Raw genomic sequence first — 57671 nt, 5'->3', positions numbered from 1 at the left:
AGCACCGCGGCGATCCTCCAGGGGGCGCCGGTGCCCGCCGACGGGATCGAGATCGCCGTACGCTGGCGGGATTCCGGCGCCTTCACCAGATGGTTGATCTCTGTCTACGCCCAGCGCTGGAACGCGCGCTGGAGCGAGTGGGGTGGACTGCACGTGGAGCCGGAGGAGCCCGGCGAACACCGGTGGCTGACCAGGTACGGCGAGATCCGGGCGATGATGTGCGACGAGTTGCCGGAGCCGATCGAGATCCGCCACGGCGAGCGGACCTACCGGGTGGTGCCACTCGTGGAGGTGGAACTCTCCGACCCGCGCTCCGCCGAGCTGCTGCGCCGCTACCGGAGCCGCTCAGCCGGCTGAGCGCTCCCAGTCGATCGTGGGCAGGCCGGCGTCGGCGAGGGCCTTGTTGGCCGCGCTGAACGGGCGGCTGCCGAGGAATCCGCGTGGGTTCATCGGGCTGGGGTGGCCCGCCTCCAGCACCACGTGCCGCGGGTTGCTGACCAGCGCCGCCTTCTTGCGCGCGTAGCCGCCCCAGAGCAGGAACACCACTCGCGTCTGAAGGGCGTCGAGCGCCCGGATGGTGGCGTCGGTGAACTCCTCCCAGCCCCGGTTGGCGTGCGAGCCGGGGGTGCCCTGCCGCACGGTCAGCACCGAGTTGAGCAGCAGCACGCCCTGCGCCGCCCAGCCGTCGAGATTGCCGCTGCCCGGCTTCGGCACGCCCAGATCCTCGCCCAACTCCTTGAAGACGTTGCGCAACGACGGCGGCACCGAGACCCCCTCGCGCACGCTGAAGCTCAACCCGTGCGCCTGGCCGGCGCGGTGGTAGGGATCCTGGCCGAGAATCAGCACCCGACAGTCCGACGGCGCGCAGAGCCGATAGGCGGAGAAGAGATCCTCGACCGGCGGGAAGACCGTGGCGGTGGCGTACTCCCGGGCGACGAACTCACCCAGCGCGGCCGCGCGGGCCGGGTCGAGGTGGGGGGTGAGGGCCGTCCGCCAGCTTTCCGGCAGCAGGGCGAGCAGGTCCAGCGGGGCAACGTCGGGCATCGGCAACCTTTCGCAGTCGTCCCGCGCACTCTAGGCACCGGGTACGACAGCCCTCAGCCCAGGGCGGCCAGGCGTCGCGCCCAGTCGCCGCCGACCGGCGCCAGCTCGACCACCCGGGTGTCGTCGTCCCGCCGGTCGATCCGGATCCGCAGATGCGCCTCGGCCAGCTGCTCGACCAGCCCCTCGCCCCACTCGACCACGGTCACCGACTCGTCGACCGAGGCGTCCAGGTCGAGGTCATCGATCTCGGCCCGGGGGTCGCTCGCGTCGCCGAGCCGGTACGCGTCGGCGTGCACCAGCGCCACCCCCCGCCCACCGGTCGGGTCCGGCCGGTGCACCCGGGCGATCACGAAGGTCGGCGAGGTGATGTCGCCGAGAACCCCCAGCCCGGCGCCGACGCCCTGGGTCAACGCGGTCTTGCCGGCGCCCAGCGGGCCGGTGAGCAGCACCAGGTCGCCGGCGCCCAGCAGGCCGGCCAGCCGCCGCCCGAAGGCGTGCGTGTCCGCGACGGTCGGCAGCTCGACCCGGATCATCGCCGTGCCCCTTCGCAGGTGTCGAGAAAGCGGATCAGCGCCGCGTTGACGTCGTCTGCGTGCTCCAGCATCACCACGTGCCCACTGTCCTGGATCTTGACGAACTCGGCGTGCGGCAACCGCCGGACGATCTCCTCCGAGTGCATCATCGGCGTGATCATGTCCTTGTCCCCGACGATCACCAGCACGGGCGTCCCCTCCAGCGCGGCCAGCGCCGGATAGCGCGAATGCGTGGCGAGGGTACGCAGATAGCGGGTCACCGTGTCGGCGGAGGTACGCGAGTTCATCGCCTCCACGTAGGACACCAACGCCGGGCTCGGTCTGCTGGTGCCGAAGCCGTACCGACGGGTGAGCAGCCAGGCCACGTTGCTGGTCGAGCGACGGGCCCGGTCGATCACCGCACCGCCGTACCGGGTGACGTTGCCGGCCACGTTGAGCACGGGACCACCGACCCGGCCGAGCAGAGCCGGCGCGACCAGCTTCGTCTCCGCCAGCAGCCCGCCCGAGGTGGCCATCAGCACGGTGCCCACCACCCGGTCGCCGAACATCTCCGGGTACAGCTCGGCCAGCGCCATGATGGTCATGCCGCCCATCGAGTGACCGACCAGCACCAGCGGCCCGTCCGGAGCGACCTCGTCGATCACCCGGCGCAACGTGTGCCCGAGCGTCATCAGGTCGTACTCACCGCTCTCCAGCCGCCCGGACCGGCCGTGCCCGGGCTGGTCGTACGCGACGATCCGGTGCTCGCCCCGCTCGGTGAGCAGCTTGCGCTGGAAGTGGAAGGTGCCCATGTCCAGGCAGAAGCCGTGCACCAGCACCACCGTCGGGTTGCCCTCGACCGGCCGGGTCGGCTCGACCACCTCGACGTGGATGTCGGTGCCGTCGGGCATCTCCAACCGGTACGCCGCGTCGTGCCACTGCGCACCGAAGACCTCGTCGGCGTACGGGTCGGTGGGGTCGGCCTTCAGCCGACGGACCAGGGCGCGTTCGGTGGCGACCCCGACGGCGGTCACCGCAGCGGCCACGCCGAGCGCGGCGCCGACCAGACCGGCCGCTTTCCCGGCGCCGGTCCGCGGCCGGGGCACGAGTTGCCGATCACTCACCGTCGTAGACCCTCGGGACCCGGCTGCTGCCGAACCGGGTGACGATCTCGTAGTTGATCGTGCCGGCCGCCTCGGCCCAGTCGTCCGCGGTGGGCGCACCGTCGGAGCCGTCGCCGAACAGGGTGGCCACGTCGCCGGCGGCCACCGGATCGTCGCCGCAGTCGAGCATGAACTGGTCCATGCAGACCCGGCCGGCGATGGTCCGTCGGGCCCCACCGAGCTGCACCGGCCCGGTGTTCGAGGCGTGCCGTGGCACCCCGTCGGCGTAGCCGAGCGGCACCACGGCCAGGTTCGCCTCGCCCTGCGTGGTGTAGGTGTGGCCGTACGAGACGCCGGTGCCGGCCGGGATCCGCTTGGTCAGCATGACCCGGGCACGGGCGGTCATCGCCGGGCGCAGCCCGTAGGTCTCCCCGGCCACCGGGGAGAGGCCGTAGACGGCCAGCCCCGGACGCACCAGGTCGAAGTGGGTGTCGGGCCGGGTCAGCGTGGCGGCCGAGTTCGCCAGGTGCCGGTAGCGCGGGCGCAGCCCGGCCCGCTCGACCATGGCCAGGCCCTCGTGGAAGACGGCCAACTGCCGGTCGATGGTCGGGTGACCGGGCAGGTCCGCGTAGACGAAGTGGCTCCACACCCCGACCACCTCGACCAGCCCGTCGGCCTGCGCCTTGGCGGCGGCGTCGAGCAGGGCCGGCCAGTCGGCGACCGTCGCCCCGCCCCGGGACAGCCCGGTGTCGATCTTCAGGTGCAGCCGGGCCGCACGTCCCGCGTGCCGGCTCGCCTCGACCGTCTCGTCCAGCTGCGGCAGGCTCGCCACCCCCAGGTCAACGTCGGCCGCGACGCCGGTGTGCAGTGGCAGTCCCGGCGCGAGCAGCCAGGCCAGCACCGGGGCGTCGATGCCGGCCGCGCGCAGCGCCAGCGCCTCGTCCAGGGTGCAGACCCCGAGCCAGTCCGCCCCGGCGTCCAAGGCTGCGCGGGCGGCCGGGACAATGCCGTGGCCGTAGCCGTCGGCCTTCACCACCGCCATCAGCTCGGCGGTGGTCAAGGCCCGCAGCCGACTCACGTTCTCCCGGATCGCGTCAAGATCCACGCGCACCTCGGCCTGCCACATGCCCCCACCCTACTTTCCCCGCTGATCACCCCAGGCCATCCCGGGCAGGTCAGCGCTCAGGGCAGCCGGGCGAGCACGGGGCGCAAGGCGGTGGCGACATCGGGTGCGGTGACGGGGCCGGAGCGAGCTGCCTCGCGGCCGGCCAGGCCGTGCAGGTACGCCGCCGCCGCGGCGGCGCGCTCCGCCGGGAGGCCGGCGGCGAGCAACGAGCCGAGCAGGCCGGCCAGGACGTCGCCGGTGCCCCCGGTGGCCAGCGCCGGGGTGCCGGTCGGGTTGACGTACGCCCGGCCGTCCGGCGTGCCGATCACCGTGCGGTCCCCCTTGAGCAGCACCACGGCGTTCATCCAGGCGGCCAGTCGCAGCGTGGCGGCGACCCGGTCGGCGCCGGGCTCCTCGCCACAGAGGCGGGTGAACTCCCGGTCGTGCGGGGTCACCACGATGGGTGCGTCGCGCCGGCGCAACTGCTCCGCGAGCGAGCCGTCCACCAGCAGGGTCAGCGCGTCGGCGTCCAGCACCACCGGCACCGGCGCGGCGAGCACGGCCCGCAGCTCCGCGCCGGCCCGCTCGTCGGTGCCCAGCCCCGAGCCGCAGACCCAGGCCTGCACCCGGCCGGCGTCGACCACCCCACCGGACGCGATCACCGAGGGATGCTCGCGCAGCACCTCGTCCCGGGCACCCCCGGCGTAGCGGACCAGGCCGGTCGGCCCGGCCAGCGCGCCGCCGACGGAGAGCACCGCCGCACCAGGGTATGCCGCCGACCCGGTGGCCACCCCGACCACGCCCCGGGAGTACTTCTCCGCGGCCGGGCCGAGCCGCGGCCACCAGTCGACCACGTCCGACCACTCCACGACCCGCAGCGCCGGGCTGCCCCGCAGCCACGGTCGCAGCCCGATGTCCACCAGTTCGACCTGCCCGGCCAGCGCGGCGGCGGGTCCGACCGCCAGCGCCGGCTTCAGCGCGCCGAAGGCCACCGTCACGTCGGCCCGGACAGCATTGGGCCGACCGGACGCGGTCAGCGGCACCGCCCCGGTGTCCACCGCCACGCCGCTGGGCACGTCCACCGCCACCACCGTCGCCCGTTCACCGTCCCGGCCCCGGTGCCGCACCAGGCTCGCCGCCAACTGCTCGGCGGTCTCCCGCAGCCCACCGTGGCCGCCGATGCCCACGATGCCGTCGAGCACCAGGTCGACCACGGCCGGCGGGCGGTCCACGATCCGGCCGCCGGCCGCCCGCAGCGCGGCCAGCCCTTCGGCGTGAGCGCGCTCCGGGCGCAGCAGCAACGCCGACACGGCCGCCCCGCGTCGGGCCAGGCGGGCGCCGGCGTACAGCGCGTCGCCGCCGTTGTCACCGGAGCCGACGAGCAGCAGCACCGGTGCCGCGTACACCCCGCCCCGATCGGCCAGCAGCAGCGCGCAACGGCGGGCCAGCCCGGCGGCGGCGCGTTGCATCAGCGTGCCGGGCGGGAGCGTGGCCATCAGCGCCTGCTCCGCCGTCCGCACGTCCGCCACCCGCCAGACCGGCCTCATGCCCCACCTCGTTTCCCGCGCCCGGCGCGTCCGACGCTCAGCTCTCCGCCACCACCATGGCCGAGGCGATCCCGCCATCGTGCGACAGCGAGACATGCCAACGACCGATGCCGCGTTCGGTGGCCGCCGCGGCGACCGTGCCCGTGACGGTCAACCAGGGTCGCCCGTCGGCGTCCGGCACGATCTCGCAGTCGTGCCAGCGCAGTCCGGCCGGGGCACCGAGGGCCTTGGCCACCGCCTCCTTCGCGGCGAAACGGGCCGCCAGCGACTCCGGGGATCGCGGACCGCCACCGGCGGTGTGCCGCTCGGCCTCGGTGAACAGCCGCTCGACCAGCAGCGGCGTGCGGGCCAGCGCCCGGGCGAACCGGTCGACCAGCACGACGTCGATACCGACAGCGACGATCACGCGGCCCACCCTACCGGCGCGTGGGCCGCAAGATAGCCGCCGGCCGCGCACCGGTCAACGCCTGTGGACAGTCCGGAGGTACGCCCACCGCCGGCTGTCCACAGGGCACGCCCACGGTGCCCGGCCCCGCCTAGCGTCGTCGGCGCAGGTGCCAAGGGTGGGAGGGCGGATGACCGACGAGGAGTTGACCGTGCGGCCGGAGCTGCTACGCCGGGTCGGGGGGTCGCTTGGCGACACCGGCCACCGGCTGGCCCACGGGCTGGTGGCCGGCGTGCCGGGACTGACGGCGCCGGCACCGCAGTGGTCGGCAGCCGCAGCGCTGGCGACCCTGGAGGAGGCGGTGCACGGGTGGGCCGGCCGGCTCGGCGGCCGGATCACGGACACCGGGGCCGCGATGCGCGCCGCCGCCGGGGCGTACGAGTCGGTGGACGCACGGGCCGCCAACCGCCTGTCGGGCCTGGGCCGATGACCGGTTCGGTGCCGCAGCGGCCGTCGACACAGGTCGGCTACGCGCAGCTCAGCACGGTAGATCCGGCTGCCTGGCAGGCCGCCGGCACGGCCTGGGCAAGCCTGGCCGGGCCGGCCGAGCGGCGGGCCGGCGAGCTGGCGGAGGACGCCACGGCCCTGCGCCCGGGCTGGTCGGGCCGGGCCGGCCGGTCGGCCCAGTCCCGGCTCTCCGGCCTGCGCGCCGAACTGATCACGCTCGTGCCGGCCGTGATCGAGGTCGACCAGGTCCTCGCCGAGTTCGCCGCGCGGCTGGCGGCCGCGCGGGCCCGGCTGACCGCGGCGGTGGCCCTCGCCGACACCGCCGGAGTGCTGATCGACAGGTGGGGACGAGTACGCCCCGACCCGAGCCGGGTGCCGGCCGACCGGGCCGGTCCCACGGTGGTCCCGGTGGCCGCGGCCGTCCACGACGCGCTCGCCCTGGCGACGGCCGCCGACCGGGAGGCGGCCGATCGACTCGGTCAGCTGGCGGCGGATGCCGCGTCCGGCTGGGTAGCCCCGCCGCCACCGGACCGGCCCGCCCCGGGCACGGATCCCGCCCTGGTCAACCTCTGGTGGGCCGGGCTCACTCCGGCGCAGCGGCGCTGGCTCGTGCGGCACGAACCCGAGCTGGTCGCCGGTTTGGACGGAGTCCCCGCCGACGCTCGTGACCAGGCCAACCGGTCGCTGCTGGGGGCCCGGCGGGAGGAGTTGCGCGCGGAGTGGGGCCGGTTGCTGGCCCGGGTGCCGCGCGGACCGGCCGAGCTGGCCGGGCTGCGCCGCGTCAACGCGGCCCTGGCCGGCCTGGACGAGCTCGCCGACCGGCTGGACTCGTCCCAGCCACCCCGGGCCTACCTGCTCGGGCTGGCAATCGGCGGCGAAGGGCGGACGGTGGTGGCGCTCGGCAATCCGGACCGGGCCACCGGCGTCCTGACGTACGTGCCGGGCATGACCGCCGGGCTCGACGACGCCACCGACGAGCTGGGACGGGCGGCCCGGGTGCTGTCCCGCTGCGCCGAGCTGGCGCCGGGCGAGGAGACCTCGGCGGTGCTCTGGCTGGACTACGACGCCCCGGATTTCCTCCACGAAGCGGCTCGGGACAAGCAGGCCCGCGCGGCCGGCGAGGCGCTGCACCGGTTCCAGGAGGGGCTGCGGGCCACCCACGACGGTCCGCCGGCCCGGCAGACCGTGCTCGGGCACAGCTACGGGTCACTGGTGGTGGGCACCACCGCCCGCGACCACGGGCTCGCCGCGGACGCGCTGGTCTTCCTCGGCTCGCCCGGGGTCGGCGTGACGCACGCCGCCGAGCTGGGTGTGCCACCCGGGCAGGTGTGGGCCAGCACCGCGCCGGACGACGTGATCCGGCTGACCCGCCCGCCGGACGACCTGGTCCGGCAGGCGGTGCTCGGCACCTCCCCGGTCATCACGATCGCCGGGATGCTGGCCGGGCCGGGCGACGAACGCTGGTTCGGACGCGACCCGGCCGAGCCGACCTTCGGCGGCCGGACCTTCCCCAGCGGTCGGTACGGCCACACCGGCTACTGGCATCCGGACAACCCGGCCCTGGACGGCATGGCGCGGGTGGTGCTGGGCCAGTGACCCGACAACTACTCGACGGTGACGGATTTGGCGAGGTTGCGCGGCTGGTCGACGTCGTGTCCCCGGGCCGCGGCGATCTCGGCGGCGAACACCTGCAACGGCACGGTGGTCACCAGCGGCGCGAGCAACGTCGGGGTACGCGGCACGTAGATCAGGTGGTCGGCGTACCGGACGACGGACTCGTCCCCCTCCTCGGCGATCACGATCGTGCGGGCGCCCCGGGCGCGTACCTCCTGGATGTTGGAGACGACCTTGTCGTGCAGCAGACCGCGACCGACCGGCGAGGGGACCACGCAGATCACCGGGGTGCCCTGGTCGATGAGCGAGATCGGACCATGCTTCAGCTCGCCCGCGGCGAAGCCCTCGGCGTGCATGTACGCCAGTTCCTTGAGCTTGAGCGCCCCCTCCAGCGCCACCGGGTAGCCGACGTGCCGGCCGATGAACAGCACCGTCGGCTCGGAGCGCAGCTCGCGGGCCAACTCGCGGACCGGCTCGATCCGTCCGAGCAGCTCCCGTAGCTTGCCCGGCACCTGGTGCAGCTGCTCCACCACGGCCGCCACCTCGTCGGCGAACTTGACGCCCCGCACCTGCGCGAGGTGCAGGCCGATCAGGTAGCAGGCGACGAGCTGGGTGAGGAAGGCCTTGGTGGAGGCGACGGCGATCTCCGGCCCGCCGTGCGTGTAGAGAACCGCGTCGGACTCGCGGGGGATGGTGGAGCCGTTGGTGTTGCAGATGGCCAACACCCGGGCCTTCTGGTCCTTGGCGTGCCGCAGCGCCATCAGGGTGTCCATCGTCTCGCCGGACTGCGAGATCACCACGACCAGGGTGGAGCGGTCCAGCACCGGGTCGCGGTAGCGGAACTCGCTGGCCAGCTCCACCTCGCAGGGAAGGCGGGTCCAGTGCTCGATGGCGTACTTGGCCACCATCCCGGCGTGGTAGGAGGTGCCGCAGGCGACGATGAAGACCTTGTCGACGTCGCGCAGATCCTGGTCGCTGAGGCGGACCTCGTCGAGCATGATCTCGCCGGACTCGGTCAGCCGACCGAGCAGCGTGTCGGCGACGACCTCCGGCTGCTCCGCGATCTCCTTGAGCATGAACCAGTCGTAGCCGCCCTTCTCCGCGGCCGAGGAGTCCCAGTCGATGTGGAAGTCCTTGCCGCTGGCGGGCTGGCCGGCGAAGTCGGTGATCTCGATGCTGTCGGCGGTGATCAGGACGATCTGGTCCTGACCCAGCTCGACCGCGTCGCGGGTGTGCTCGATGAACGCGGCGACGTCGCTGGCGAGGTAGTTCTCCCCGTCCCCACGACCGACCACCAGCGGCGAGTTGCGTCGCGCGCCGACCACCGCACCGGGCACCGCGGCGTCCACCGCGAGCAGCGTGAAAGCACCCTCCAGCCGCTGGCAGACCACCCGCATCGCGGCGACGAGCAGTTGCGGCCCATCCGGCTGACCGGCCGCCCGCAGCTCCGCCAACGCCTTGGCGATCAGGTGCGCGGCGCACTCGGTGTCGGTGTCGCTGACGAACTGGACACCGTCGTCCTCCAGTTCGGTACGAAGCTTGGCGAAGTTCTCGATGATGCCGTTGTGGATCACCGCGACCCGGCCGTCGGGCGACAGGTGCGGATGTGCGTTACGGTCGGTCGGGCCGCCGTGGGTGGCCCACCGGGTGTGGCCGATGCCGGTGGTGCCGTCGCCGATGCCGATCGGGCTGGCGCCACAGCCGCTCGGATCCTCGGCGGCCCGCTCGGAGAGCACCTTCTCCAGGTTGGCCAGCTTGCCGGCCTTCTTCTCGGTCAGCAGCTCACCGTCGCAGGCGACAGCGACGCCAGCCGAGTCGTAGCCGCGATATTCCAGCCGGCGCAGTCCGTCCAGCACGATGCCGAGCGCCGGTCGACCACCGGCGTAGCCCACGATTCCACACATGGGTGGCAGCCTAACCAGTTTCGCTCAAGTTATCTGCGCGAAAGGTGGGTAAATAATCACTCAATCTGAGCGATCGGGCACCGTCGGTGATCCAGGCCACAAAGCACCCAGGTCGGCCCGGGCACGACAGGGCCGCACACCCGTACCCTGACGGGCGTGACGAGCACCGATGTCGACCCGCTGGTGAGCCGGATGCGCCCGTTCGGCACGACGATCTTCGCCGAGATGTCCGCCCTCGCCGTCCGCACCGGCGCGGTCAACCTGGGACAGGGCTTCCCGGACACCGACGGCCCGCCGGAGATGCTCGCCGCCGCGGCCGAGGCGCTGCGCTCCGGCCGCAACCAGTACCCACCCGGCCCCGGGATCCCCGAGCTCCGCGCGGCCGTGGCAGCTCACCAGCACCGCTTCTGGGGCCTGGAGTACGACCCGGACGGCGAGGTGGTGATCACGGCCGGCGCCACCGAGGCGGTCGCCGCGGCGATCCTCGCCCTCTGCGAGCCGGGTGACGAGGTGGTCTGCTTCGAGCCGTACTACGACTCGTACGCCGCCTCGATCGCGCTGGCCGGTGCCGTGCGGCGACCGGTCACGCTGCGCCCCGGCGCCGACGGGCGGTACGCCTTCGATCCGGCGGCGCTGCGCGCCGCGTTCGGCCCGCGCACCCGGCTGGTGCTGGTGAATTCGCCGCACAACCCGACCGGCAAGGTGTTCACCCCGGCCGAACTGTCGCTGATCGCCGAACTGTGCCAGGAGCACGGCGCGTACGCCGTCACCGACGAGGTGTACGAGCACCTGGTCTTCGCCGACGCCGCGTCCGGGCACGTGCCGCTGGCGATGCTGCCCGGCATGCGCCAGCGCACCCTGCGAATCTCCTCGGCCGGCAAGACCTTCTCCTGCACCGGCTGGAAGGTGGGCTGGGCCAGCGGCCCGGCGACCCTGGTCTCGGCGCTGCTCCGGGTGAAACAGTTCCTCACCTTCGTCAACGCCGCACCCCTGCAACCGGCGGTCGCGGTGGCACTGGCACTGCCGGACGCCTACTTCACCGATCTCCGAGCCGGCATGCGGGCCCGCCGGGACCAACTCGTCGGCGGGCTGACCGACGCCGGCTTCGACGTGCTCACGCCGGAGGGGACGTACTTCGTCACAGCCGACATCACCCCCCTCGACGGCACCGACGGCGTCGAGTTCTGCCGCTCACTGCCCGAACGCTGCGGGGTGGTGGCCGTACCCACCCAGGTCTTCTACGACGACCCCGAGGCCGGCCGGCGGCTGGTCCGGTTCGCCTTCTGCAAACGCCCGGAGGTGCTCGCCGAGGCAGGGTCCCGGTTGCGCGGCGCCACCCTGCGAACGTAACTGCGCAGTGTGCCAACCCGAGTCGGATGTTAAAAGGGGGCCCTTCCTATACACGAGGCGTTAAGAAAGGGCCCCTCCTTACCGGCCGTCAGGCGGGGCTGGCGGTGCGGACGTGGGCGGCGATGCGCTCGGCGACCTCGCGGGCGGTCGCCTCGGTGGCGGCCTCGACCATCACCCGGACCAAAGGTTCGGTGCCCGAGGGACGCAGCAGCACCCGACCGGTCTCGCCCAGCTCGGCCTCGGCCCGCTCGACCTCGGCACGGACGGCGGGGGCGGCGGCGCCGATGGTGCGGTCGCCGACCGGCACGTTGATCAGCACCTGCGGCAGCTTGGTCACCACGGCGGCGAGATCCGCCAGGGTGCGGCCGGTGGCCGCCATCCGGGCCATCAGGTGCAGCCCGGTCAGCACTCCGTCGCCGGTGGTGGCGTACGCCGGCATGACGATGTGCCCGCTCTGCTCGCCGCCCAGCGCCAGCCCGGAGGCGCGCAGTTCCTCCAGCACGTACCGGTCGCCGACCTTGGTCTCGACCAGCCGGATTCCCTCGGCGGACATGGCCAGGCGCAGGCCCAGGTTGCTCATCACCGTGGCCACCAGCGTGTCCCCGGCAAGCGTCCCGGCCTCCCGCATGGCCAGCGCCAGGATCGCCATCACCTGGTCGCCGTCGACCTCGTCACCGTCGGCGGTCACCGCGAGGCAGCGGTCGGCGTCGCCGTCGTGTGCGATGCCCAGGTGCGCGCCGTGCTCGACCACCGCCTGGCGCAGGGCGGCGATGTGGTTGGACCCGCACCCGTCGTTGATGTTGAGCCCGTCCGGCTCGGCGTGGATCGCGATCACCTCGGCGCCGGCCTCCCGGTACGCCGCCGGCGCCACCTCGGCGGCGGCGCCGTTGGCGCAGTCGACCACGACCTTGATCCCGTCGAGGCGGTGCGGCACCGTCCCGACGAGGTGCTGCACGTAGTGGTCGGCGCCGTCGAGCAGGTCGTGCACCCGACCTACCCCCGCGCCGATCGGACGGTCCCAGGCGGTGGTGGCGTTGGCCTCGACGGCCGCCTCGATCCGCAGCTCGATCTCGTCGGGCAGTTTGTGGCCGCCGGCGGCGAAAAGCTTGATCCCGTTGTCGGGCATCGGGTTGTGCGAGGCCGACAGCATCACCCCGAGGTCGGCCTTGGCCTCGGCGGTGAGGAACGCCACCGCCGGGGTGGGCAGCACGCCGACCCGGACCACCGTCGCGCCGGCGCTGGTCAGCCCGGCCACCACGGCCGCCTCCAGCATCTCGCCGCTGGCCCGGGTGTCCCGGCCGACCACGGCCAGCGGGGCACGACTGCGATCCGACTCGGCGAGAGTGTGGGCGGCCGCGACGGCCACCGCGAGCGCCAACTCCGGGGTGAGATCAGCGTTCGCCCGCCCGCGTACGCCGTCCGTGCCGAACAACCGGCCCATACCCGCCAACCTCCGATGAACTGCCAATGGGAGAGAACGAAACGGCCGGCCCGCCTCTGCCCCGGTTGAGGGGAGGCGGACCGGCCGTTCGTCAGACGTACAAGATGCGGCTGGAAATCAGCGCTTGGAGTACTGGGGAGCCTTACGGGCCTTCTTGAGGCCGTACTTCTTGCTTTCCTTGACCCGCGCGTCACGGGTGAGGAAGCCGGCCTTCTTCAGCGCCGGACGGTCGTCCGGCTCGCTGACGATCAGCGCCCGGGCGATGGCCAGCCGCAGTGCGCCGGCCTGGCCGCTGGTGCCGCCGCCGCGCAGGTTGGCGATGACGTCGAACGTCTCGGCCTTCTCGGCGGTGACCAGCGGGTCCTTGATCAGCTGCTGGTGCACCTTGCTCGGGAAGTAGGCATCCAGATCCCGGCCGTTGCAGGTGATCTTGCCGGAGCCGGGCACGATCCGGACCCGGACGATGGCTTCCTTACGCCGGCCCACGGTCTGGATCGGGCGGTCGTTACGAGGCGCGCGGGCGACGGGCGCCGGCGCCTCGGTGGCCTCGGGGGCAACCTCGGTGGCGGTGATGTCGGTCATGCTGTTTCCTTCGCCCGCGCTCACTGCGCGATCTGCTTGATCTCGAACGGCACCGGCTGCTGCGCGGCGTGCGGGTGCTCCGCACCGGCGTAGACCTTCAGCTTCTTGATCAGCTTACGGCCGAGCTTGTTGTGCGGGAGCATCCCCTTGATGGCCATCTCCACGGCCCGATCGGGGCGCTTGGACAACAACTCCTCGTAGCCGACCCGCTTCAGACCGCCCGGGTAACCGGAGTGGCGGTAGGCAATCTTCTGCTGGCGCTTGTTGCCGGTCAGCGCGACCTTGCCCGCGTTCACGATGACGACGAAGTCGCCCGTGTCGACGTGCGGCGCGAAAGTCGGCTTGTGCTTGCCCCGCAGCAGCGTGGCGGCGTGGGTGGCCAGGCGGCCCAGCACGACATCAGAGGCGTCGATGACGTGCCACTGACGCTCGATCTCACCCGGCTTCGGGCTGTACGTACGCACAGGTCTACCTTGTCTCGTCGTCGGTCTGGGGTCACGCGCCGAGATGACCAGGACTTCCCGGCCGGACCAGCGCGCACGAACGACCAAGCGTACCTCAGGCGGCACGCCCACAGATGTCGTACAACAGCAGGCAACGATACCGGCAGGCCCACCGGCCGGTCAAAACGGGGTCCGACCGGTGGCGACCAGGGGTCGAGGACAACCGCTCACACCCCGGCCCGGGCCATCCGGGCACCCCGGCGGAGGTACGTCGCCCACGCGTAACAGATCGGGAGGAAACAGCCACTCAGAGCTGCTGGATGATCCGCAACGCCCGGGTCCACCCGCCGCATGGTCTCGGCATCGGCCACGTCCACGCACTCGGTGAACCACTTCTTCCTCGGTGCCGAGATGCGGTCCGGTAGAACGACAGGGTCACCTTGGCCGTCATGCCGACGAGACTACCCGCTGGTATGACTGACAGTCATCTCCCGGGTACCACCGAAGACGGCGAACCGCCACGCCTTGAAGAAGCAGTCGACCTGCACCAGACCGGCCTCGGTCAGCCAGCGGCACTGCTCCCCCACCGGCGCGGGCCGGTCGTACGTCATCCGCTGCTCGGCGGCGGCGATCTCGGCCGCGTCCGAGCCGAGCGCGGCGACCTGCGCCAGCCAGAGCTCGTGGTAGCGCCGGTCCAGTTCCGGCGTCGGGCCGGCGACCTGCTCGGCGTTGACGAAGACTCCGCCCGGCACGAGCGTTGCGACCACCCGCCGATAGAGGTCCCGCTTGCCGGCGTCGTCGAGGTGGTGGATGGCGAGCGCGCTGACCACGGCGTCGTACCGCCCGGCGGGCAGCGGGTCGGCCAGGTCGGCCACGACCACCCGGTGTGACACGTCGCGGGCGGCGAGCCGCTCAGCGGCGACCGCCAACATCTTCGGCGCGGCGTCGACCAGGGTCAGCCGGACCTCGGGCACGGCGGCGGCGATCAGGGCGGAGAGCAGGCCGGTCCCGGCACCGAGGTCCAGCACCTGAGGGGTACGGCCAGCGGCGAGGGCGGCCCGCAGGGGCGGCTGCGCCACCTCGATCGCCGTGCCGTAGAACCCGTCGAAGCAGGGCACCAGCCGCCGCCGGGCTTCGTCGTAGCTCGTGGCCACCGTGTCGAAAGCCTGAGCCACACCCATGTCGGCCCTCCGGCATTCCACATAGCAGGAAACTTGTTCCACATTGTAAACCAGGCGAACCCCGCGCGCCTCGGTTGACGCAGACCGTGGTCAAGCGCGGCTATCGGCTCCGGGTCGACCAGGCGCCGGCTGCCGGTCGGCGGCGGCTTCGCCGGCCGACTCCGCTGCCCCGCCGAGCACCAGGTCGACCAGTGCCTCCAGGAACGCCGAGGCGTGACCGGCCTCGTCCCGCGCGATCTCGGCGAAGAGCGCGGCGGCATCGCTTTCCCCGACCGACGCGGCCTGTCGGCTGAACGCCGGGTACATGGTGGTCGCCTCGTGCTGCTCACCGGCGATCGCGGTACGCAGGTTCGTCTCGTTGTCGCCGACCAGGCCGTACAGGTTGGCCGCCTCGGCGAAGTGCTCGCCGAGTTCCTGGCTGGCGGTGTTCTCCCAGAGCCGGGCCAGTCGCAGCCGCCCGGTGGCCCGCGCCTGGTCGGCGTAGGCGATGTACCTGGCGTAGGCGAACGCCTCGCCGCGCAGCGTCGCCAGCAGGTTCTCCTGGGTCTGACCGGAGCAGGCGGGCTCGGTCGCCTCGATCGGCACCGGCGGCACCGCCACGCCGACCGGCACCCGGACCCCGGACCCGGGGTTGGTGATCGCGAAGAGCGCGATCCGGAACCGCTCGGCGTGCCGCCCCTCGTCGCCGGCGAGTTCGTCCCAGAGGGCGGCTGCGGGTAGGCAACCGTCGCGGCGGGCCTGCTCCGCGTAGCCCGGGTAGGTGACGGTGTGCTCCTCCGTCTCGCCGGCGATCGCCTCGCGCAGGTTGGCGGTGTTGCTCCGGACGAAGTCGATCAGCTCGGCCTCCTCCGCGAAGTGCTCCCCCAGCTCGGTTGCCGCCGTGCTGCGGAACAGCTCCGCGATCTCCGCCCGCCCGGTCCGTTCCGCCTCCTGCGCGTACGCGAGGTAGGCGGCGTGCGCGTACGCCTCCCCCTGCATCGCGGTCAGCGTGTCGGCGCGGGTGGTCGGATCGGAGACCGCGGCTCGCGCGGGTGCCCCGACCAGCCCGACGCCGAGCGCCGCCCCCACGAGCACTGAGATGACTCTGACCTTCTGCATGAACTCTCCTCCCACCAGCGCGCAAAGTAAACACTTCTTCACTTTGCGTGACATTCGGGGGAATTCTATGTCGTCGCAGGTCAGAGCGGTTTCCGCAACTCCGCCGGGAAGGAGTCGGATGGGGGCGGCACCGCCAAAAACGACAAAACGTCGGTCAGCCGACCGGGGTCGGTTGGCCCCGGTCGTGCTCGGCCTGCAGACGCCGCATGGCGTGCTCGACGACGGTCATCAGCACCTGTTTGGCCGACTCCCGCCGTCGGGCGTCGCACAACACCAGCGGCACGTCCGGCGAGATCGCCAGCGCCTCGCGGACCTCGTCCGGCTCGTACTCTGGCGCGCCGTCGAACCGGTTGAGCGCGACCACGTACGGCAGGTGGCGGTTCTCGAAATAGTCCAGCGGTGCGAACGCGTCGGCGATCCGGCGGGTGTCCACCAGGACCGCAGCCCCCACCGCGCCTCTGATGATCTCGTCCCACATGAACCAGAACCGGGTCTGCCCGGGCGTGCCGAAGAGGTACAGGATCAGATCCTGCGCCATGGTGATCCGGCCGAAGTCCATGGCGACCGTGGTGGTCTCCTTGCCCGGCACCTTCGACGGATCATCGATGCCGACGCCCGCCGCGGTCATCACCGCCTCGGTGGTCAGCGGCGTGATCTCGGAGATCGCACCGACCAGCGTCGTCTTGCCGACACCGAAGCCACCCGCGACGACGATCTTCGCGGAGATGATTCCCCGGCTCTGGCGGGCCCCGGCGGGGTCATAGCTCGCGAAGTCCACTCAACACCCTTCCCAGCATTTCCATCCGCTCCACGTATCCAGTGGCGGGAGCAGCCGTCTGTAGCGTCAACAGGCCCTCGGCCACCATGTCCGCGACCAGCACCCGGGCAACACCCAGCGGCAACCGGGTGTACGCGGCGATCTCCGCCAGCGACTCGGCCCGGCCCTCGCAGACCATCGCGATGCGATGCTTGTCATGCCCGGCGAACCGCGACTCGGTGATCTGGGTGGGGCTGGCCATCAGCACCGCCTCCAGGGCGATGTCCTGGCGCGGCTCGGTGCGGCCCCGGGTGACCGCGTAGGGCCGCACCAGCTCACCGCGTGGGTCACGCCGCTGCTCCATCCGCGATCACCTCCTTCCTCCTGCGCCGTCGCACCGCACCCGTCAGGACCGCACCGCGTCCCGGGGCAGCGGTACCAGCGCCGCGCCGACCCGCTCCACGAGCAGGGCCATCTCGTAGCCCACCTGGCCGACGTCGCAGCTGCGCGCCGCGAGCACCGCCATCGACGAGCCGTCGCTGATGGACATCAGGAACAGATAGCCGCTGTCCATCTCGATGACCGTCTGCAACACCCCGCCGGCGCTGAACATCCGCGCGGCCCCCTCGGTCAGGCTGACCACGCCGGAGGTGATCGCGGCGAGTTGGTCTGCCCGGTCCGCCGGCAGGTCGCGCGAGGAGGCGAGCAGCAGCCCGTCCGCGGACACCGCAACCACGTGGGCGATGCCCGCCACGCTGTCGGCGAAGTTGGTGAGCAGCCAACCCATGTCCTGCATGGCCGCTGGCCTGTTCATCGGCTCGTCTCCTTGGTCGAGGTGCTGTTCTGACTCGCGCCGGCCGTCCGGCCGCGCTGGACCCCACGGTGGTACGCCGCCAGCAGGCCGCGTACCTCGTCAGGCGTGCGGCGGCCCCGCTCGGGCCCACCGCGCGGTTCGATCCCGCCGGGTACGAGTTGCGCCTGCGGCACCCGCTTCGGCAGCCCGGAGCGGGTGGTACCGGCGGGGATGGGCTCGGCCGCCCGGCTGGCCCGCGACCAGCCGTCGTCGGCGGCCGTCTGCCAGGCGTCGTCCACCGATTCGCCGGACTGCGGCATCGGCGACGCGGGCGGCGCCACCGGCGATGCCGCGCCGGGCAGCGGGTCGGTTGCCGGTGACGTGGTGGGCCCGGCCGCCGGTGGCGTGGAGGGTCCGGCCGCCGCGCCCGGCGTACGGGTGGGCAGCGGCTTGCGCCCCCGGGTCGGCTCGACGGCCGGCGGCGTGCCGCCGGCGGCCGGCTGCTCCGGCGGCTCGTCGAACTGTGGCCGGGTGAAGATGGCGGTCGCGTCGTTGCCGTGCGCCCGGAACCAGACCGCCTCCATCTCCCGGAAGATCGGCGCCTCGGCCTGCGGCTCGGGTGGGGCGGTGATCGGCCCGGTCACGACCGGGGAGGTGGCGGCCAGGCTGGCCCCCAGCCCGCCCAAGGACGCGGCGTCGTAACCCGCACCACCGGAGCTCGGGGCGCTTTCCTCACCGAAACCAGCCGCGGTGCCGACCCCGGCACCGGCGACCGGCCCCACCGGCAGTGCGGGCGCGGCCGGTTCGGGGTTCGCGCCGCGTCGGGGCAACGGGTCGAGGGTCGGCTGGGCGACCGTCGGCGTACCGGCGCTGAACCCGCCGGCGAAGGCTGGCGGTCGGGTGTTCGCCCCGGCCTGCTCCGGTGCCGGTTCGGTGGTCGGCCAGGGCGTGGTGGACGTCGTACCGCTGCGCCACCGGTCGCTCAGCGTGGCGGTGGTGGTGCCACCCGCCCCACCGAACGGGCCACTGCCGCTGGCCCCGGCCATCGGGGCCTGCTCGACCGCGAGCGGCTGGCGCGGCCGGGTGATCGTCTGCTCGCGTTCCCGCAGGTTGGGCAGGACCACCGTGGCGGCGGGCAGGATGACCTGCGCCACGATGCCGCCCTCGGCGTGGCGGCGCAGGTCGACCCGGATGGCGTACCGGGCCGCCAGCCGGCTGACCACGGCGAGACCCATCAGCCGGAACGCCGCAACGTCCACACCGGACGGTTCGGTGAGCCGCCGGTTGAGCAGGTCCAGTTGCTCGTCGGTCAGGCCGAGACCCCGGTCCTCGATCTGGATGAGGACGTAGTCCCGGATCCGCCGACCGTCGGCGACCACGGTGGTGTTCGGTGGCGAGAAGCGGGTGGCGTTGTCCAGCAACTCGGCCACCAGCCGGACCACGTCGTTGACCGCGTGCGCGGCCACCGATACGTCCGTGTCGACCGTGCCGAACTCGATCCGGTTGTAGAGCTCCACCTCGGACTGTGCTGCTCGCAGCACGTCCACCAGCAACGCGTCGTCCCGGCGCGGCGCGGTCGAGTCCGCCCCGGCCAGCACGAGCAGGTTCTCGTCGTTGCGACGCATCCGGGTGGCCAGGTGGTCGAGTTCGAACAGCCGGGCCAGGCGCTTCGGGTCCTCTTCGCCACGCTCGATCGCGTCCAGCTCACCGATCATGCGGTCGACCAGGGTCTGACTGCGCCGGGCCAGGTTCAGGAACATGGCCGAGACGCTGGTCCGCAGGGCCGCCTGCTCGGCCGCGACCCGGACCGCCTCGCGGTGTACGACGTTGAACGCCGAGGCGACCTGGCCCACCTCGTCGCGGTTTTCGAGCTTGATCGGATCACGGACCTCGCGGACGATCTTCTCGACGCTGCCGTCGCTGACGTTGCCGATCTCCTGTAGCCGGCGCACCGCCTCGGGCAGGTCGTGGTGGGCCACCGAGAGCGCGCCCTCGCGCAGCCGGCGCAGCGAGTGGTTGAGCGAGCGGGCCAGCACCACCGCCAGGGTCACCGCGATGAGCAGGGTGAGCAGCACCAGGATCGTCTCGACGACGGCCTGTCGGACGACGTCCGAGCGGGCCTGCTCGGCCTGGTCGAGCAGGCGGTCCTGCAACTCGATCTCCGCCCACCGCATCAGCTCGTGCACCGCGCCGATCGCCGTGGCGGCCTCCTGGGCGGTAACAGACGGGCGCTGGTTGACCGAGCGGCTGACCTCGGTGGCGATCCGGTCGGCCAGCACCACGGCGTCGCCGGAGACGGTGCGCTCGACCAGCGCGCGCTGGACGGGGTCGGCGGCCAGCGAGAAGGCCAGCAGCGCCTCCTGCTGACCGGTCAGCGTGGCCACGAAGGTGGAGAACTGCTCGTTGTCCAGCCGACCGGCGGTCAGCGCGGTGAACGCGATCGACTCCTCCTCGGCGACGTCCGCCTTGGCATGGGCGAACGCGGCAACCGCCCGCCGACTGTCCGACAGTCGCTCCGCACCGGGAAGTTGGGCCAGCCCGTCACCGTAGGCGACCAGGTCGGCCAGGACCACACCGTAGCGCAGGGTCGCCTCGGCCACCTCCATCCGCTGCCGGCCGAGGATCTCCTGCCGGGTGCCGTCGAGAGTGTCCAGGTGCTGGTCGATGGCCGCCAGCCGGTCGCGTACGGCGGCGGGCGCGTCATCGACCTTGGCCCGCTCGACGCGGTACTCGTCGATCCGCTCCTGCGTCCGGCGGACCCGGAGGTTGTACGCGTCGGCCTGTTCCTGCTGTGGCCTGGCGAGGTAGGCGGCGGCGGCCATCCGCTCGGCATGCAGGTCGTTCGTCAGCGCCGAGACGTTGGTGAAGAGCGCGGTGAGCGAGCGGGCCTGGGTCGCGTCGTAGGCGCCCGCACCGACGGAGACCAGGCGAACCGTGGCCAGCGCGATGACCGCGGCGACCGGAACCACCAGGATCAGCGCCAGCTTGGACCGGATCCGCACGTCCCGTAGCCGGGGTAGCCGAGGGTGTCCGTTCTGCGCGGCGTCACCGCCGGCGGGCAGGGTCGTCGGTCCGGTGCTCACGACATCGCCTCCGTCGGTTTCTCCACGCCTGATCCGTCGACCCGTGCATGTAGCGACGGCCAGCGCCATGCGCGGCCCGGCCGCGATTTCATCAGACGGAATCGTGTTTGGGAAGCCGCAGCCGGGCAGAAGACGGTCGGCGGGCGCGCATCGGGTGGTCGGATCAACTAATACCTACATTTCGCCGGTGCCCTTGATCAGGGCAGGTACCTCCAGAGTGGTCAATCATGCCGCGAGCGTGAGCATCGGAAAACATCGCGTAACCCCAACATGTGGGATCCGCGTCCCGAAACGCCGCCGATCGCCCCGCTTGACCACAGCGCCTGGCATTGGCAAGGTTTTGCAGGCTTCCGCGCACACGGTACGGCAGGCGCGCCCCCGGTATCCACTGAGGATGGTCGTGCCGCCGGTGACCGGCACCGCACCGCGCCGCATCAGGAGGAACCAGTTGACCCCGTTCCGCTCCACGACCGCCACGGCGCTCGCGTCGGCCTTGCTGGCCACCACCCTCGCCGGCTGCCAGTTCGGCGGGCCGGAGCAGGACACGTCTCCCATCGTGATCGCCGCCGACCTGGAACTGTCCGGCGCGGCAGCCACCGTCGGCAAGGCGTACCGGCAGGCGATGGACTTGAAGGTCCAACAGTTGAACGCATCGGGCGTGTTGAATGGCAGGTCGATCGAACTCCTGGTGAAGGACAACCGTTCCGAGGCCAGCGAGTCACTGCGCAACGTCGCCGATTTCAGCAACGATCGGCGGGTCAGCGCCATCATCATGGGCGGCTGCCACGAGTGCGCGGTCGGCGCGGTCCGTACCGTCAACGAGAACAAGATCCCCACCGTCGCGCTCGCCGCGGCCGACGACGTGGCCAGCCCGGTGGCGGACCGCCGATACGTGTTCAAGCTGGCACCTAATTCGGCCGACAACGCCGGCGCGCTCACCGTCGAGTTGAGCCGACGCAGCATCGACACGGTCGGCCTGTTGCGCAGCGACAATCCCTACGGGCAGGAGGGCGCCACGGCGTTGCGCCGTGAGTTCGACAAGGCCGGCATCCAGGTGGTGGCCGAGGCGTCGGTCCGGGACACCGACACCGAGGTCGACCGGCAGGCCAACCGGCTGACCTCGGCCGAGCCTGACGCCCTGGTCATCTGGACCCCGCCGGAGCAGGCCATGCTCGCCGCAGGCGCGGCCCGGCGGTCCGGTTTCACCGGCGGTCTGTTCCTGGACGCCCTGGCCGCGGGGGACCTCTTCCTCGGCACGTCGGCCAAGGCCGCCGAGCGGGCGACCCTGGTCTTCACCCAGGCGATGGTGATCGACGACGTGATCGCCACCACGCCCGCGAAGGCCGCACGCCGGCAGTGGTTCCAGGACTACACCGCCCGCTACGGCGGATACCACGGCTCGTCGTCCTTCGCCGCCGACGCCGTCCAGCTCATCGTCGACGCCGAACTACGGGCCGGTGGGCCGGCCGGTCAGGTCGACCGGGAGGGCATCCGAAACCTGCTGGAGACCTCCCAGTTGGACGGCCTGTCCGGGCCGATCCGGATGACGCCGGACAACCACTCCGGACTGATGCCGCAGGCGCTGACCACGTTGGTGGCCCGCAACGGACGGTGGCGGCTGGCGAGCTGACTCAGCGGCTGGAGGTGGTCTCCCGCAGCCAGGGCAGGCTGCGCCGTTCCAGGAGCACCAGCGCGGCGTAGAGCAGGATGCTGACCAGCGCGACGAGCATGATCGCGGCCCAGGCGGTGGCGGTGTCGCCGATGCCCGCGTACTGCTGGATGACGTACCCGAGACCACTCTCACCGGCCTGGAACTCACCGATCACCGCGCCGATCGCGGCCAGCGGCATGGCAACCTTGAGGCCGACGAAGATCTGCGGCAGTGCGGCCGGGAAGCGGACCTTGCGGAACGCCTGCCAGCGGGATGCGTTGTAGGAGTGGATCAGTTCGGCCAGCTCCGCCGGCGTGGTGGTCAGGCCGGTCGCGGTGGCCAGCACGATCGGGAAGAAGCACAGCAGGAACACCATCGTCAGGATGGGTTTCTGGCCCCAGCCGAGCGCCACCACCAGCAGCGGCCCAAGGGTGATCTTGGGCACCGCGTTGACGGCGACCAGCAGCGGGGTGAACATCCGCTCGACCGTCCGGGAGGCGGCGAGCGCCAGGCCGAGCAGCACCCCCGCCACCGCGGAGAGCGCGAAGCCGAGCAGGATCTCGCGGGTGGTGTCGAGGGTGTGCGCCAACAGCCGCGCCGGCCGCTCGACGAAGGCCGCCAGCACGTCGGCGGGGGGCGGCAGGGCGGCGGGGTGGATCAACTCCAACCGGGCGACCAGCCACCAGAGACCGAGGGCGATCAGCAGGCCGGCGGCCGGCAGCAGCGTCGCGGTGGCGACGGGCCGCAGGTCGCCGGGACGCCATCGCCGGCCGCGCGGTGCCGCCTGGGACGGCGCGGGCCCGAGCGCCGCCTCCGGCTGCCGTGAGCGGACGTCGGTCATCGGGATCCTCCTGCGATTCATGGCTCGGGCAAGGGAAGGGGGTACGCCCCACCGGCTGCCCGGTGTGGCGCACCCCGTGTCGGTACCGTCGGACTCAGGCCTTGGGCGCGAGATTGAAGTCGATGACCTGGTCGGGAGTGAGGTCCGACTTCAGGGCGCCGGCACCACGCAGGATCGCGATGCTCTTGGCGACCCGGCCGCTGTCCAGCGTGCCCAACTCGGTGCCGGAGTTGCTGGAGCGGACATAACCGGCCATCAGCTGCAGCTCGGCGGCGGCTGCGGCAGGGTTCACCGCCTCGGCGTTCCTGGCCAGGATCTCCGCCGCCTCCTGCGGGTTGGCCAGGGCGTACTCCAGGCCCTTGAGCAGCGCCGCGGTGAACCGCTTGACCATCTCCGGCTTCTCGCTGGCGATCTGCTTGGAGGTGATCAGGACGTTGCCGTAGAGGTCGGTCATCACGTTGCTGTACGGCAGCAGGACGGCCTTCTTCTTGGTCACCGCCTCGATGGTCGGCTGGCCGACGACGAACTGACCGATGCCGTCCACCGAGCCGGAGGCCAGCGTGCCCATCAGGGTCTGGGCCTCCCCGTTGACCCAGGTCACCTTGTTGTGGTCGATGCCCGCCATCCGCGCGTACGTCGGGAAGAGGTTGCGGACCACCGAGCCGGGGGTGTCGGCGAGCTTCTTGCCCTCCAGGTCCTTCGGGGTGTTGATCCCCGTGCCCTCGACGGTGGCGATGGCGGCCATGGTGCGCTGCTGGATGGCGGCCACGGCGACGAAGTCCTTGGCGTCACCGTTGCCGAGCTGGAGCAGACCACCGGTCAGGTCGATCGGGCCGAAGTGCGCCTGGCCGCCGACGATCGTCTGAATCACCGCGCCGGTGCCCTGCCCGGGCTTGATCTCCACGTCGAAACCGGCGTCCTTGAAGAACCCCTTCTCCTTGGCCACCCAGGCGTAGGAGTCACGCCCGAAGTTGCCGAACGAGGTGAGGTAGGTCACCTGCTCCAAGGAGGAACCGACACCGCCCTTGTCGTCGGCGTCGTCGGATCCGCACGCGGAGACCAGGGCGAGCGCGGTGGCCATGGTGGCCGCGGCGATCGTACGGGTCAGCCTTCTCATCAATGCACCTTGTCCTTTCCAGCCGGGGTGTCGAGCCGCCGGGAGGGAGTTGTCGGGCGGCACCGGCAGCCGGGGGTGGAAGCCGACACCGCGTACGAGGGGGACACTTCGCGGGCACAGCGTACGAGAACGTCACCTATACGACGCCAGGCGCGCCCGGTTGCGGAACGGATACAAAGTGTTTGTCCACCCCGGACGGTGCGATACGGGGCCGGACGGTAGCCTTTGGCGGGTTTCTGACCGCCCACTCAGCGGAGGCTCGCCGGAGATGATCCGTCTGTCCGAGGTGTCGCGCACCTTCGACGGCCGCGCCGGCCGGGTCGAAGCGCTGCGCGGCATCGACCTCGACGTGTCCGAGGGCGAGTTCGTCGCCGTGCTCGGCCGCTCCGGATGCGGCAAGTCCACCCTGCTGCGGCTGATCGCCGGCCTGATCCCGGTCACTTCCGGCGAGGTCGCCGTGGACGGCCAGGCGATCACCGGGCCGCGGCCGGACATCGCCATGCTGTTCCAGCGACCGGCCCTGCTGCCGTGGCGCACGGTCCTGGACAATGTCCTGCTGCCGGTGGAGATCTTCGGCTGGAAGCGCGCGGGCCACCGGGACCGGGCCCGGCAACTGCTGGACGTCGCCGGGCTGGCCGGCTTCGAGAAGCGGCTGCCGCACGAGCTCTCCGGTGGCATGCAGCAGCGGGTGTCGCTGTGCCGGTCGCTGATCGGCGACCCCCGGGTGATGTTGATGGACGAGCCCTTCTCGGCGCTGGACGCCCTCACCCGGGAGGAACTGGCCGGCGAACTGCAACGAGTGCACATGCGCAGCGGCGCGACGATCGTCTTCGTCACCCACTCCATCGACGAGGCGGTGCTGCTCGCCGACCGGGTGGTGGTGCTCAGTCCGCGCCCCGGTCGGATCCGCAAGGTCGTCGAGGTGGCCATCCCCCGGCCCCGGACCCTCGGCCGCAACGCGCACCTGGCGGAGGTCGCCCAGGTCAGCGCCGACCTGCACGAACTGCTGATGGAACGCGACCAGCCGGCGAACGCCGGCGCGGAGGAACGATGAACGTGCGGGTGGCCGTCTTCACGGAGCCGCACCGGGGGGCCAGCTACGACGACCAGCTCCGGTTCGCCCGACTCGCCGAGGAGAGCGGGTACGACGGCTTCTTCCGCGCCGACCACTACCAGGCCATGGGCGACGAAGCCGCGCTGCCCGGCCCGACCGACGCCTGGCTGACGCTCGCCGCGCTCGCCCGCGAGACCAGCCGGATCCGGCTGGGCACCCTGGTCACCTCGGCGACCTTCCGGCTGCCCGGACCACTGGCGATCATGGTGGCGCAGGTGGACCAGATGAGCGGCGGCCGGATCGAACTGGGCATCGGCGCCGGCTGGTACGCCCGCGAGCATCTGTCGTACGGCATCCCGTTCCCCGGCACCAGCGAACGCTTCGACCGACTCGCCGAGCAGCTCGAAGTGATCACCGGGCTGTGGGGCACCCCGTCGGGCGAGAGCTTCAGCTACGCCGGTGACCACTACCGGCTGACCGACGCCCCGGCCCTGCCCAAGCCGGTGCAGGCCCCGGGGCCGCCGGTGATCGTCGGCGGCCGCGGCGTCAAGCGCACCCCGGAACTGGCCGCCCGGCACGCCGACGAGTTCAACGTGCCGTTCACCAGCGTCGAGCAGACCAGCGAGGCGTACGAGCGGGCGCGGGAGGCCTCGGAGCGGGTCGACCGCGCCGCCTGCGGACGCCCACCGCTGGTGCTCTCCGCCGGCATCGTGGTGGCGATCGGGCGGACGGACGCGGAGGCCCGACGGCGAGCCGCGCCGCTGCACGCCAAGAGCGCTCTGCCGCCCGAGGCCCAGGTGGTCGGCTCGCCGGAACAGCTCGTCGACCGGATCGGTGAGTTCACGGAGATCGGCACCGAGCGGGTCCACCTGCGTCTGATCGACCTGACCGACCTGGATCACCTGGAGCTCATCGCCGCCGAGGTGCTTCCCAGACTGAAGGAAACCCGTTAACGCTTCCCCATGGCTAGAGCCGGGGGATTTCTGGCTCGGACCGCGCGTAACCACCAGCCCGAAGGGAGGTGATCACGTGTCTTACGTCGTCGGCACCAGCACGGTCGCGCTCTACCGTGGCGAGGATCGCCCTCGCGGCGTTGCGGTCCCTGCATGCGGTGTGACCGCAGTCGCCGCACCGGAAGATTCGCACACCCAACCCGAGGCGTTCCTTGGCTCTCGTACCGCACTGCGAGCAGGTCATCGTGGTATAGGCGGGCGGCACCAACACCACCTTCCGGCCCGCCCGCATGCCACGGTCGATCAGTTCCCGTCTGGCCGCGCCGATCGCCGCATCCGCCGCCTTACGAGCCATGGTGGACCGAGCCAGGAACTTCGGCGTGAAGTCCTCCACCGCGATCAGGCTATGGTCATCCACAACCCTCTTTGCCCATTGCCGGGCGTCGTGAGTGTTTTGCCGGGCCGCCTTCTTGTGCAGTTCGGCGGCCTGCCGCTTGGCGCGCAGGTACCCCTTCGATGGCGGGTTGCCTCGCGGCCGACGGCGGCGGCTCATCCTGCGCTGAACGCGGGCCAGCTCGGCGGCGCACCGCTTGCGGTGACCAAGGTACGGAAGATCGTAGGCCGGGTCGCTGGTGGTGGCGGTGACGGTGACACCCCAATCCACGCCAATCGTCTTGTCGACGGTGGGTGCCGCTTCGACGGCGCGTCGCACCACGAACGAGGCGTACCAGTGGCCCAACGAGTCCTGATAGACACGCACGCTGGTCGGCTCGGACGGCATCTCCCGCGACCACACCACCGGGATCGTGATGCCACCGGCCAGCCGCAGCCGGCGCTCGCGAATGGTGAACCCGCGCACCGTGTACTCAAGGCTGGGCAGGCTGTTTCTCAACCGCTTGACCGCCGGTCGGCCACGCCCCTTGACCTTGTACGAGTGCTGAAGCGCCAGGGCGTAGGTGCGCAAGGTCTGCTGCTGGGCAACCTGGGAACCTTCACGCAGCCACGCGAATCGGGCACGGGCTTCCGTGAGCAGTCTCGACAGCTTGCAGAAAGTGGGATTGCGCCCGGTCTTCTGCTGGTGGACGGCTTCGTTCCACAGCCACCGGCAGCGACCCCACTCAGCGGACAATGCGGCCTGCGCGGCCGCGCCGGGACGCAACCGATAGGTGAAACGCACCACCTCATCCACAACAAACACGATATCGACGGCCCGTCATCACTGGCGACATCGACACCCGCCCCAAGGACATCGTCCGCGAGGTGTGCGCCGAACGTGACGCGCCCATCGCGGAGCTGGAAGCGATGCCCGGCCACGTCAGCCTGCTCGTCACCTGCGACCCGCAGTACGGCATCCACCGACTCGTCACGCAGATCAAGAGCCGCACATCGCGGCTCCTGCGCGCCGAATTCCCGTCCCTGCGGTCCCGCCTACCAACCCTGTGGACCAACTCATACTTCGTCGCCACCGTCGGCGGCGCGACCCTGGAGGTTGTCCAACGCTATGTCGAAAACCAACGCAACGCCTGACCACCCTTACCTCCCCATGGCCCAAAGCCAGGGGTTTCACGGGCGGTCTTAGATGACCGAACCGCCGCTGGAACCTCGCTCGTCCGGGGCGGACCTCGTCCTCGGTCCGGTAGGCCAGGAGATCGTCTTCGAGAACGACCGGGTGCGGGTCTGGCACATCCGGCTGGAGCCGGGTGAGGCGCAGCCGCTGCACCGGCACGACCACCCGTACCTCGTGGTGGCCGTGCAGGGCGCGAAGAACGTGATCCAGACCGTCGACGGTGTCAGGATCGATGCGGACGAACCCACCGGCGGGGTGGTCTACCGCGATCCGGGAGCCGTGCACATGCTCACCAACGTCGGTGACACGACATACCTGGCCCGGCTGGTCGAGCTCAAGTGAACCCGCTGCGAGCAGCTACTCCGTTCCCCTCCGGCGCGCCGGTGGCGATCGGTGGCGACGGACCGTAACGTGCCGGGCATGGCCAATCGGACCTTGAGCCAGCTGATGCTCACGGCGTTCGGCGTCAGCCTGCTGGCCGGGGCCGGTCAACTCGGCCTCGCCTTCGGCTTCGGCGTCGTCCGGCTCACCGGCGCCTTCACCGGCGCCACCGCCAACCAGTGGCCGGCACAGCTCGTCTGGGTCGGTTGGTTCGTGATGAACGCCGCCGTCATCGGCGCCGTGCTCACCCAGCAGCTGGCCCGTCGTGACGAGCAGCTCACCGGCACCGGACGGCAGGTGGCCATCGCCGGCAGCGCCGCCCTGGGCGCCATGGTCGTGGCGCCGTTGTGCATGCGGCCGGCCCGCGGCGCCGAGATCGTCTCGGTCGACCCCGTCCGGGTCGTGGCCATCTGCGCCGTGCTCGGCGCGGTCATCGGCACCGGTGCCGCGCTGGCCGTCCTGATGCGGCCACCGTTCGCCTGGAACATGGCCGCCGTCGCCGGGGTGATGTGGCTGGTGGCACTGCTGTCGGTCGTACCGTCGCTGGGGGCCAGTGGGCCGCTGACCCCGGTGCGTCTCGGCGTGCTGGAACCGGCGTGGCTCGACGCCGACACGGCGCAGCAGTTGGCCCTGCTGATCCTGCCGATGCTGACCCTGCTGGCCGGTGCGGCGACCGGAGCGCTGGCCCGCCAGCACGGGTATCCTCCGCTGATCAGTGGGCCGAGCGGCGCCGCCGGACCGCTGCTGGTGGCGTTCGCCTACCTGGCCGCCGGGCCGGGTGGCGTGGGCGACCGCTACCAACTCTCCCCGTACTACGGTGCCCTGATCGCCGTCGCCGTCGGCACGCTCGGCTCGGCCGCCACCGCGCTGCTGCCCCGGCCTCCCGCCAGTCCCGCGGCGACGGGGGCCATCGCGCCGAGCGCCATCCTCCCGCCACTGCCCGCCACGCCGACGCTGCCCGCGTCAGCCGACCGCCGGACCGGCAGGGAGTCCACCGCCAGCTCGGCCACCGCCGCCGCCGATCCGGGCCCCGGCGCCGGCCCCGGCCCGGCTGCGGCCGCCAGCGACGGTACGCCCACCACCGAAGAACCACCCCGTCCAGCAGGCCACCCGCCCGCAATGCCGCTGCCCGACGGTGGCGCCGTGCTGGACACTCCGCAGGAAGCGGAGGCGACCACCTCGCCGCCGCACTGGCACTGGCCGGAGGCCCCCCACACCCCGCCGGCGATGCCGGAAGCCTCCCTGCCCGCACCTCCCCCGGCCAACGCGCCAGCCGCGTCGCCCCTGGCCGGCCCAACCCTGACCCCCGCCTCGTCCCCGACCAGCCCGACCCCGACCAGCCCGACCCCGACCCCCGCCTCGACCCCGGACGCCTCGCCCTCGACCGGGCTGGCCGTCGGTGAGGCCGGCCGCTACCGACCGGCGGATGCCCTGCCCGTCGAGTCCTCGGTCGACCCGTCGCCGGTGGGCGACGGCAGTGACATCCCGGCGGCCGCGCGGAGCACGGCCCCGGAGGACGCCCCGCCCGGCGGCGGTACGGGCGAGCCCACGCCCGCCGAGGCACCACCACGGCCCCGGCGCCGGTTCTCGATGCCCGACCTGAGCCGGGCGACCACGTGGAAGCTCACTGCCGCCCAGCAGCCCGATCCACCGCCCTCAGCCAACGAGCCCGTCCCCCCGGTCGAGACCGAGCCGCCGACCGCCGGCCAGGAAAAGCTACAACCAGCCGGAACCGAGCAGCCGACCGCCCACCAGGAGGAGCCACGATCGGCCGGAACCGGGCCGGTCGCCGAGCCGGTCGCCGAGCCGGAGGCACCGCCAGTCGGCACCGCGACCGGTTCCGGCCCACCGGACGGTCCGGTCCCCGCGGACCCGGCGCAAGGCGCGGCGGCGACTCGCGGCACTCCCGCGCCGCGAGTCTCCACCGACCCGGCGGCTGCCATCCGCGACGTGTCAGCCGCGTTCACCAGACCGCCCGCCGCCCGGGTGGAAGAGGCGCAGCCGGACGGCGGCCACCGCGACAGGGACGGCCGCCGTCACAAGGACGGCCGGCGCGGTCTGTTCCGACGCGGCGGGTCGCGCTCCGACACGGTCGGCACGGCGGCCCAGCGCGAGGAACCGCTGGCAGCGCAGGACGAGGAGTACGTGCACTGGGTGACCGGGCTCAGCCGCCCGATGACCGACGACGAGCCCGCGCCGAAGGAATCCCGTCGTTCGCTGCGATCCAGCGGCCGGCACCACCGCGACTGACACCTCGGCGAGCAGCCGAGCGACCACCACTGACGACGAACACTCGAACCGCCGCAGGCGGATGGGGTGGGGAACGACAGCGCTGTTGCCCGACGGCCCCCGCCACCCCGCCTCATCGCCGCATCGCCTCATCGCCTCATCGCCTCATCGTCGCGGCGGCCCATTGCGCCTGCTCCGAGGGCTTGTCGATGGCTGTCTGTCGTCGTGTCTGCTCCTGCGTGAGCAGGGGTTCCAGCCAGCGGCTGCCGCGCCGGAGTCCCTGGCCGGTGGCTGGTAGTGGCCCGAGTCGTCATGGCGGCCTTGGACCCTGTCGAGCTGAGAGCATGAACGAATCGCGGTGACCGGCAACGGTCGGGCGCTCGGCTGTCGGCATCGTGATAGCGCAAACGAGTCAGCTCGACAGCGGCAGACAGCGACACCCGCTGGCCCGGCACCCCACAACGGGCGCGATGCTGCGCGGGCTGACCGCGAAGACGGCAGGCCCAGAGCGGGCCAGATTCGCCTGGCACTCCATGCCGTCCCGTGCATGGCTGCGAAGACCCGGGCGCGACAGGAGCGCTGGCAACCCGCTCAGGACAGGTCAGGCCAGCGGCAGGTAGACCCGACCGCCTGAGGCGACGAACTCGTCCGACTTCTCCTTCATGCCGCGCGCCGCGTACTCCTTGAGGTCCTGGGTGATCCTCATCGAGCAGAACTTCGGCCCGCACATCGAGCAGAAATGCGCGGTCTTCGCCGGCTCGGCGGGCAGCGTGGCATCGTGGTACGACCGCGCGGTCTCCGGGTCCAGCGAAAGGTTGAACTGGTCGGACCAGCGGAACTCGAACCGCGCCTTGGAGAGCGCGTCGTCCCACGCCTGCGCGCCGGAGTGCCCCTTGGCCAGGTCCGCCGCGTGCGCCGCGATCTTGTACGCGATCACGCCCGCCTTCACGTCGTCCCGGTCGGGTAGCCCCAGGTGCTCCTTCGGGGTCACGTAGCAGAGCATGGCGGTGCCGAACATGCCGATCATCGCCGCTCCGATGGCGGAGGTGATGTGGTCGTACGCGGGCGCGATGTCGGTGGTCAGCGGGCCAAGCGTGTAGAACGGCGCCTCGTGGCACCACTCCTGCTGAAGGTCCACGTTCTCCTTGATCTTGTGCATCGGCACGTGCCCGGGGCCCTCGATCATCACCTGGACGTCGTACTCCCAGGCCACCCTGGTCAGCTCCCCCAGGGTGCGCAACTCGGCGAACTGCGCCTCGTCGTTGGCGTCGGCGATCGAACCGGGCCGCAGCCCGTCGCCGAGGGAAAAAGTCACGTCGTAGCGGGCCAGGATCTCGCACAGCTCCCGGAAGTTGGTGTAGAGAAAGTTCTCCTCGTGGTGCGCCAGGCACCAGGCGGCCATGATCGACCCGCCCCGCGACACGATGCCGGTCACCCGGTCGACCGCCAACGGCACGTACGGCAGCAGCACCCCGGCGTGCACCGTCATGTAGTCCACGCCCTGCTCGGCCTGCTCGATGACGGTGTCCCGGAACACCTCCCAGCTCAGCTTCACCGGGTCGCCGCCGACCGACTCCAGCGCCTGGTAGATCGGCACCGTGCCGATCGGCACCGGTGAGTTGCGCACGATCGCCTCGCGGGTTTCGTGGATCCGCTTGCCGGTGGAGAGGTCCATCACCGTGTCCGCCCCCCAACGGGTGGCCCAGGTCAGCTTCTCCACCTCCTCGGCCACCGACGAGGTCACCGCCGACGTGCCGATGTTGGCGTTGACCTTGACCAGGAACGCCCTGCCGATGATCGCCGGTTCGCACTCGGGGTGGTTCACGTTGAGCGGCAGCACCGCCCGCCCGGCGGCGATCTCGTCCCGGACGAACTCCGGTGCCATGCCCTCCCGGATCGCCACGAACTCCATCTCCGGCGTCACGATCCCGGCCCGGGCGTACGCCAGCTGCGTCGGCCGTTTTCCGTCCGTCCCGCCCAGCGGGGTGCCGGCACCCCGCACCGGCGCCACATCGCCCCGCTCGGCGATCCACGCCCCGCGCAGCGCAGGCAGGCCGACCTCCGGGTCGGAGCCCGGCCCGGAGGTGTCGTAGAGCCGTACCGGCGGGTTGTCCCCGGTCAGCGCCACCTCCGCGAACGGCACCCGGAGGTCCGGCCGCGAACCCTCGACGTACACCTTGCGACGTGCCTGCATGACAACCTCCCTGATCAGGCGGGCCAGCCGAAGTGGTTCAGGGGGCCGCGTCCCGCGCCCAACTCCCAGGTGCGCGCACCGGTCAGCGCGCGAGTCACGTACTCCTTGGCCGCCGCAACCGCCGCCGGCACCGGATCCCCCAGCGCCAGCCGCACGGCGATGGCCGCCGAGAACGAGCAGCCCGTCCCGTGGGTGTGCCGGGTCGACACCCGGGGGCCGCGCAGCACGACCGTCCCGTCGGGACCGTGCAGCACGTCCACCGCCTCGTCCCCGATCGTCACATCACCGCCGGTCACGACCACCCACTCCGCGCCACCGGCCACCAGGGCCTTGGCGGCCGTCGTCGCCTCCGCCACGTCGGTCACCGGCGCTCCGGTGAGGGCTGCGGCCTCCGCGCTGTTCGGGGTCGCCACCCGGGCGTACGGCAGCAGCCGCTCCACCGCCTCCACCACGCCGAGCCGGTGCCCGCTGGTGGCGACCAGCACCGGATCGACGACCAACTGCGGCAGCCGGCCGGCGCCCGCCGCGTCGGCGATCGCACCCGCCACTGCTGGCGTACCGAGCATGCCGGTCTTGACCGCTCGCACCGCGAAGTCCGACAGCACGCTGTCGAGCTGGTCGGTGACGGTCTGCGGGGGCAGCGGCAGGACGGCGTCCACGCCCCGGGTGTTCTGCGCGGTGACCGCGGTGAGCACGCTCGTGCCGTACGCGCCGAGCGCGGCGAAGACCTTCAGGTCGGCCTGGATTCCGGCGCCGCCGCCGGAATCCGAGCCGGCCACGGTGAGCACGGTCGTGGGGGTCACGTCTCTCCCTCAGTGGTTTGCGGTTGCCTGCTCCAAGGCGTTGGTCAGGGCGGCGGCTGTCTGCTCCGGGTCGGGGGCGCGCATGATGGCGCCGAGGACGGCGACGCCGGCCGCGCCCGCCTCGACACAGGCGCGCACCTGGGCCGGGGTCTCGATGCCGCCCAGGGCGATGGCCGGCACCGGGCTCAGCCGGATGAGTTCGGCCAGGCCTTCGGGTAGCAGGGGTGGGCCGTAGCCGGGTTTGGTCCGGGTGGGGAATACCGGCGAGAGGGTCACATAGTCCTCGGTGCTGAGTCGGCGTAGCTCCGCCTCGTCGTGGCACGACCGGCCGACCATGTCGGCGTCCGGCGGTGGATAGGGGCCGCCCGCCGACAGGTGCAGCGCCACCAGTGGGTGCGCACCGGCGATGCAGCGAGCGGTGACGGCTGCGCGGGGTACCGCGACTTCCCGAACGGCAGTGGCAGTGGCGATGGCGTTGTCGAGCAGCGGGTCCGGGCCGGCGACGGCGAGAATCCCTCCGGCCTCGGCGAGGATCGGCCGCAGTTCGGCGGCGAGGGCGAGGCGTTCGGTGCGCGGCAGATCCAGCTCCCGGAGCACCACCCAACGCACTCCCCCGGCCACCGCCGCCGCCACCACCTCCACCAACGGCCCCCGCCCTACCACCTCCCGCCGATCCGTCAGCAGCACCAGACCTGAGATCGGGGGGATCCTGGTCCGAGCCGGCCCCTGGAGGGGCGGTTCCGGACCAAGATCCGCATCACCGGGGGTCATAGGTCGGGGCGACCTTCCTCGGGGGTGGAGGGGAGGGCATGGAAGCGGCGGGGGATGCGGCCAGCGACGGAGGCGAGTCGGCCGGCGGCGATCGCGTGGCGCATCGCGGTGGCCATCACCACCGGGTCCGCGGCGCGGGTGACCGCGCTGGCCAACAGCACTGCGTCGCAGCCCAGCTCCATGGCCAGGGCCGCGTCGGAGGCGGTGCCGATCCCGGCGTCCAGGATCACCGGCACGTCGACGCTCTGCCGGATCAGTCGGATGTGGTGCGGGTTGGACACCCCGAGCCCCGATCCGATCGGCGACCCGGCCGGCATCACCGCCGCGCAGCCGACATCGGCGAGCCGGCGGGCCAGGATCGGATCATCCGAGGTGTACGGCAACACCGTGAACCCTTCGGCGACCAACTCCTCGGCGGCGCGCAGCAGCTCCACCCCGTCGGGCAGCAGCGTCCGCTCGTCGCCGATCACCTCCAGCTTGACCCAGTCGGTGTCGAACGCGTCCCGGGCCAGCTGGGCCACCTTCACCGCCTCGCCGGCCGTGTAGCACCCGGCCGTGTTCGGCAGCAGCCGTACGCCGCACCGGTCGAGCAGGTCCAGCAGGCCACCCGAGCCACCAGGGACGGTGTCCACCCGACGCAGCGCCAGGGTGACCAGCTCGGTACCGGACGCGCGGATCGCCTGCTCCAGCACGTGCAGGTTGGCCGCCCCGCCGGTACCGAGGATCAGCCGCGAGCCGAACCGCAGACCGCCCAGCTCGAACTCCGTCGACTCGACGTCCACCACGCTCATCCGCCCTGCGCGGCGCTGAGCACCTCGACGCGGTCGCCACCGCGCAACACCGCCGCCGGCCATCCGGTACGCGGCACCACCTCGCCGTTCACCGCCACCGCCACACCCCGCTCCTGCGGTGTGACCTGCCGGACCAGTTCGGCGACCGTGACGCCGTCCGACACGTCGCGCCCGACACCGTTCACCATCAATTCCATGCGTCGTCCTCCCTCGACTGCTCCGCCCCGGCGGAGTGGGTGTGGAACCGGTCCGGCCGGAAGGGGGCGAGCAGTGGTTCGGTCGTTCCCTCTCCGGTGATCAGGCCGGCGATCAGATCCGCGGTAACCGGGGTGAGCACGATTCCGTGCCGGTGATGGCCGGTGGCCGCCAGCACACCCGGACGGTCGGGTAGCGGCCCCAGGATCGGGGCGTTGTCCGGCGTACCCGGGCGCAGTCCGGCGACCGTCTCCACCAGGTCGTACTCAGCCAGTTCGGGCAGCAGGTCGACCGCAGCGCGCAGCAACCGCAGCACTGCGCCGGCGGAGACGTCCACGTCCGAGCGTTCCTCGACGGTGGCGCCGACCACCACCTCACCGCTGTCCCGCGGGACGAGGTAGACGTGCTCTCCGTCGGCGTACCCCCGGATGACGTGCCGGAAGCCCGGCGGACCGCCACCCGGCGCGCGCAGCCGCAACACCTGACCCTTCACCGGACGGACCGGGAGCCCGGTCAGGGCGGCCGCGCCGCAGCCCGCAGCGACCACGGTCGCCCCGGCCGTCACCTCCGACAGCTGCCGGACCGGCTCGGGCACCAGCACCGCGCCGGCCCGCTCGGCGGCGACCCGCAGCGCCGGCACCAGCCGGCGCGGGTCGACCTGGTGGTCGGTGGCGGCGAGCGCGCCACCGCGCACCCTGGGTGCCAGCGCCGGTTCGCGCTCGCGCAGCTGCGAGGGGCGCAACGGCGTCACCGGCAGCCCCAGCCCCTGCTGGTACGCCCAGAGCCGGCGCGCCTCGGCCAGATCGTCGGCGGTGAGCCCGACCATGAGCGTGCCCTCGGTCCGGTACCCGATGTCGGCGCCGGTCGCCTCGGTCAGCTCGGCGGCGAATCCCGGCCAGCGGCCGGCGGACTCGGTGAGCAGTCCGGTCAGCTCCCGCTCACCGAAGTACGCCTCGGCCACCGGCGCCAGCATCCCCGCGGCAACATGCGAGGCCCCCGACCCGGGCGCAGGGTCACGCACGACGACCCGCAGCCCTCGCTGCGCACACCGCCACGCGATCGCCAGCCCCACCGGCCCCGCCCCCACCACCGCCACATCAGGTGTAAGGAAGGGCCCCCTTTTAACGCCTCCGGTAGAGGAAGGGCCCCCTTTTAACACGAGAGCCCCCTGAGCAACTCGGCGGCGACGCAGGCCGGATCGGCAGCACCGGAGAGCGCGCCGACCAGCGCCACTCCGTACGCGCCGGCGGCCCGCAGCGCCGGCACGCCCTCCGCCGTCACTCCGCCGATGGCGATCACCGGCACGTTGACCGCCTCGACCACCGCCCGGACACCAGCCGCGCCGATCGCCGGCGGCAGCCCGTCCTTCGTGGTGGTGGCATGGCAGGGACCCACGCCCAGGTAGCTCGCTCCGGCGTTGACCGCCGCCACCGCCGACACCGGTTCCCGCGCCGTCGCACCCAGCACGGAGTCCGGGCCGAGCACCCGGCGGGCCGCGTCCACCGGCAGGTCGTCCGCGCCGACGTGGCCGCCCGCCGCGCCCGCCGCCAACGCCACGTGCAGGCGGTCGTTGACCAGGCAGGTCACCCCGTACGGCGCGCAGAGCCCGACCACCCGCCGGGCAAGGTCGTACGCCTCCCGGTCGGTCGCGGTGTCCTCGACCCGGACCTGGACGACCAACTCGGTGCGGGCGACCGGAAGTACGGCGCGCAGCACGGCCAGCGGATCCCGCCCGGGCCGGGTGTCGGTGATCAGATGCAATCGTCCCAGGGACGGCACGGCAACACTCCTCCCTGCGCCGGCATTACCCGGATCAGGTTCTACGGTCGGGGGCTCGCAGCCCCCCTCTCAGCCCGGTCAACCGGGCTCCCGTGGGTTCGTTGGGTGACACCGTACGTCGTTTCGCCGGCTGCGCCAACCCCGTCCGGCAGGGCCGGACGGACCGGGACCAGCCGACGCATCCCGGCTTTTCACGGCTCGACGACCAGAAAAGACACCGACATACAGCGACTTACACCAATTCATGAAGCAGCTCGTTACCCAAACGTTACAAGGGTGCGCCTTGCCCGAAGCTAATCGACGTACGCAAATTGAATGATCGGATTGGCTTCTCGCCACCGAGACCTCGCCCGTCAGGTATGAGCGCTCGGACCGACGCGGAGTGACCAGCGCCGCCCACTCCGACCTGCTGCCCTCGACAGAGGAGAACTCCGTGCCCCGACCCCGTCGTGGGCGAGCAACGCTCGCCCCAGTGACCGTGGCGCTACTCGCCCTCCTACTAGTCCTCGCCGCCACGCCGGCCCAGGCCGCCAGCCGTATCGTCCAGGCCGTCAGCCCCGCCCAGGTCGCCGGCCGTACCGCCCCGGTCGCCGCGGCAGACGCGGAGCCGTACTCCGTCCTGGTCTTCTCCAAGACCGCCGGCTTCCGGCACGACTCGATCCCCGCCGGCATCCGCGCGATCCAGCAACTCGGTGCGGCGAACGGGTTCACCGTCGTCACCACCGAGGACGGTGCTGCCTTCACCGACACCAACCTGGCGAGGTTCAAGGCGGTCATCTGGTTGTCGACCACCGGTGACGTGCTCAACGCCAGCCAACAGACCGCTTTCGAGCGCTACGTGCGTGCCGGTGGCGGGTACGTCGGTGTGCACGCCTCCTCCGACACCGAGTACGACTGGGCCTGGTACGGCCAACTGGTCGGCGCCTACTTCAACAGCCACCCGGCGAACCAGACGGCGACCGTGAAGGTCGAGGACTACTCGCACGAGTCAACCCGGCACCTGCCGGAGCGGTGGTCCCGCTACGACGAGTGGTACAACTTCCGCACCAACCCGCGCTCCCGTCAGGTGCAGGTGCTGGCGTCGCTCGACGAGCGCAGCTACAGCCCCGGTAGCGGGGCGATGGGGCACGACCACCCGATCGCCTGGTGCCAGAACTACGACGGTGGCCGGTCCTGGTACACCGGCGGCGGGCACACCCAGGAGTCCTTCTCCGACGCGGCTTTCCTGCAACACCTGCTCGGTGGCATCCAGACCGCCGCCGGAGTGGTGCACGCCGACTGCGGTGCCGGCCGGGCCGCCAGCTTCGAGAAGGTGACGCTGGACAGCAACACCAGCAACCCGATGGAGCTGGACATCGCCGGAGACGGGCGAGTCTTCTACATCGAGCGCGACGGCCGGGTGCAGATCATCAAGCCGGACACCGGCCAGACCGTCACCGCGCTGCGGCTGAGCGTCTTCGCCGGCAACGAGGACGGCCTGCTCGGCATCCGGCTCGACCCGAACTTCGCCAGCAACGGCTGGGTCTGGCTCTACTACGCCCCGAGCGCGGGCGGGTCTCGTAACCACCTGTCCCGGTTCACCGTCACCGGTGACACGATCAGCCCGTCGAGCGAGCGGGTCGTCCTGGAGGTGCCCACCCAGCGCAACACCTGCTGCCACATGGGCGGGACGATGACCTTCGACTCGGCCGGCAACCTTTACCTGGCCACCGGGGACAACACCAATCCCTTCGAGTCGAGTGGGTACAGCCCGCTGGACGAGCGCTCCGGGCGAGCCGACTACGACTCGCAGCGTACCGCCGGCAACACCAACGACCTGCGCGGCAAGGTGCTCCGGATCCGGCCGCAGGCCGACGGGACGTACACCATCCCGAGCGGAAACCTCTTCGCCCCGGGAACCGCGCGGACCCGACCGGAGATCTACGCGATGGGCCTGCGCAACCCGTTCCGGATCGGCATCGACCCGGTCACCAACGTGCTCTACGTCGCCGACTACGGCCCGGACGCCACCACCACCAACTCAAACCGGGGCCCGGAGGGCCTGGTCGAGTGGAACATCGTCGACCGGCCCGGCAACTTCGGCTGGCCGTACTGCCACGGCAACAACCAGGCGTACAACGACTACCAGTTCCCGTCCGGCCCGAGCGGGGCGAAGTTCAACTGCGCCGCGCCGGTGAACAACTCCCCCAACAACACTGGTCTGACCAACCTGCCAGCGGCCATCCCGGCCACGGTCGACTACGGCTACGGCGGCAACAGCCGCTTCCCGGAGATCGGCGGCGGTGGAGCGCCCATGGCCGGTCCGGTCTACCGGTACGACCCGACCATCTCGTCCCGCCGGCAGTGGCCGGCGTACTTCGACGGCAAGTCGATCTTTGGCGAGTGGAACCAGTCACGGATGTACACCATGCAGGTCAGCCGGGACGGCAAGTCGCTTGTCGACATCAACCGGATCCTCGACCAGATGACCTTCGTGCGGCCGATGGACTTCGAGTTCGGCCCCGACGGCGCGATGTACCTGATCGAGTGGGGCAGCGGCTTCGGCGGCAACAACGACAACTCCGGCGTCTACCGGATCGACTACACCGCCGGTGCCCGCGCCCCGATCGCGGTCGCCTCGGCGAACCCGACCTCCGGGGCTCCGCCGCTGGCCGTCACCTTCTCCAGCGCCGGCTCCCGCGACCCGGACGGCGGGACGCTGACCTACGCCTGGACGTTCGGTGACGGTGGTACCTCCACCCAGGCCAACCCCACCCACACGTACACCCGGTCCGGCAGCTACACGGCGCAGCTTCGGGTCACCAACCCGGCGGGGCGGACCGCGGTGGCGAACGTGCCGATCACCGTCGGCAACACGGCACCGACCGTCACCATCGAGTTCCCGCCGGACGGCGGCTTCTTCGCCTGGGGTGACCAGGTCGCCTACACCATCAGCGTCACCGACCCGGAGGACGGCACGATCGACTGCGACGACGTCGAACTGCAGGTCCTGCTCGGCCACGACGAGCACGCCCACCCGCTGGAGCGGCACACCGGCTGCACCGGCACAGTGCAGACCCAACTCGCCGACGGCCACGGGGCGGACGCCAACGTCTTCACCGTGCTGGAGGCGACCTACACCGACAAGGGCGGCTCCGACGGAGCCGAGCCGCAGACCGGCCGGGCGCTGAAGATCCTCCAGCCCAAGCGCAAGGAGGCCGAGTACTTCTCGGCCACCGGCCGGGTGGCGGGTGCCACCGGGGGCGGCACCGCCGGGGTGGAGAAGGAGACCACCGGTGACACCGCCGGCGGCGGGCAGAACATCGGTTTCATCGAGGACGGCGACTGGTGGTCGGTCAGTCCGGCCAGCCTGACCGGCGTCACGTCGATCCAGTTCCGGGTCGCCTCGGCCACCTCTGGCGGCCGGATCGAGGTACGCGCCGGCGCGGCGGACGGGCCACTGATCACCACCGCCACCGTGGCCGGCACCGGGGCGTGGCAGACGTACGCCGACGTCACCGCGCAGATCCCCAACGGCGCCGCCGCGGAGGGCGGGCTGTACTTCGTCGCCCGGGACCCCAACCGCGGCACCGGAACCCTGTTCAACGTCAACTGGATGAACTTCGTCGGCCCCGGGGTGAGCGGCAACGCGCCACCGACGGTCACCGCCACGGGCACCCCGACCAGCGGGACCGCGCCACTGGCCGTGACCTTCACCGGTACGGCGACCGACCCCGACGGGGGCACCCCGCTGACGTACGCCTGGGACTTCGGCGACGGTGGGACGGCGACCACGCTCAACGCCACCCACACGTACACCATGCCGGGCAACTACACCGCCACCCTGACGGTCACCGACAGCCGGGGCGCGCGGGCACAGGCCACGGTGCAGATCCGGGTCGACGGGACCGGGGGCAATGATCCCTGCCAGGTGGAGCAGGGGCCACAACGGTCCGACGAGTTCACCGGCACCTCGCTGGATCGCCAGCGGTGGAGCGGCGTGGTGCGGGACAACCAGTCGCTTTCGGTCTCCGGGGGTGCGCTACGCCTGCCCACGGGGGCGGGCGACCTGTACGGCACCCGCAACGACGCGACCAACCTGGTGCTCCAGCCGGCACCCAGCGGGGCCTGGCAGGCGACCACCCGGGTCACCGTCGCGGCCCGGGCCGACTACCAGCAGGCCGGCCTGATCCTCTACGGCAACGATGACAACTACGCCAAGCTGGATCTGCTCTACGGCGGCAGCCGCCGGGTGGAGTTCATCCGGGAGAGCGCCGGGACGCCGCGCAACGAAAGTGCGGACTCCACCGCCGCTCCCACCGGTGACACCATCCATCTGCGGCTGACCAGCGACGGGACGAACCTGACCGCGGCCTACTCGACCGACGGGCAGACCTTCACCCCGGTCGGCCGATCCGCCGCCCTGGCCGGGATCACCAACCCGCGGATCGGTCTGTTCGCCCTCAACGGCGGCACCACCGCGCCGGTGGTGAACGCCGAGTTCGACTGGTTCCGGATCACCCCGGAGGCCTCGACCGGCGGCACCGCGCCGTCGGACGAGTTCACCGGCAGCAGCCTGGAGAAGTGCCGGTGGAACGCCATCGTGCGGGAGGACTCGACCCGGTACCGGGTCACCGACGGCGCGCTGCGCATCGACGTGCCGAACGGTGACATCTACGGCACCGGCAACACCGGGCCGACCAACTTCATCCTGCAGAACAGCCCGGCCGGGAACTGGACGATCCAGACCCGGGTCGACGGCAGCCTGTTCAACGAGCAGTACCAGCAGGCCGGTCTGCTGGTGTACGCCAACGACGACAACTACCTGAAGTTCGACTACGTCACGGACAACACGGCAGGTCAGGCGGTTTCGCGGCGGATCGAGTTCCGCAGCGAGGTCGGCGGGGTGGTGCAGAGTACGCAGCCGCAGGCCACCGGACTGACCCAGGGGATCTGGCACTTGCGCCTGTCCCGCAGCGGCAGCAGCTTCACCGCCGCGTACTCGGCGGACGGCACGAGTTGGACGACCCTGGGGACGTTGACGAGCACCGCAGTCGGTACGACCCCGAAGGTGGGGCTGTTCACCCTCGGCGCCAACCAGACCGCCTCGAAGACGGTCGCGTTCGACTACTTCCGGCTCACGCCTGGTTAGCTAGCCGAACGCAGCCAATCCATCGATGCCGGCCTGTGCCTCTCCACGAGGTGCAGGCCGGCACCGCCTGGGCAGGCGCGGCGATTTGAGTGGACTCCAGGCGAATGTCGCTCGTAGTTATTGAAACGTTACCTATCGAAACCTTGCCATGAACCGATTCAGCAAGACTAATTTGTTCAACGACTCGACATAATGCCGGTGCGGGCGCCTCGGCAAGGCGTCCGAACCGGCTCCATCTGGGACGGTCTTCGGCGAGCCGGCCCCGCGACCCCTGTCCCGCAAGGACAAAGGAGACCGGAGTGTCCCGACCACGCCGTGCCCGCGTACCCATCACCGCCTCCCTCCTCAGCCTCGGCCTAGCCGTGACCACGCTCGCCGGCGGCCCCGCGCAGGCCGCCCCCGCCACCCAGGGCGTTCCCGTCGCGCAGACCGCAGCCAGCCAGGCAGCGGCACCGAAGGCAGCGGCTGACCAGCCGTTCTCGGTGCTCGTCTTCTCCAAGACCGCCGGTTTCCGGCACGACTCGATCCCCACCGGCGTCGCCGCCATCCAGCAGCTCGGCGCGGCGCACGGTTTCACCGTCGACACCACCGAGGACGGTGCCGCCTTCACCGACTCGAACCTCGCCCGCTACCGGGCGGTCATCTGGCTCTCCACCACCGGCGATGTGCTCAACAACGAGCAGCAGGCGGCGTTCGAGCGCTACATCCAGGCCGGTGGCGGGTACGCGGGCATCCACGCCGCTTCCGACACCGAGTACAGCTGGGCCTGGTACGGCGAGCTGGTGGGCACGTACTTCGCCAACCACCCGGCCAACCAGACGGCCACCGTCAAGGTGGAGGACCCGGCGCACGAGTCCACCGCCCACCTGCCGGAGCGCTGGTCCCGGTACGACGAGTGGTACAACTACCGCACCAACCCGCGCGGCAAGGTGCACGTGCTGGCCACCCTCGACGAGACCAGCTACTCCCCCGGCTCCGGCGCGATGGGTCACGACCACCCGATCGCCTGGTGCCGGGACTACGACGGCGGCCGGTCCTGGTACACCGGCGGCGGGCACACCCGCGAGTCGTTCGCCGAGCCGGAGTTCCTCGAGCACCTGCTCGGCGGCATCCGGACCGCGGCCGGGGTGCGTGGCGCCGACTGCCGGGCCTCGCTGACCGCAAGCTTCGAGAAGGTGACGCTGGACAGCAACACCAGCAACCCGATGGAGCTGGACGTGGCCGAGGACGGCCGGGTCTTCTACATCGAGCGCGACGGCCGGGTGCAGATCGTCAAGCCGGACACCGGCAACACGGTCACGGCTCTCAACCTCGACGTCTTCAGCGGCAACGAGGACGGCCTGATCGGCATCCGGCTCGACCCGGACTTCACCGACAACGGCTGGGTCTACCTCTACTACGCCCCGGCGGGCGGCGGCCCGCGCAACTACCTGTCCCGGTTCACGGTGACCGGTGACCGCATCGACAAGGCCAGCGAGAAGGTCGTCCTCCAGGTCGACACGCAGCGCAACACCTGCTGCCACGCGGGCGGCACGATGACCTTCGACTCCGCCGGCAACCTCTATCTGGCCACCGGGGACAACACCAACCCGTTCTCGTCCGACGCGTACACCCCGATCGACGAGCGGCCGGGGCGCGCCGACTACGACGCGCAGCGTACCTCCGGCAACACCAACGACCTGCGCGGCAAGGTGATCCGGATCCACCCGGAGGACGACGGGACGTACACCATCCCGGCGGGCAACCTCTTCTCGCCGGGCACCGCGAAGACCCGTCCCGAGATCTACGCGATGGGCTTCCGTAACCCGTTCCGGATCGGCATCGACCTCGCCACCGACGTGCTCTACGTGGCCGACTACGGGCCGGACGCCAACTCCGCCAACCCGAACCGTGGCCCAGAGGGCCTGGTGGAGTGGAACATCGTCGACCGGCCCGGCAACTTCGGCTGGCCGTACTGCCACGGGTCGAACCGGGCGTACAACGACTACCAGTTCCCCTCCGGTCCGTCCGGTCCGAAGTTCGACTGCGCGAACCTGGTCAACGACTCACCCAACAACACCGGCCTGACCAACCTGCCGCCGGCCATCTCGGCCACCGTCGACTACGGCTACGCCGCAAACCCCCGCTTCCCTGAGATCGGTGGCGGCGGCGCGCCGATGGGCGGCCCGGTCTACCGGTACGACGCGGACCTCGACTCGGACCGCAAGTGGCCGGCGTACTTCGACGGCAAGGCGCTCTTCGGTGAGTGGAACCAGTCGCGGATGTACACCATGCAGGTCAGCCGCGACGGCAAGTCCCTGGTGGACATCAACCGCCTGCTCGACGGCATGAACTTCATCCGGCCGATGGACTTCGAGTTCGGCCCCGACGGCGCGATGTACCTGATCGAGTGGGGCAGCGGCTTCGGCGGCAACAACGACAACTCCGGGGTCTACCGGATCGACTACATCGCCGGTGACCGGGCGCCGATCGCGGTGGCCAGCGCCGAGCCGACCTCCGGGCCGGCGCCGCTGACCGTCCGCCTCTCCAGCGCCGGCTCCCGCGACCCGGACGGGGGCGCGCTGACGTACGCTTGGACGTTCGGTGACGGCAACCGCTCCGACGCGGCCAACCCCACGCACACGTACGCCGCGGCGGGCAACTACAACGCCCAGCTCACCGTGACCAACCCCAAGGGGCGGACCGCGGTGGCGAACGTGCAGGTCACGGTCGGCAACACCGCGCCGACGGTCACCATCGAGTTCCCGCCGGACGGTGGCTTCTTCGAATGGGGTGACCAGGTCAAGTACACCATCAAGGTGACCGACCCGGAGGACGGCGAGATCGACTGCGACAAGGTCGAGCTCCAGGTTCTCCTCGGCCACGACGAGCACGCCCACCCGCTGGAGCAGCACACCGGCTGCTCGGGTGTGGTGCAGACCCAGCTCGCCGCCGGTCACGGCGCCGAGGCGAACGTCTTCACCGTCCTGGAGGCCAGCTACACCGACCAGGGCGGGGTCGGCGGAGCCGGGCGGCTCACCGGCCGGGCGCTGGAGATCCTCCAGCCCAAGCGGAAGCAGGCCGAGTACTACAGCGCCACCGGGCGGGCCGCGGGCAGCATTGGCGGCGGCGACCCCGGCGTGCAGAAGGAGACCTCCGGGGACAGCGCCGGCGGCGGACAGAACATCGGCTTCATCGAGGACGGCGACTGGTGGTCGGTCGAGCCGGCCGACCTGACCGGTATCGACGCCATCCGGTTCCGGGTCGCCTCGGCGGGCTCGGGCGGCCGGATCGACGTACGCGCCGGCGCCGCTGACGGTCCGCTCGTCACCTCGGTCGCCGTGCCCGGCACCGGTGCCTGGCAGACCTACACCGACGTCACCGCCGAGGTGCCGGCGAACGCCGACGCCAAGGGCTCGCTCTACTTCGTGGCGAAGTCGCCGAGCGGGGCCACCGGAAGCCTGTTCAACGTCAACTGGATGGACTTCCTCGGCAAGGGCGTCACCGAGAACGCACCGCCGGTGGTGACGGCGACGGCGACCCCGACCGCCGGCATCGCGCCGGTCTCGGTCGCCTTCTCGGGTACGGCCACCGACGCCGAGGACGACACCCCGTTCACGTACGCCTGGGACTTCGGTGACGGTGGTACGGCGAGCACCTTGAACGCCACCCACACGTACACCACTCCGGGCACCTTCACCGCCACCCTGACCGTGACGGACAAGCGCGGCGCGAAGGGGTACGCCACCGCCCAGGTGAAGGTCGACGCGCCGAACACGTCCTGCTTCGGTGCCCGTTCGGACGAGTTCGACGGCACCGAGCTGAACCGGGACCGGTGGACGACGGTGGTCCGGGAGGACCAGTCGTACTCGGTCGCCGATGGCGCGCTGCGCCTGCCCACCGGGGTGGGCGACCTGTATGGCACCCGCAACGACGCGACCAACCTGGTGCTGCAGGCCGCGCCGAGCGGGGCCTGGCAGGCCACCACGAAGGTCACCGTGCCGGTCGCCGCCGACTACCAGCAGGCCGGCCTGATCATCTACGGCGACGACGACAACTACGCCAAGGTCGACCTGCTCTACGGTGGCAACCGGAAGGTCGAGTTCATCCGGGAGACCGCGGGCACCCCGCGCAACGATGCGGCAGACAGCACCGCCGCGCCCACCGGGAACACCATCCACCTGCGGTTGATCAGTGACGGGACGAACCTGACCGCGGCGTACTCCGCCGACGGGCAGAACTTCACCCCGGTCGGCCGGGCGGCCGCCCTGGCCGGGATCACCAACCCGCGGATCGGCCTGTTCGCGCTCAACGGCGGCACCACCGCGCCGGTGGTGAACGCGCTCTTCGACTGGTTCCAGGTGACGCCGGACGCTCCGGCTGGGCCGGTCGACCCGTCGGACGAGTTCACCGGCAACGCGCTGGACAAGTGCCGGTGGGACGCGATCCTGCGCGAGGACCCTAGTGCCTACCGGGTCAGCGGCGGGAAGCTGCACATCGACGTACCCAACGGCGACATCTACGGCACCGACAACACCGGGCCGACGAACTTCATCCTGCAGAACGCCCCGAACGGCGACTGGACGATGGAGACCAAAATCGACGGCAGTCTGCTGGACGAGCAGTACCAGCAGGCCGGTCTGATGGTGTATGGCGACGACGACAACTACGTGAAGTTCGACTACGTGGTGGACAACCAGGCCGGCCAGCCGGTGACGCGGCGGATCGAGCTTCGCAGCGAGATCGGCGGGACGATCCAGAATCCGCAGCCTGGTGCGGAGAACCTGACCTCGGCGGAGTGGTACCTGCGGCTGGCCCGCAACGGTGACACCTTCACCGGGTCGTACTCGGCGGACGGCACCACCTGGACGGCGTTGACCGAGCTGACCAACGCGGCCGTGGGGGCGAACCCGAAGGTGGGCCTGTTCACCCTCAGCGGCAACCAGACCGCGTCGAAGGCGGCGTCGTTCGACTACTTCCGGCTGAGCACCCCCGGCACGGGTGACGACACCGCCCCGGTGACCACCGCCGAGGTGTCCGGCACCCCGGTCGAGGGGTGGCACACCGGGCCGGTGACCGTCACGCTCTCCGCCACCGACCCCGATGGCGGCAGCGGGGTGGCGCGCACCGAGTACCAGCTCGATGACGCCACCGCCTGGACCACCTACACCGCGCCGGTGCAGGTGACCGGGGACGGCCAGCGTGTGCTGCGGTTCCGCTCCGTGGACGAGGCCGGAAACGTGGAGGAGACGAAGCAGGTCACCGTCAAGATCGACGCCACCGCGCCGGTCAGCACCGCGGCGTTCGCCCCGGCGAACGACGAGGGCTGGCACGCCGGCACGGTTCCGGTGGTGCTCACCTCGACCGACGCCGGTGCCGGGGTGAAGCTGCTGGAATGGTCGCTGGACGGCGGCGCCTGGCAGCCGTACACCGAACCGGTCGAGATCAGCGGCGACGGGGCCCACGAGTTGCTCTACCGGGCCACCGACAAGGCGGGCAACGCCGAGACGCTGAAGTCGGCGGTGGTGCGGATCGACGGCACGAAGCCGACCCTGCTGGTCTCCGGGATCGCCGACGGCCAGCTCTACGGCGACAGCCAGGACGTCCGGGTGTCCTGGCAGGCGGTCGACCCGACCTCGGGCATCGCCGGGGTGGTCGGCACGCTGAACGGCCGGCCGTACGCCAGCGGCACGCTCCAGGCGATGTACGAGCTGCAGCTGGGCCTGCACGAGCTGACGGTGACCGCGACCGACAAGGCCGGCAACGCCAGCACCGTGAACGTCCGGTTCTTCGTCACCACCTCGTTCCGGGACATGCAGAACCTGCTGGACCGGTTCAAGGCGACCGGGCGGCTGTCGAACCAGGCGCACAAGCAGTTGTCGAACCAGCTCGAGAAGGTCCGCAAGGAGGAGGCGAAGGGCAAGGACGACAAGGCGATCAAGGAACTCGTCAAGTTCCGCGACCTCGCCGGCGACGCCAAGCTGGTCGCCGAGGCGGAGATCCGGGACGTGCTGATCCGGGACGCGGACGCGATGATCGTCCGGCTCGGTGGCACGGCCAGCAAGGCGGGCGTACGGGCCAACGACGGCACGTCGGTCGCCGGCACCGGCCGGCTCGGTGGTGATCCCACCCGGCTCGCTCCCGGCCGCCGCCTGTAACTGATCGGGCCCCGTCCGGCCACCACCGGACGGGGCCCCACCCCCCGCCCCACCCCACCTCCAATCCGCGATCTTGCACTTTTCGTCGCCGCCTATCGGACATAAGGCGCGAACCAGCGACGAAAAGTGCAAGATCGGCGCGGAGGTGGGGTGGGTTCGGTTCAGCGGTCGAGGACGGCGCGCAGCGCCTTGAGGTCGGCGTCGCCGGGCTGCCAGGAACCGGCCGCCGCGTTGGCGCGTACCTGCTCGGGCGTGGTGGCTCCGGCGATGACCGAGGTCACCGCCGGCTGCGCGGCCAGCCCGCCGATCGCCACGTGCAGCATCGAGATGTCCCGCTCGGCGGCGTACGCCTCGATGCCCTCGATGGTGTCCCAGTCGGCTGCGGCGAGCCGTTGGGCGTACCGGCCGCCGCCGGCGAGCCGGCTGCCCGCGGGCGGCGCCTCGCCGCGCTTGTACTTGCCGGTGAGCAGGCCGTTGGCCAGCGGGAAGAACGGCAGCATGCCGAGGCCGAACCGCTCGCAGGCGGGCAGCACCTCGATCTCGGCGTCCCGGTTGAGCAGGCTGTAGTGGTTCTGCGCGCTGACGAAGCGGGTCAGCCCCCGGGTCTTCGCCGTCCAGTCGGCGTCGGCGATCTGCCAGCCGGCGAAGTTGGAGTTGCCCAGGTAGCGCACCTTGCCAGCGCGGACCAGGTCGTCCAGGGCGGCCAGCGTCTCGTCGATCGGGGTGCCCGGGTCGGGCTCGTGGAACTGGTACAGGTCGATGTGGTCGGTGTCCAGTCGGCGCAGCGACGCCTCGACCGCCCGGACGATGTATCGCCGCGAGCCGCGTACCCCGAAGTCCCGTCCGTTGTCGCCACCCATCGACATGCCGAACTTGGTCGCCACCACCACGTCGTCCCGGCGTCCCTTGAGGGCCGCGCCGAGCTGCGCCTCCGACGCGCCGTGCGGCTCGCCGTAGATGTCGGCGGTGTCGAAGAAGTTGATCCCGACGTCGAGGGCTGCGTCGACCACCGCGCGGGTGCCGTCGAGGTCGAGTTTGCGGCCGAAGTTGTTGCAGCCGATCCCCACCACGGACACCACGAGCCCGGAGTCGCCCAGCCGGCGATAGGTCATCTCACTCACGAGATCCACCATATGCCGGCGGACCGGACATGGTCGCCGAGCCGGGCACAGCCCGCACGCCGGGAAGCCGGACGATCACGCCACGTCCCACACCGGCTCGTCCGTCTCCACCACTTCGCCGTCGCCGCGAAAGAGCAGGAAGCGGTCGAAGGTCCGGGTGAACCAGCGGTCGTGGGTCACCGCGACCACCGTGCCGGAGAACGCGGCCAGCCCGGCCTCCAGCGCCTCGGCCGAAGCCAGGTCGAGGTTGTCGGTCGGTTCGTCGAGCAGCAGCAGGGTCGCCCCGGACAGCTCCAGCAGCAGCACCAGGAAACGCGCCTGCTGCCCGCCGGAGAGGGTGCCGAAGCGCTGGTCGCCCTGCCCGGCCAGCTCGTACCGGCTCAGCGCGGCCATCGCCGCGTGCCGGTCCATGCCGGCCCGGTGCTCATCACCCCGCCAGAGGATCTCGACCAGCGTCTTCGCCATCAACTCCGGCCGGTCGTGGGTCTGTGAGAAGTGCCCTGGCCGGACCCGCGCGCCGAGCCGGGCCACCCCGTCGTGCGCCACCGGCGCGAGCGCCACCGCGTCGTCGACCGGGCCGTTAGCCGGGTCGGGGTCGGTGCCGCCCCGGGCCAGCAGCCGCAGGAAGTGCGACTTGCCGGTGCCGTTGGCACCGAGCACCGCCAGCCGGTCGCCGTACCAGACCTCCAGGTCGAAGGGGTAGGTCAGGCCGTCGAGCTCGAGCTGCTCGCAGATCAGCGCGCGCTTGCCGGTCCGCCCGCCGGTCAGCCGCATCCGGATGTCCTGCTCCTTCGGCGGTACGGGCGGCGGCCCGGCCTCCTCGAACTTGCGCAACCGGGTCTGCGCAGCCTGGTAGCGCGAGGCCATGGCGGCGTTGTACGCGGCCTTCTGCTTGTACATCAGCATCAGCTCGCGCAGCTTCTCGTGTTCCTCGTCCCACCGTTTGCGTCTCTCGTCGAGGCGGGCGTGGCGGGAGACCCGGGCCGCGTGCCAACTGGCGAAGCCGCCCGGATGCACCCAGGCGCTGCCACCTTCCACCGCGACCACCCGGTCGGCGGTCTGCGCCAGCAGCTCCCGGTCGTGCGAGACGTAGAGCACCGATTTGCCGGACTCCCGCAGCCGCGCCTCCAGCCAGCGCTTGCCGGGCACGTCGAGGAAGTTGTCCGGCTCGTCGAGCAGCAGCACCTCCTCCAGGCCGCGCAGCAGCAGCTCGAGCGCGAAGCGCTTCTGCTGCCCGCCGGAGAGGGTGCGGACCGGGCGGTGCCGGGCGGTGTCCCAGGGCAGGTCGAGGACGATGGTGGCGACGGTGTCGAAGAGCACCTCGGCGTCGTACCCGCCGGACTCTCCCCAGGCGGCCAGCGCGTCCGCGTACGCCAGTTGGGTCTTGCCGGCGGCGGTGCTGTACTTGCCGCGCAGCTCGGCCGCCCGCATGGCCGTCTCGGTTTCGGCCAGCCGACGACCGGCGTCGCGCAGCGCCGGCGGGGCCAGCGAGAGCGCCAGGTCGGCCAGCGTCGACTCGTCGCCGATCATGCCGATGAACTGGCGCATCACGCCCAGCCCGCCGGTGCGCGCGATCGCGCCGGTGCGCACCGGCAGGTCATCGGCGACCATCCGCAGCAGCGTCGTCTTGCCGGCGCCGTTCGGTCCGACCAACGCCACCTTGGCGCCCTCGCCGACCCGGAACGACACGTCGGCGAAGAGTTCCCGCCCGTCCGGCAGGACGTACCCGACCGCCGCCACGTCCACGTATCCCACCCGGGCATCCTGCCGCCAGCCGGGTGGTCGCGCCAACCAATTACCCGCGCCAGCGGATCACCGCGTAATGCGGAGCACCCGGAAACCCTTCTGGCTGGCATGCCGTTCGACCTGCCAGCCCTGCTCGACGAGCCACCGTTGCAGCGAGTCGCCGCCGAGGTGGCGGGCCACCACCAGCCAGGCCACCCCGTCCGGAGCCAGCCGGGGCAGCCAGCGCCGCAGCAACTGGTGCAGTTCGTCCTTGCCGACCCGGATCGGCGGGTTGGACCAGAGCTGTGCGAATTCGAGGTCGGCGGGTACCTCGTCGGGTGCTGCCACCCGCACCTGGTCGCCGACGCCGAGCCGGGCCGCGTTGGACGCGGTGAGTTCCCGCGCCCGCTCGTTGACGTCGACCGCCCAGACGGTCGCCGCCGGCGCGACGGTCGCGAGCACGCCGGTGATCGGGCCGAACCCGCAGCCGAGGTCGAGCAGCGCGCCGGTGGTCGCGGGACCCGGCAGCTCGGCCTTGCGCAGCAGCACGGCGGTGCCGGGGTCGAGGCGGGTCGCCGAGAAGACCCCGGCCGAGGAGGCCAGGGCGTAGTCCCGACCGGCGACGGTGAACTGCACCTCGCGCGGTTGGGCGGGCGTGCTGGGTTCGGCGGTGAAGTAATGGTCCCCGGTCACGCCGGCCATTCTCGCATCGGGCCCGAAGCATCGGGCGTCACGGGCGCCCGCGGGCGACGCATCGACCATCCGCCACGATTTCCCGAAAATACCAACTAAAGGGACAATTACCCCTACTCTGGATGGCATGGTTTATCGGCACGAATCCGATGAGGACGCACACGTCCCGCACCGGGAGGACGAGCCCGTCGCGCAGTCGCCCGAGACCGGCCCGCCACCCCCGGCCGGGCCATCCCCGTCGCGTTTCCCCGCGCCGTCGCTGCCACGCCCCAATCAGCTGATCCTGCCCTCGGCCGCGCCACCGCCACCGCCGTCGCCTCCTCAGCCGGCACCGCGATCCGCGCCGCCGTCACAGTCGCCTCCTCAGCCAACCCCGGCCGCCCCGCCGCCGGCCGCAGCCGCCCCGCCGCCGGCCGCAGCCATGCCACCGCCGCGCGCCGGTGGCGGCCGCGGCTGGCAGGTGGCGATCGGTGGCGCCGCCGTGCTGGTGCTGCTCGCACTCTTCGGTCTCACCGCCGCCGCCCTGCTCGACCGGCGGCAGCCGAACGCCCCGGCGGCAGCCCCCGACCCCACCGTGCAGACCACCCGGGGCACCGCGGCGAGCGACCTCGACTCCCGCGACACCGACCAGGCGCCGCTCACCGCTCGTGAGGTCTTTCCAGGCAACAGCATCGCGGTCGGCGAAAGCCGCGCGGAGTACGAGGTGCGGCGCACCCAGTCCAGCGGCAGTTGCCCGGTGGCCGCCACCGGCGAGCTGGCCGACCTGCTGGTACGGCTCGGCTGCAACCAGGTGGTCCGGGCCACGCTGCGCGCACCCGACGAGGAGTATCTGGTCACCGCAGGGCTGTTCAACCTGACCGACCGGTCCAGTGCCGAGCGGGCCCGGGAACGGATCCGCCTGATCCTCGACGAGCGGCAGGGCCGATTCCGCGGGCTGTCGGCGGGCGACGAGACCGAGGTCATCGCCACCGCACCGGCCCGGGTCGGCTGGCAGGTACGCGGCCACTACCTCGCATACGCGGTGGTCGCCCGCACCGACGGCACGACGATCCGCTCGGGCGACACCCGGGTCCGCGAGATCCTGTTCGACCTGCTCGAACTGCACCTGAACCGGGGCGTGCTGGACCGGCGGGCCGCCGGTGGGATCGCCAACCAGCCGACCGCCGAACCCACCGAGGGCACCGGCAACCAGGGCGAGTCCACCGAGGACTGAACGGCGGGCGGTCGTCAGGCTTCGGCCGACACCCGGAGCCGGCGTGTGATCTCGGCCCGGCGGGCGTACTCGGCGGGATCCTCCGGGTAGCCCACCGCCACCAGCGTCAGTCCGTGGGCCGGTGCCACGGACACCTCGCTGGAGCGTTCCCGCCGGGTGAGCAGACCGGCCGGCCACTGGACCGGCCGTCGCCCCTCCCCCACGGCCAACATGGCACCCACCAGGCTGCGCACCATCGCCTGACAGAACGCGTCGGCCTGCACGGTGGCGACGAGGACACCATCGGCGTCGCGCCGCCAGTCCAGCCGGGTCACCTCCCGCAGCGTGGTGGCGTTCTCCTTGCGCCGGCAGTACGCGGCGAAGTCGTGCTCCCCCACCAACCCGGCCGCGGTGGCGACGAGCCGGTCCAGGTCGAGCGCCCGCGGCCAGGCCAGGATCTCGTGTCGACGCAGCGGCTCCGCCCCCCACGGCGTGTCGGTCACCCGGTACTCGTACCGGCGGAAGGTGGCCGAGAAGCGGGCGTCGAAAGTGGCCGGCACCGCGGTCATCGCCCGGACCCGCACGTCGGGCGGGAGTAACCGGGCGAGCCGGCGCAGCAGGGTGCCCTCGTGCGCCTGCCAGACCTCGCCCGGCAGGTCGAGATGGCAGACCTGCCCGGCGGCGTGCACCCCGGCGTCGGTACGTCCGGCGACGGTCAGCCCGCTCGCCGTACCGGTGCCGAGGATCCGATCCAGCGCCGCGACCAGCACCCCGGCCACCGTGCGCCGGTCGGGCTGGACGGCCCAGCCGGAGAAGCCCGTGCCGTCGTACGCGACCTCCAGCCGCAGCCGGATCCGCTCGTCCACGTCGTACCTCCTAATGCCGGGGTCAGGAACGGGTCGGGCCCGGCACCCCGATGGGGTGCCGGGCCCGACGACGGCCTGGATCAGGCCTTGCCTTCCTCGGTGGCCAGGTCGCTGTCCTCGCGGGCGGCGGCGGTGTCACCGGACGCCGACACCGGGGCCTCGGCGTCCTGGTCGGCCGGCTCCGACGCCGGGGTCTCCTCGGCCGGGGCCAGCGCCTCGACCTTGTCCTGCTGGGCGGCCTTGCGGGCGGTCTTCCGGTTCGCCGTGGGCTCGGCGACCTGAAGCTCCTCGACCAGCTCGATGATCGCCATCGGTGCGGCGTCACCCTTGCGCGGGCCGGTCTTCACGATCCGGGTGTAGCCGCCGTTGCGGTTGACGTACCGCGGCGCGATCTGGTCGAACAGGGTGTAGACCACGTCCTTGTCCCGGACCACGGTCAGCACCCGCCGACGCGAGGCGAGGTCGCCCCGCTTGGCCTTGGTGATCAGCTGCTCGGCGAGCGGACGCAGCCGCCGGGCCTTGGTCTCGGTGGTCTTGATCCTGCCGTGCTGGAACAGCGAGGTGGCCAGGTTGGCCAGCATCAGCCGCTCGTGCGCGGGGCTGCCGCCGAGGCGGGGGCCCTTGGTGGGCGTGGGCATGCTTGGTGCTCCTCAGGTGTGGCGGCAGCGCGGACTAGAGCTGCTCGGTCTCGCGGTAGTCGTCGGTGTCGTAGTCGGCCTCACCGAAGGCGTCCACGACATGCGCCGGGTCGAAATTCGGAGCCGAGTCCTTCAGCCCCAGACCCATCCCGGCGAGCTTCATCTTGACCTCGTCTATTGACTTCTGGCCGAAGTTACGGATGTCGAGGAGGTCGGCCTCGGTACGCCCGATGAGCTCACCAACGGAGTTGATGCCCTCGCGCTTGAGGCAGTTGTAGGAGCGGACGGTCAGGTCCAGCTCCTCGATCGGCAGGGCCAGGTCCGCCGCCAGCTGCGCGTCCTGCGGAGACGGGCCGATGTCGATGCCCTCCGCAGTCTCGTCCAGTTCCCGGGCCAGGCCGAAGAGCTCCACCAACGTCGAACCGGCGGAGGCCAGCGCGGTACGCGGGCCCATCGACGGCTTGGTCTCCACGTCGATGATCAGCCGGTCGAAGTCGGTCCGCTGCTCGACCCGGGTCGCCTCGACGCGGTACGTCACCTTGAGCACCGGCGAGTAGATCGAGTCGACCGGGATCCGGCCGATCTCCGCGCCCGCCTGCTTGTTCTGCGCCGCCGTGACGTAGCCCCGGCCCCGCTCGACGGTCAGCTCCATGTCGAGCCGGCCCTTGCCGTTGAGGGTGGCGAGCTTCAGGTCCGGGTTGTGCACCGAGACACCGGCCGGAGGCTGGATGTCGCCGGCGGTCACGTCGCCCGGGCCCTGCTTGCGCAGGTACATGCTGACCGGCTCGTCGTGCTCGGAGCTGACGCAGAGCTCCTTGATGTTCATGACGAGCTCGACCACGTCCTCCTTGACCCCGGGGATCGTGGTGAACTCGTGCAGCACACCGTCGATCTTGATCGAGGTGACCGCCGCACCCGGGATGGACGACAGCAGCGTACGCCGCAGCGAGTTACCCAGGGTGTAGCCGAAGCCGGGCTCCAACGGCTCGATGGTGAACCGGGACCGGGTCTCGTTGACCGGCTCCTCGGAAAGGGTCGGTCGCTGGCTGATGAGCATGTTTTCTCTTCTCTTCCGGGGCGCCCGCCATATGACGCCCACGACACGAACTGTTCCGGTGGCCCGCCCCAGCGGGCGGGCCACCGCAACGAGCCCTTACTTGGAGTAGAGCTCGACGATCAGCTGCTCCTGGACCTGGGTGTCGATCACCTGGCGGGCCGGGAGCGAGTGCACGAGGATCTTCATCTGGCTCGGGATGGCCTCCAGCCACGCCGGGACGCTCCGCGAACCGGCCTCGCCCTGCGCCACCAGGAACGGGGTGAGCTCCTTGCTCTTCGCCCGCACCTCGATGATGTCGTGCTCCTTGAGCCGGTACGACGGGATGTCGACCTTCTGGCCGTTCACCGTGAAGTGACCGTGCTTGACCAGCTGACGGGCCATGTCCCGGGACTTGGCGTAGCCGGCCCGGTAGACCACGTTGTCCAGCCGCGACTCGAGGATCTGCAGCAGGACCTCACCGGTCTTGCCCGGCTTGCTCACTGCCTCCACGTAGTAGCCGTGGAACTGCTTCTCCAGCACGCCGTAGACCCGGCGAGCCTTCTGCTTCTCACGGAGCTGGAGCAGGTACTCCGTCTCCTTGGTGCGGCCGCGGCCGTGCTGCCCGGGCGGGAAGGGCCGGGACTCGAACGGGCACTTCGGGCCATCGCACTTGCTGCCCTTGAGGAACAGCTTCATCTTCTCCCGCCGGCAACGGCGGCAGTCAGCACCGGTGTAACGAGCCATCTCTCTCTAACCTCTCAGACCCGGCGACGCTTCGGCGGACGGCACCCGTTGTGCGGCTGCGGAGTGACGTCGGAGATCTGACCGACCTCCAGGCCCACTGCCTGCAGCGAACGGATGGCGGTCTCCCGGCCGGAGCCGGGGCCCTTGACGAACACGTCGATCTTGCGCATGCCGTGCTCCATGGCCCGACGCGCGGCGGCCTCGGCGGCCATCTGCGCGGCGAACGGGGTCGACTTGCGGGACCCCTTGAAGCCGACCTGGCCCGCGGAGGCCCAGGAGATCACGGCACCGGTCGGGTCCGTGATGGACACGATGGTGTTGTTGAAGGTGCTCTTGATGTGCGCCTGCCCGTGGGCGACGTTCTTGCGTTCCTTGCGCCGGACCTTCTTGGCGGCGGCTCCGGCACGAGCCTTCTGTGGCATAAGTCTGTGCGCTCCTGATTAGGTTCTCGATCGGGTTCCGGTCTCTCGCCCCGCTACTTCCGTAGACACCGGCTCCGGTTGGAGTCCGGCCGACCTCGGCGGAGAAGGACCAGAATTCCGGTTTAAGAACTACTTCTTGCCGGCCTTCTTCTTGCCGGCGACCGTCCGCTTCGGGCCCTTGCGGGTCCGGGCGTTGGTGCGGGTCCGCTGTCCACGGACGGGCAGGCCCCGGCGGTGCCGAATGCCCGCGTAGCAGCCGATCTCGACCTTGCGGCGGATGTCAGCGGCGACCTCGCGGCGCAGGTCGCCTTCAACCTTGTAGTTGGCCTCGATGTGGTCACGGAGCTGGACCAGCTCCTCGTCCGTGAGGTCCCGTGCGCGCTTGTCCGGCGAGATGCCGGTGGCGGCGAGCGTCTCCAGGGCGCGGGTGCGACCCACGCCGAAGATGTAGGTGAGCGCGATCTCCATCCGCTTCTCGCGGGGAAGATCCACGCCGACTAGACGTGCCATGTGCGGGCGTACTCCTTGTGGTTTCTTCCGGAGGTGTGGACCCGTCCCACCCCGCCACCGACCGTTCCGTTCGTCCGGCGCGGTGTCGCGCCGGCGAGGAGGATCGGTCGCTGCCCGAGCGGGCCCCGGCCTCCGACCGGGGGTCGACCACGAGTGCGTACGCGCTGCGCACCGCTCGCGGCTGGGACGAGCATGTGAAATGTGTGTTGGCTGGATCTGCCGCCGGGCTTCGCCTCGACCCGCCGTCGATCACCCGGCCGGTCGGTACGGGCTCAGCCCTGGCGCTGCTTGTGGCGCGGGTCGGCGCAGATGACGATGACCCGGCCGTGCCGGCGGATCACCTGGCACTTGTTGCAGATCCGCTTGACGCTCGGCTTGACCTTCACGGTTGCCTTACTTCCCATCTGGCCCGGCACCCACGTGGCGTGACACCGGACATCGAAGACGGACACGGGACGTTCCCGGCCGCCGCCAGGATTACTTGTAGCGGTAGACGATGCGCCCGCGGGTCAGATCGTACGGCGAAAGCTCGACGACGACCCGATCCTCCGGCAGGATGCGGATGTAGTGCTGCCGCATCTTGCCACTGATGTGAGCCAGAACCTTGTGGCCGTTGGCGAGCTCCACCCGGAACATGGCGTTCGGCAGGGGCTCGATGACCCGACCTTCGATCTCGATGGC

Annotated in this window: 49 protein-coding genes, 2 pseudogenes and 1 riboswitch (2 of these 52 only partly in view); of the genes and pseudogenes, 13 read left to right on the top strand and 38 right to left on the bottom strand. The window is 71.5% G+C overall.

Going from position 1 to position 57671, the window contains the following annotated elements; translation table 11 throughout:
* A protein-coding gene (locus IEY61_RS19745) for a helix-turn-helix domain-containing protein (protein ID WP_189046471.1) crosses the window boundary here: on the top strand, window positions 1-357 show its 3' portion. The gene continues 339 nt to the left of window position 1, outside the view; 357 of the gene's 696 nt are visible here — the last part of the coding sequence; the start codon falls outside the window, past its left edge; the stop codon is at window positions 355-357.
* Here the strand turns inward: IEY61_RS19745 and ung are convergent.
* From ung to IEY61_RS19715, 6 genes are read right to left on the bottom strand one after another with little or no spacing between them, the layout of a single operon-like run.
* Entirely contained in the window at window positions 346-1044 is a 699-nt protein-coding gene (gene ung, locus IEY61_RS19740; RefSeq protein WP_189046469.1) for a uracil-DNA glycosylase, read from the bottom strand. The genes IEY61_RS19745 and ung overlap by 12 nt on opposite strands.
* Before the next feature lie 53 nt (window positions 1045-1097).
* Window positions 1098-1577, bottom strand: a complete 480-nt coding sequence (gene tsaE / locus IEY61_RS19735) for a tRNA (adenosine(37)-N6)-threonylcarbamoyltransferase complex ATPase subunit type 1 TsaE (RefSeq protein ID WP_189046467.1) — start codon at window positions 1575-1577, stop codon at window positions 1098-1100.
* Entirely contained in the window at window positions 1574-2680 is a 1107-nt protein-coding gene (locus IEY61_RS19730) for an alpha/beta fold hydrolase (protein WP_189046465.1), read from the bottom strand. Before IEY61_RS19730 ends, tsaE begins: the two co-directional genes overlap by 4 nt.
* Complete coding sequence (alr, locus tag IEY61_RS19725; RefSeq protein WP_189046463.1) at window positions 2673-3785, bottom strand: alanine racemase; 1113 nt, start codon at window positions 3783-3785, stop codon at window positions 2673-2675. Before alr ends, IEY61_RS19730 begins: the two co-directional genes overlap by 8 nt.
* A gap of 56 nt (window positions 3786-3841) precedes the next feature.
* The gene (locus IEY61_RS19720; RefSeq protein WP_189046461.1) at window positions 3842-5311 is read right to left on the bottom strand and encodes an NAD(P)H-hydrate dehydratase; all 1470 of its coding nucleotides are present in this window, start codon (window positions 5309-5311) and stop codon (window positions 3842-3844) included.
* 37 nt (window positions 5312-5348) lie between these two features.
* Window positions 5349-5717 (bottom strand): holo-ACP synthase, encoded by a 369-nt coding sequence (locus tag IEY61_RS19715; protein WP_189046459.1) that lies wholly within the window; start codon window positions 5715-5717, stop codon window positions 5349-5351.
* Between the two features lie 169 nt (window positions 5718-5886).
* Here IEY61_RS19715 and IEY61_RS19710 point away from each other — a divergent pair, with 169 nt between their 5' ends.
* Both IEY61_RS19710 and IEY61_RS19705 read left to right on the top strand, forming a co-directional pair.
* Entirely contained in the window at window positions 5887-6186 is a 300-nt protein-coding gene (locus IEY61_RS19710) for a type VII secretion target (RefSeq protein ID WP_189046457.1), read from the top strand.
* A complete protein-coding gene (locus IEY61_RS19705; protein ID WP_189046455.1) occupies window positions 6183-7799 on the top strand; it encodes an alpha/beta hydrolase in 1617 nt (538 codons plus the stop codon). The genes IEY61_RS19710 and IEY61_RS19705 overlap by 4 nt, the downstream gene beginning before the upstream one ends.
* Window positions 7800-7807: 8 nt before the next feature.
* Here IEY61_RS19705 and glmS read toward each other — a convergent pair whose 3' ends face one another.
* Window positions 7808-9721, bottom strand: a complete 1914-nt coding sequence (gene glmS / locus IEY61_RS19700; protein ID WP_189046453.1) for a glutamine--fructose-6-phosphate transaminase (isomerizing) — start codon at window positions 9719-9721, stop codon at window positions 7808-7810.
* 156 nt (window positions 9722-9877) lie between these two features.
* Here glmS and IEY61_RS19695 point away from each other — a divergent pair, with 156 nt between their 5' ends.
* A complete protein-coding gene (locus IEY61_RS19695; protein ID WP_189046451.1) occupies window positions 9878-11071 on the top strand; it encodes a pyridoxal phosphate-dependent aminotransferase in 1194 nt (397 codons plus the stop codon).
* 88 nt (window positions 11072-11159) lie between these two features.
* Here the strand turns inward: IEY61_RS19695 and glmM are convergent, their stop codons facing one another.
* The 10 genes and pseudogenes from glmM to IEY61_RS19650 form a co-directional block, all read right to left on the bottom strand.
* Window positions 11160-12512 (bottom strand): phosphoglucosamine mutase, encoded by a 1353-nt coding sequence (gene glmM, locus IEY61_RS19690; protein WP_189046449.1) that lies wholly within the window; start codon window positions 12510-12512, stop codon window positions 11160-11162.
* Between the two features lie 117 nt (window positions 12513-12629).
* Complete coding sequence (gene rpsI, locus IEY61_RS19685) at window positions 12630-13094, bottom strand: 30S ribosomal protein S9 (protein ID WP_189046447.1); 465 nt, start codon at window positions 13092-13094, stop codon at window positions 12630-12632.
* A 20-nt stretch (window positions 13095-13114) separates the two neighbouring features.
* A complete protein-coding gene (rplM, locus tag IEY61_RS19680) occupies window positions 13115-13558 on the bottom strand; it encodes a 50S ribosomal protein L13 (RefSeq protein ID WP_189046445.1) in 444 nt (147 codons plus the stop codon).
* A 286-nt stretch (window positions 13559-13844) separates the two neighbouring features.
* A pseudogene (locus IEY61_RS32305) lies at window positions 13845-13977 on the bottom strand (type II toxin-antitoxin system PemK/MazF family toxin); the annotation flags it as partial.
* Between the two features lie 21 nt (window positions 13978-13998).
* Window positions 13999-14718, bottom strand: coding sequence for a class I SAM-dependent methyltransferase (locus IEY61_RS19675; protein WP_189046442.1), 720 nt, complete (start codon window positions 14716-14718; stop codon window positions 13999-14001).
* A 90-nt stretch (window positions 14719-14808) separates the two neighbouring features.
* Window positions 14809-15816: a ferritin family protein gene (locus IEY61_RS19670; RefSeq protein ID WP_229706094.1), complete on the bottom strand. Its 1008-nt coding sequence runs from the start codon at window positions 15814-15816 to the stop codon at window positions 14809-14811.
* A gap of 154 nt (window positions 15817-15970) precedes the next feature.
* A complete protein-coding gene (locus tag IEY61_RS19665; protein ID WP_189046440.1) occupies window positions 15971-16594 on the bottom strand; it encodes a GTP-binding protein in 624 nt (207 codons plus the stop codon).
* The gene (locus IEY61_RS19660; RefSeq protein ID WP_189046438.1) at window positions 16575-16937 is read right to left on the bottom strand and encodes a DUF742 domain-containing protein; all 363 of its coding nucleotides are present in this window, start codon (window positions 16935-16937) and stop codon (window positions 16575-16577) included. Before IEY61_RS19660 ends, IEY61_RS19665 begins: the two co-directional genes overlap by 20 nt.
* Before the next feature lie 42 nt (window positions 16938-16979).
* Window positions 16980-17387, bottom strand: coding sequence for a roadblock/LC7 domain-containing protein (locus IEY61_RS19655; RefSeq protein ID WP_030329975.1), 408 nt, complete (start codon window positions 17385-17387; stop codon window positions 16980-16982).
* Window positions 17384-20449 (bottom strand): sensor histidine kinase, encoded by a 3066-nt coding sequence (locus IEY61_RS19650; protein ID WP_189046436.1) that lies wholly within the window; start codon window positions 20447-20449, stop codon window positions 17384-17386. Before IEY61_RS19650 ends, IEY61_RS19655 begins: the two co-directional genes overlap by 4 nt.
* A gap of 448 nt (window positions 20450-20897) precedes the next feature.
* Here IEY61_RS19650 and IEY61_RS19645 point away from each other — a divergent pair, with 448 nt between their 5' ends.
* Entirely contained in the window at window positions 20898-22079 is a 1182-nt protein-coding gene (locus tag IEY61_RS19645; RefSeq protein ID WP_189046516.1) for an ABC transporter substrate-binding protein, read from the top strand.
* 1 nt (window position 22080) lies between these two features.
* Here IEY61_RS19645 and IEY61_RS19640 read toward each other — a convergent pair whose 3' ends face one another.
* Window positions 22081-22941, bottom strand: a complete 861-nt coding sequence (locus tag IEY61_RS19640) for an ABC transporter permease (protein ID WP_189046434.1) — start codon at window positions 22939-22941, stop codon at window positions 22081-22083.
* 94 nt (window positions 22942-23035) lie between these two features.
* Entirely contained in the window at window positions 23036-24058 is a 1023-nt protein-coding gene (locus IEY61_RS19635; protein WP_189046432.1) for an ABC transporter substrate-binding protein, read from the bottom strand.
* 268 nt (window positions 24059-24326) lie between these two features.
* Between IEY61_RS19635 and IEY61_RS19630 the strand changes: the two genes are divergently transcribed.
* Together IEY61_RS19630 and IEY61_RS19625 are read left to right on the top strand one after the other, a co-directional pair.
* On the top strand, window positions 24327-25112 hold the full coding sequence (locus tag IEY61_RS19630) for an ABC transporter ATP-binding protein (protein ID WP_189046430.1): 786 nt from the start codon (window positions 24327-24329) through the stop codon (window positions 25110-25112).
* Between the two features lie 2 nt (window positions 25113-25114).
* Window positions 25115-26065 carry an LLM class F420-dependent oxidoreductase gene (locus IEY61_RS19625; protein ID WP_189046514.1) on the top strand — a complete coding sequence of 317 codons (951 nt, stop codon included), beginning with the start codon at window positions 25115-25117 and terminating at the stop codon, window positions 26063-26065.
* A 13-nt stretch (window positions 26066-26078) separates the two neighbouring features.
* Here IEY61_RS19625 and IEY61_RS19620 read toward each other — a convergent pair whose 3' ends face one another.
* Window positions 26079-27254, bottom strand: coding sequence for an RNA-guided endonuclease InsQ/TnpB family protein (locus IEY61_RS19620; protein ID WP_229706088.1), 1176 nt, complete (start codon window positions 27252-27254; stop codon window positions 26079-26081).
* 8 nt (window positions 27255-27262) lie between these two features.
* Here IEY61_RS19620 and tnpA point away from each other — a divergent pair.
* From tnpA to IEY61_RS19605, 3 genes and pseudogenes are all read left to right on the top strand, one after another.
* Window positions 27263-27592: pseudogene (tnpA, locus tag IEY61_RS19615) on the top strand (IS200/IS605 family transposase); the annotation flags it as partial.
* 52 nt (window positions 27593-27644) lie between these two features.
* The gene (locus IEY61_RS19610) at window positions 27645-27974 is read left to right on the top strand and encodes a cupin domain-containing protein (RefSeq protein ID WP_189046428.1); all 330 of its coding nucleotides are present in this window, start codon (window positions 27645-27647) and stop codon (window positions 27972-27974) included.
* Between the two features lie 78 nt (window positions 27975-28052).
* Window positions 28053-30263: a hypothetical protein gene (locus tag IEY61_RS19605; protein WP_189046426.1), complete on the top strand. Its 2211-nt coding sequence runs from the start codon at window positions 28053-28055 to the stop codon at window positions 30261-30263.
* Window positions 30264-30843: 580 nt separating this feature from the next.
* On the opposite strand, the gene thiC is transcribed toward IEY61_RS19605, so the two are convergent.
* From thiC to IEY61_RS19570, 7 genes are all read right to left on the bottom strand, one after another.
* On the bottom strand, window positions 30844-32436 hold the full coding sequence (gene thiC / locus IEY61_RS19600; protein WP_189046424.1) for a phosphomethylpyrimidine synthase ThiC: 1593 nt from the start codon (window positions 32434-32436) through the stop codon (window positions 30844-30846).
* Window positions 32437-32450: 14 nt separating this feature from the next.
* Window positions 32451-33239, bottom strand: coding sequence for a bifunctional hydroxymethylpyrimidine kinase/phosphomethylpyrimidine kinase (gene thiD, locus IEY61_RS19595; protein WP_189046422.1), 789 nt, complete (start codon window positions 33237-33239; stop codon window positions 32451-32453).
* Window positions 33240-33248: 9 nt separating this feature from the next.
* A complete protein-coding gene (locus IEY61_RS19590) occupies window positions 33249-33926 on the bottom strand; it encodes a thiamine phosphate synthase (protein ID WP_229706083.1) in 678 nt (225 codons plus the stop codon).
* Between the two features lie 80 nt (window positions 33927-34006).
* A complete protein-coding gene (locus IEY61_RS19585; protein WP_189046418.1) occupies window positions 34007-34801 on the bottom strand; it encodes a thiazole synthase in 795 nt (264 codons plus the stop codon).
* Complete coding sequence (thiS, locus tag IEY61_RS19580) at window positions 34798-34998, bottom strand: sulfur carrier protein ThiS (protein ID WP_189046416.1); 201 nt, start codon at window positions 34996-34998, stop codon at window positions 34798-34800. The genes IEY61_RS19585 and thiS overlap by 4 nt, the downstream gene beginning before the upstream one ends.
* Window positions 34989-36155 (bottom strand): glycine oxidase ThiO, encoded by a 1167-nt coding sequence (gene thiO, locus IEY61_RS19575; protein ID WP_189046414.1) that lies wholly within the window; start codon window positions 36153-36155, stop codon window positions 34989-34991. The genes thiS and thiO overlap by 10 nt, the downstream gene beginning before the upstream one ends.
* Window positions 36149-36775: a thiamine phosphate synthase gene (locus IEY61_RS19570; protein WP_189046412.1), complete on the bottom strand. Its 627-nt coding sequence runs from the start codon at window positions 36773-36775 to the stop codon at window positions 36149-36151. The genes thiO and IEY61_RS19570 overlap by 7 nt, the downstream gene beginning before the upstream one ends.
* Window positions 36770-36879, bottom strand: a riboswitch (TPP riboswitch). Its footprint overlaps the gene before it by 6 nt.
* Before the next feature lie 329 nt (window positions 36880-37208).
* On the opposite strand from IEY61_RS19570, the gene IEY61_RS19565 reads away from it, so the two are divergent.
* Both IEY61_RS19565 and IEY61_RS19560 read left to right on the top strand, forming a co-directional pair.
* On the top strand, window positions 37209-41906 hold the full coding sequence (locus tag IEY61_RS19565; protein ID WP_189046409.1) for a ThuA domain-containing protein: 4698 nt from the start codon (window positions 37209-37211) through the stop codon (window positions 41904-41906).
* Between the two features lie 299 nt (window positions 41907-42205).
* On the top strand, window positions 42206-48043 hold the full coding sequence (locus IEY61_RS19560; protein ID WP_189046407.1) for a ThuA domain-containing protein: 5838 nt from the start codon (window positions 42206-42208) through the stop codon (window positions 48041-48043).
* Window positions 48044-48204: 161 nt separating this feature from the next.
* Here IEY61_RS19560 and IEY61_RS19555 read toward each other — a convergent pair whose 3' ends face one another.
* The 3 genes from IEY61_RS19555 to IEY61_RS19545 all read right to left on the bottom strand — a co-directional run bounded on the left by IEY61_RS19555 (window position 48205) and on the right by IEY61_RS19545 (window position 51582).
* Complete coding sequence (locus IEY61_RS19555) at window positions 48205-49173, bottom strand: aldo/keto reductase (protein WP_189046405.1); 969 nt, start codon at window positions 49171-49173, stop codon at window positions 48205-48207.
* Window positions 49174-49239: 66 nt separating this feature from the next.
* Window positions 49240-50919 (bottom strand): ATP-binding cassette domain-containing protein, encoded by a 1680-nt coding sequence (locus tag IEY61_RS19550; RefSeq protein ID WP_189046403.1) that lies wholly within the window; start codon window positions 50917-50919, stop codon window positions 49240-49242.
* A 57-nt stretch (window positions 50920-50976) separates the two neighbouring features.
* Complete coding sequence (locus IEY61_RS19545; RefSeq protein ID WP_189046400.1) at window positions 50977-51582, bottom strand: class I SAM-dependent methyltransferase; 606 nt, start codon at window positions 51580-51582, stop codon at window positions 50977-50979.
* 127 nt (window positions 51583-51709) lie between these two features.
* Here IEY61_RS19545 and IEY61_RS19540 point away from each other — a divergent pair, with 127 nt between their 5' ends.
* The gene (locus IEY61_RS19540; protein ID WP_189046398.1) at window positions 51710-52795 is read left to right on the top strand and encodes a hypothetical protein; all 1086 of its coding nucleotides are present in this window, start codon (window positions 51710-51712) and stop codon (window positions 52793-52795) included.
* A 14-nt stretch (window positions 52796-52809) separates the two neighbouring features.
* Here the strand turns inward: IEY61_RS19540 and truA are convergent, their stop codons facing one another.
* The 8 genes from truA to infA all read right to left on the bottom strand — a co-directional run.
* Window positions 52810-53640 carry a tRNA pseudouridine(38-40) synthase TruA gene (truA, locus tag IEY61_RS19535; RefSeq protein ID WP_189046396.1) on the bottom strand — a complete coding sequence of 277 codons (831 nt, stop codon included), beginning with the start codon at window positions 53638-53640 and terminating at the stop codon, window positions 52810-52812.
* Between the two features lie 80 nt (window positions 53641-53720).
* Window positions 53721-54278: a 50S ribosomal protein L17 gene (rplQ, locus tag IEY61_RS19530; protein WP_189046394.1), complete on the bottom strand. Its 558-nt coding sequence runs from the start codon at window positions 54276-54278 to the stop codon at window positions 53721-53723.
* Between the two features lie 34 nt (window positions 54279-54312).
* Window positions 54313-55335 (bottom strand): DNA-directed RNA polymerase subunit alpha, encoded by a 1023-nt coding sequence (locus IEY61_RS19525; RefSeq protein ID WP_189046392.1) that lies wholly within the window; start codon window positions 55333-55335, stop codon window positions 54313-54315.
* Between the two features lie 96 nt (window positions 55336-55431).
* Window positions 55432-56058 (bottom strand): 30S ribosomal protein S4, encoded by a 627-nt coding sequence (gene rpsD / locus IEY61_RS19520; RefSeq protein ID WP_189046390.1) that lies wholly within the window; start codon window positions 56056-56058, stop codon window positions 55432-55434.
* A gap of 14 nt (window positions 56059-56072) precedes the next feature.
* On the bottom strand, window positions 56073-56480 hold the full coding sequence (gene rpsK, locus IEY61_RS19515; RefSeq protein ID WP_189046387.1) for a 30S ribosomal protein S11: 408 nt from the start codon (window positions 56478-56480) through the stop codon (window positions 56073-56075).
* A 129-nt stretch (window positions 56481-56609) separates the two neighbouring features.
* Window positions 56610-56990 (bottom strand): 30S ribosomal protein S13, encoded by a 381-nt coding sequence (rpsM, locus tag IEY61_RS19510; protein ID WP_189046385.1) that lies wholly within the window; start codon window positions 56988-56990, stop codon window positions 56610-56612.
* Window positions 56991-57262: 272 nt separating this feature from the next.
* Window positions 57263-57376, bottom strand: a complete 114-nt coding sequence (gene rpmJ / locus IEY61_RS19505) for a 50S ribosomal protein L36 (RefSeq protein ID WP_089005225.1) — start codon at window positions 57374-57376, stop codon at window positions 57263-57265.
* 91 nt (window positions 57377-57467) lie between these two features.
* Window positions 57468-57671: the 3' portion of a translation initiation factor IF-1 gene (infA, locus tag IEY61_RS19500; RefSeq protein WP_007073013.1), read on the bottom strand. The gene runs 18 nt beyond the window's last position; the window shows 204 of its 222 coding nt (coding positions 19-222); its start codon lies beyond the right edge, outside the window; it ends in the stop codon at window positions 57468-57470.

The organism is Micromonospora sonchi, assembly GCF_014646235.1.
Taxonomy (GTDB): domain Bacteria; phylum Actinomycetota; class Actinomycetes; order Mycobacteriales; family Micromonosporaceae; genus Micromonospora; species Micromonospora sonchi.
The sequence above is the reverse complement of the archived record's forward strand: the minus strand, read 5'-3'. Positions and strand labels throughout refer to the sequence as shown.

Excerpts from the sequence above, each read along its gene's own strand:
- ung (WP_189046469.1), bottom strand. The coding sequence starts at position 1,044 with ATGCCCGACGTTGCCCCGCTGGACCTGCTCGCCCTGCTGCCGGAAAGC.
- tsaE (WP_189046467.1), bottom strand. The coding sequence starts at position 1,577 with ATGATCCGGGTCGAGCTGCCGACCGTCGCGGACACGCACGCCTTCGGG.
- alr (WP_189046463.1), bottom strand. The coding sequence starts at position 3,785 with ATGTGGCAGGCCGAGGTGCGCGTGGATCTTGACGCGATCCGGGAGAAC.
- IEY61_RS19720 (WP_189046461.1), bottom strand. The coding sequence starts at position 5,311 with ATGAGGCCGGTCTGGCGGGTGGCGGACGTGCGGACGGCGGAGCAGGCG.
- IEY61_RS19710 (WP_189046457.1), top strand. The coding sequence starts at position 5,887 with ATGACCGACGAGGAGTTGACCGTGCGGCCGGAGCTGCTACGCCGGGTC.
- IEY61_RS19705 (WP_189046455.1), top strand. The coding sequence starts at position 6,183 with ATGACCGGTTCGGTGCCGCAGCGGCCGTCGACACAGGTCGGCTACGCG.
- glmS (WP_189046453.1), bottom strand. The coding sequence starts at position 9,721 with ATGTGTGGAATCGTGGGCTACGCCGGTGGTCGACCGGCGCTCGGCATC.
- glmM (WP_189046449.1), bottom strand. The coding sequence starts at position 12,512 with ATGGGCCGGTTGTTCGGCACGGACGGCGTACGCGGGCGGGCGAACGCT.
- rpsI (WP_189046447.1), bottom strand. The coding sequence starts at position 13,094 with ATGACCGACATCACCGCCACCGAGGTTGCCCCCGAGGCCACCGAGGCG.
- IEY61_RS19675 (WP_189046442.1), bottom strand. The coding sequence starts at position 14,718 with ATGGGTGTGGCTCAGGCTTTCGACACGGTGGCCACGAGCTACGACGAA.
- IEY61_RS19670 (WP_229706094.1), bottom strand. The coding sequence starts at position 15,816 with ATGCAGAAGGTCAGAGTCATCTCAGTGCTCGTGGGGGCGGCGCTCGGC.
- IEY61_RS19660 (WP_189046438.1), bottom strand. The coding sequence starts at position 16,937 with ATGGAGCAGCGGCGTGACCCACGCGGTGAGCTGGTGCGGCCCTACGCG.
- IEY61_RS19655 (WP_030329975.1), bottom strand. The coding sequence starts at position 17,387 with ATGAACAGGCCAGCGGCCATGCAGGACATGGGTTGGCTGCTCACCAAC.
- IEY61_RS19640 (WP_189046434.1), bottom strand. The coding sequence starts at position 22,941 with ATGACCGACGTCCGCTCACGGCAGCCGGAGGCGGCGCTCGGGCCCGCG.
- IEY61_RS19635 (WP_189046432.1), bottom strand. The coding sequence starts at position 24,058 with ATGAGAAGGCTGACCCGTACGATCGCCGCGGCCACCATGGCCACCGCG.
- IEY61_RS19630 (WP_189046430.1), top strand. The coding sequence starts at position 24,327 with ATGATCCGTCTGTCCGAGGTGTCGCGCACCTTCGACGGCCGCGCCGGC.
- IEY61_RS19610 (WP_189046428.1), top strand. The coding sequence starts at position 27,645 with ATGACCGAACCGCCGCTGGAACCTCGCTCGTCCGGGGCGGACCTCGTC.
- IEY61_RS19605 (WP_189046426.1), top strand. The coding sequence starts at position 28,053 with ATGGCCAATCGGACCTTGAGCCAGCTGATGCTCACGGCGTTCGGCGTC.
- thiC (WP_189046424.1), bottom strand. The coding sequence starts at position 32,436 with ATGCAGGCACGTCGCAAGGTGTACGTCGAGGGTTCGCGGCCGGACCTC.
- IEY61_RS19585 (WP_189046418.1), bottom strand. The coding sequence starts at position 34,801 with ATGAGCGTGGTGGACGTCGAGTCGACGGAGTTCGAGCTGGGCGGTCTG.
- thiS (WP_189046416.1), bottom strand. The coding sequence starts at position 34,998 with ATGGAATTGATGGTGAACGGTGTCGGGCGCGACGTGTCGGACGGCGTC.
- IEY61_RS19540 (WP_189046398.1), top strand. The coding sequence starts at position 51,710 with ATGGTTTATCGGCACGAATCCGATGAGGACGCACACGTCCCGCACCGG.
- rplQ (WP_189046394.1), bottom strand. The coding sequence starts at position 54,278 with ATGCCCACGCCCACCAAGGGCCCCCGCCTCGGCGGCAGCCCCGCGCAC.
- IEY61_RS19525 (WP_189046392.1), bottom strand. The coding sequence starts at position 55,335 with ATGCTCATCAGCCAGCGACCGACCCTTTCCGAGGAGCCGGTCAACGAG.
- rpsD (WP_189046390.1), bottom strand. The coding sequence starts at position 56,058 with ATGGCTCGTTACACCGGTGCTGACTGCCGCCGTTGCCGGCGGGAGAAG.
- rpsK (WP_189046387.1), bottom strand. The coding sequence starts at position 56,480 with ATGCCACAGAAGGCTCGTGCCGGAGCCGCCGCCAAGAAGGTCCGGCGC.
- rpsM (WP_189046385.1), bottom strand. The coding sequence starts at position 56,990 with ATGGCACGTCTAGTCGGCGTGGATCTTCCCCGCGAGAAGCGGATGGAG.